At 72.1% G+C, this 44,633-nt stretch carries 30 protein-coding genes and 1 pseudogene (1 of these 31 running past the window's edge); 6 read left to right on the forward strand and 25 right to left on the reverse strand.

What is annotated here, in order from left to right:
• The 21 genes from bcsC to xerD form a co-directional block, all read right to left on the reverse strand.
• On the reverse strand, positions 1-3,394 hold the 5' portion of the coding sequence (gene bcsC, locus MKP15_RS15105) for a cellulose synthase complex outer membrane protein BcsC (RefSeq protein ID WP_240213264.1). It extends 176 nt beyond the left edge of the window; only the first 3,394 of its 3,570 coding nucleotides appear in the window; it begins with the start codon at positions 3,392-3,394; its stop codon lies beyond the left edge, outside the window.
• Entirely contained in the window at positions 3,391-5,748 is a 2,358-nt protein-coding gene (gene bcsB / locus MKP15_RS15110; protein WP_240213265.1) for a cellulose biosynthesis cyclic di-GMP-binding regulatory protein BcsB, read from the reverse strand. Before bcsB (MKP15_RS15110) ends, bcsC begins: the two co-directional genes overlap by 4 nt.
• Positions 5,745-8,378: a UDP-forming cellulose synthase catalytic subunit gene (gene bcsA / locus MKP15_RS15115; protein WP_240213266.1), complete on the reverse strand. Its 2,634-nt coding sequence runs from the start codon at positions 8,376-8,378 to the stop codon at positions 5,745-5,747. The genes bcsB (MKP15_RS15110) and bcsA (MKP15_RS15115) overlap by 4 nt, the downstream gene beginning before the upstream one ends.
• Positions 8,375-9,130 carry a cellulose biosynthesis protein BcsQ gene (gene bcsQ, locus MKP15_RS15120; protein WP_240213267.1) on the reverse strand — a complete coding sequence of 252 codons (756 nt, stop codon included), beginning with the start codon at positions 9,128-9,130 and terminating at the stop codon, positions 8,375-8,377. The genes bcsA (MKP15_RS15115) and bcsQ overlap by 4 nt, the downstream gene beginning before the upstream one ends.
• A complete protein-coding gene (bcsR, locus tag MKP15_RS15125) occupies positions 9,127-9,306 on the reverse strand; it encodes a cellulose biosynthesis protein BcsR (RefSeq protein ID WP_161613778.1) in 180 nt (59 codons plus the stop codon). Before bcsR ends, bcsQ begins: the two co-directional genes overlap by 4 nt.
• Positions 9,303-10,949: a cellulose biosynthesis protein BcsG gene (bcsG, locus tag MKP15_RS15130; RefSeq protein ID WP_240213268.1), complete on the reverse strand. Its 1,647-nt coding sequence runs from the start codon at positions 10,947-10,949 to the stop codon at positions 9,303-9,305. The genes bcsR and bcsG overlap by 4 nt, the downstream gene beginning before the upstream one ends.
• On the reverse strand, positions 10,946-11,128 hold the full coding sequence (bcsF, locus tag MKP15_RS15135; protein WP_240213269.1) for a cellulose biosynthesis protein BcsF: 183 nt from the start codon (positions 11,126-11,128) through the stop codon (positions 10,946-10,948). Before bcsF ends, bcsG begins: the two co-directional genes overlap by 4 nt.
• Positions 11,125-12,642 carry a BcsE family c-di-GMP-binding protein gene (locus tag MKP15_RS15140; RefSeq protein ID WP_240213270.1) on the reverse strand — a complete coding sequence of 506 codons (1,518 nt, stop codon included), beginning with the start codon at positions 12,640-12,642 and terminating at the stop codon, positions 11,125-11,127. The genes bcsF and MKP15_RS15140 overlap by 4 nt, the downstream gene beginning before the upstream one ends.
• A gap of 197 nt (positions 12,643-12,839) precedes the next feature.
• Entirely contained in the window at positions 12,840-14,018 is a 1,179-nt protein-coding gene (gene pncB / locus MKP15_RS15145; protein WP_240213271.1) for a nicotinate phosphoribosyltransferase, read from the reverse strand.
• A gap of 108 nt (positions 14,019-14,126) precedes the next feature.
• Entirely contained in the window at positions 14,127-18,542 is a 4,416-nt protein-coding gene (locus MKP15_RS15150) for a cellulose biosynthesis protein BcsC (RefSeq protein WP_240213272.1), read from the reverse strand.
• Complete coding sequence (bcsZ, locus tag MKP15_RS15155; protein ID WP_240213273.1) at positions 18,524-19,690, reverse strand: cellulose synthase complex periplasmic endoglucanase BcsZ; 1,167 nt, start codon at positions 19,688-19,690, stop codon at positions 18,524-18,526. The genes MKP15_RS15150 and bcsZ overlap by 19 nt, the downstream gene beginning before the upstream one ends.
• Positions 19,691-19,692: 2 nt before the next feature.
• Positions 19,693-22,011, reverse strand: coding sequence for a cellulose biosynthesis cyclic di-GMP-binding regulatory protein BcsB (gene bcsB / locus MKP15_RS15160; protein WP_240213274.1), 2,319 nt, complete (start codon positions 22,009-22,011; stop codon positions 19,693-19,695).
• Positions 22,008-24,158 (reverse strand): UDP-forming cellulose synthase catalytic subunit, encoded by a 2,151-nt coding sequence (bcsA, locus tag MKP15_RS15165; RefSeq protein ID WP_240213275.1) that lies wholly within the window; start codon positions 24,156-24,158, stop codon positions 22,008-22,010. Before bcsA (MKP15_RS15165) ends, bcsB (MKP15_RS15160) begins: the two co-directional genes overlap by 4 nt.
• An 88-nt stretch (positions 24,159-24,246) precedes the next feature.
• Entirely contained in the window at positions 24,247-24,495 is a 249-nt protein-coding gene (locus tag MKP15_RS15170) for a hypothetical protein (RefSeq protein WP_240213276.1), read from the reverse strand.
• A gap of 82 nt (positions 24,496-24,577) precedes the next feature.
• Positions 24,578-24,958: a cellulose biosynthesis protein BcsD gene (gene bcsD, locus MKP15_RS15175; protein ID WP_240213289.1), complete on the reverse strand. Its 381-nt coding sequence runs from the start codon at positions 24,956-24,958 to the stop codon at positions 24,578-24,580.
• A gap of 347 nt (positions 24,959-25,305) precedes the next feature.
• A complete protein-coding gene (locus MKP15_RS15180) occupies positions 25,306-26,142 on the reverse strand; it encodes a glycosyltransferase family 2 protein (protein WP_240213277.1) in 837 nt (278 codons plus the stop codon).
• Complete coding sequence (locus MKP15_RS15185) at positions 26,139-27,020, reverse strand: glycosyltransferase (RefSeq protein WP_240213278.1); 882 nt, start codon at positions 27,018-27,020, stop codon at positions 26,139-26,141. The genes MKP15_RS15180 and MKP15_RS15185 overlap by 4 nt, the downstream gene beginning before the upstream one ends.
• A gap of 260 nt (positions 27,021-27,280) precedes the next feature.
• Entirely contained in the window at positions 27,281-31,234 is a 3,954-nt protein-coding gene (gene purL, locus MKP15_RS15190; protein WP_240213279.1) for a phosphoribosylformylglycinamidine synthase, read from the reverse strand.
• Between the two features lie 105 nt (positions 31,235-31,339).
• Complete coding sequence (locus MKP15_RS15195) at positions 31,340-31,834, reverse strand: hypothetical protein (RefSeq protein ID WP_240213280.1); 495 nt, start codon at positions 31,832-31,834, stop codon at positions 31,340-31,342.
• 32 nt (positions 31,835-31,866) lie between these two features.
• On the reverse strand, positions 31,867-32,646 hold the full coding sequence (locus MKP15_RS15200; RefSeq protein ID WP_240213281.1) for a DsbC family protein: 780 nt from the start codon (positions 32,644-32,646) through the stop codon (positions 31,867-31,869).
• A gap of 870 nt (positions 32,647-33,516) precedes the next feature.
• Complete coding sequence (gene xerD / locus MKP15_RS15205) at positions 33,517-34,521, reverse strand: site-specific tyrosine recombinase XerD (RefSeq protein WP_240213282.1); 1,005 nt, start codon at positions 34,519-34,521, stop codon at positions 33,517-33,519.
• A 71-nt stretch (positions 34,522-34,592) separates the two neighbouring features.
• Between xerD and MKP15_RS15210 the strand changes: the two genes are divergently transcribed.
• The gene (locus MKP15_RS15210; RefSeq protein ID WP_240213283.1) at positions 34,593-35,060 is read left to right on the forward strand and encodes an RDD family protein; all 468 of its coding nucleotides are present in this window, start codon (positions 34,593-34,595) and stop codon (positions 35,058-35,060) included.
• A 545-nt stretch (positions 35,061-35,605) separates the two neighbouring features.
• On the opposite strand, the gene lptG is transcribed toward MKP15_RS15210, so the two are convergent.
• Positions 35,606-36,712: an LPS export ABC transporter permease LptG gene (gene lptG / locus MKP15_RS15215; RefSeq protein WP_240213284.1), complete on the reverse strand. Its 1,107-nt coding sequence runs from the start codon at positions 36,710-36,712 to the stop codon at positions 35,606-35,608.
• A complete protein-coding gene (lptF, locus tag MKP15_RS15220; protein ID WP_104939641.1) occupies positions 36,709-37,791 on the reverse strand; it encodes an LPS export ABC transporter permease LptF in 1,083 nt (360 codons plus the stop codon). Before lptF ends, lptG begins: the two co-directional genes overlap by 4 nt.
• 105 nt (positions 37,792-37,896) lie before the next feature.
• On the opposite strand from lptF, the gene MKP15_RS15225 reads away from it, so the two are divergent.
• The 5 genes from MKP15_RS15225 (at position 37,897) to MKP15_RS15245 (ending at position 43,875) form a co-directional block, all read left to right on the forward strand.
• On the forward strand, positions 37,897-39,369 hold the full coding sequence (locus MKP15_RS15225; RefSeq protein ID WP_104939642.1) for a leucyl aminopeptidase: 1,473 nt from the start codon (positions 37,897-37,899) through the stop codon (positions 39,367-39,369).
• A gap of 98 nt (positions 39,370-39,467) precedes the next feature.
• Entirely contained in the window at positions 39,468-39,893 is a 426-nt protein-coding gene (locus tag MKP15_RS15230) for a DNA polymerase III subunit chi (RefSeq protein ID WP_104939643.1), read from the forward strand.
• Between the two features lie 9 nt (positions 39,894-39,902).
• Positions 39,903-40,103, forward strand: coding sequence for a YqaE/Pmp3 family membrane protein (locus MKP15_RS15235; RefSeq protein ID WP_104939644.1), 201 nt, complete (start codon positions 39,903-39,905; stop codon positions 40,101-40,103).
• A gap of 32 nt (positions 40,104-40,135) precedes the next feature.
• Positions 40,136-42,961 (forward strand): valine--tRNA ligase, encoded by a 2,826-nt coding sequence (locus tag MKP15_RS15240; protein ID WP_240213285.1) that lies wholly within the window; start codon positions 40,136-40,138, stop codon positions 42,959-42,961.
• Between the two features lie 89 nt (positions 42,962-43,050).
• Entirely contained in the window at positions 43,051-43,875 is an 825-nt protein-coding gene (locus MKP15_RS15245) for an EamA family transporter (RefSeq protein ID WP_240213290.1), read from the forward strand.
• A 9-nt stretch (positions 43,876-43,884) separates the two neighbouring features.
• Here the strand turns inward: MKP15_RS15245 and rimI are convergent, their stop codons facing one another.
• Together rimI and MKP15_RS15255 are read right to left on the reverse strand one after the other, a co-directional pair.
• On the reverse strand, positions 43,885-44,382 hold the full coding sequence (rimI, locus tag MKP15_RS15250) for a ribosomal protein S18-alanine N-acetyltransferase (protein WP_104939647.1): 498 nt from the start codon (positions 44,380-44,382) through the stop codon (positions 43,885-43,887).
• Positions 44,379-44,633: pseudogene (locus tag MKP15_RS15255) on the reverse strand (alanine acetyltransferase); the annotation flags it as partial. The pseudogene MKP15_RS15255 and the gene rimI, both read right to left, overlap by 4 nt.

The raw sequence follows: 44,633 nt of genomic DNA on the forward strand, positions 1-44,633 counted from the left end.
CCAGGTACAGGCGGTGGCCGGTCCCGGTGCTGCTGGCATCGGCGCTGTACAGCCCGGCCGGGTCCAGGGTGAGCGGGCCATACAGCGGCTGCAGCTGGGCCAGCACCCGGTCGACCAGCGATGCCTCGGGGAAGCGGCTGATCGCGCGGGTGCGCGCACGCGAGACGCTCAGCGAGGCATCGACCCGCAGCGACCAGTCGTCGTTGCGCCAGGCCAGGCTCGCCGGCACGCTCAGCGACGCGTACTGCTGTGGGCTGTAATAGCCGCCCTGCCCCAGCGAATAGCCGCCCAGGTCGCGCGCATAGCGCCAGTACATGCCGGTCAGGCCGACATCCACCCGCAGGTCGGGGCGCTGCACCAGCTTGTGGTACCAGCCGGCCATTGCGCGCGCGCGGTCGTTGTCCATGACGTTGCGGCCGGTCAGGCGATGCCAGCTCCAGTTGGACCACATGCCGTTGCGACCGCCCTGGTCGTAGCCGAGGCTGAAGGTCACGCCGTTGGCGGTCACCCCGCCCCAGGCGATGCCGCTGCGCGGATCCACCGCGCCGGCCTGCGACAGCAGCGAGTTGGTCATCGGCCGCCGCGACAGCGTCGCGCCCCAGCCGAAGCGGCCAAGGTCGCCATTGACGGTGGCGCCGCCGAGCCAGTTGCCAACCACGTAGCCGGCGGGCGTGTGGCCGATGTCGAAACGCCAGCGGTCGTCGCGCGTACGCCAGCCCAGGGCCAGGCCCGCACCGGAGTTCATGCGCTGGTGCAGGCGGGTGTCGCAGCCCGGTGCCTGCAGCCGGCTGCCGTCCGCGCGCAGCAGGTACAGCTGGCAGCTGCCGAAGTCCTGGTCGTGGAAACCATTGGCGTCGGTTTCGAAACGGCGCGCGTCCAGCCGCACCTGTTCCAGCCGCGCCCAGCCCAGCCCGCCGGCGAACGGCGCGTCGAGGTGGACGATGCGGGTGTCTCGCGCGAGCCTGGAGATGCCCGGGGTGCCGTCGCTGCGGCGGCCCGCGTCCTGCATCAGCGTCAACGTCGGGTTCTGCTCCAGGTACAGGCTTTCCACGTCGCCGCGCAGGCTGCGCCGCAGCCAGTCGTCGCCGGCGGTCTCGCGGCTGGCGCGGGTCAGCGCGCGGTCGTCGCGCGGCTGTGCCTGCCCTGGCGCGATCAGGCCGTTGTCGGCCATCGCACGCGCATACATGTCCAGCGCCTGCTGCGGGTCGCGGCCGCGCAGCAGCCGCGCGGCATCGCGCCAGGACTGCGGGTCGGGGCCGTCGGCGGCCGCCAGCACCCCGCGCAGGACGTCCAGCGCCCGGGCGTCGTCGCCCAGCGCGGACCAGATCGCGGCGAGCTGCCGCTGCTGGCCGATGTCGCCGGGCGCCAGCACCGGCGGCGACGCCATGCGCGCGCGCGCGGCTGCCAGGTCGCCGCGGTCGATCAGTGCCTGCACGCTGCCCAGCTGCGCATCGGCGTTGCCGGGCTGGGCCTGCAGCACCTGCGCGTAAAGCTGCAGTGCCTGGCCGCTGTCGCCGCGCAGCCGCGCCCAGTCGGCCAGCATCAGCACGATGTCCGCGTCCTGCGGCAACTGCCGCAACAGCGCGACGGCCTCGTCCTCGCGGCCGGCCGCGCGCAGTTCCCAGGCGCGTGCGGTGGCCTGCTGCCGGCGCAGGCGCGTGGCCAGCGCATGCATGTCGTCGTCCCACTGCGCGGTGGGAAGCGCGTCCAGCGCGGCCAGCGCCGCGGGGATGCGATCAGAACCGGACAGGTACAGCGCCTGCGCGTAACGTGCCGCCGGCGTGTTGCCGGCCCTGGCGGCCATGTCGGCGATCACCGCGTCGGCCTCGTCGACCGCACCGCCGGCGCGCAGCGCGTTGGCCTGCGAGTAGGCCAGCCACGGGTCGTCGGGCTGTTCGCGGCGCAGCTCGCGGCCCAGCGCGATGGCCTCGGCCATGTCGCCCGCGGCCAGCGCACGCTCGCGCCGCTCGCGCAACCGCGCCAGCTGCAGCGCACGCAGCTCATCGGCATACAGCGCGCGCTGGGGCGCCGGAAGGCTGGCGATGTAGGCCTCCATCCGTTGTGGATCGGTGCGACCGTAGAACTGCACCAGTTTGCGCACCACGTTGGCGTCGTTCGGCGCGATGCGCCGTGCGGCCTGCAGTTCGCGGCTGGCCGCGTCGTCGTCGCCGCGCGCCACCGCCACGTCCACCAGCCCGAGCTGGGCGTTGATCTCGCGCGGCTGCTGGCGGCGCGCCTGCGCGTACAGGGACTGCGCGCGATCGAGCTCGCCGGCTTCCAGCGCGGCATCGGCCTGCTCCATCACCAGCCAGTAGCGGGTGCTGGCGATCAGGTCGCGCCACTTGTCGCTGTTGCTGGTATCGGCCTGCAGCTGCTGCGCCTTCTGGAACTGCGCCAGCGCCGGTTCGCGCTGGCCCTGGCGCATCAGCGCCAGCCCCAGCCCGCCGTGGAAGTCGGCCTCGTCCGGGAAGCCGGCCAGGGCCTGGCGGAACGCGGCCTCGGCCTCCGCGTTGCGGCCGGTGTCGAGCAGCTGCGTGCCGCGCAGCCCGGCCAGCCAGGCCGGGTTGCCCACCCGCCTGCGCTGTTCGTCGTAGAGCGTGCGCGCCTCGTCGATGTTCGCCCAGCCGGGATAGCGGGCGATGAAGGATTGCAGCCGGCGTACGTTGGTGGCGTCGGCCTGGCGCGCGGACAGGTAATCCCATTCGGCGTCGGCGGCATAGGTGAGCGCTTCGGGGTTGTTGCCCATGCGCTGCAGCGCGGCCAGCGCCTCGCCGTCGCGACCGGCGGCGAACAGCAGCTGCGCCAGCGCCTGCAGCAGCGCGGTGTTGCCGGGATAGGCCTCGTCGAGCGCCGCCAGGCGGCGGATCGCCAGCGGCCGGCCGGCCGCTTCGGCGCCGCGCAGGCGCCAGTATTCCAGGCCCAGCTGCATGCCCGGCGGGTCATCGTTGAACAACCGGCGGTAGATCGCCAGCGCCTCGGCGTTGCGCCCGCCGGTGGCGAGCATGCGCGCCTCCTGCAACTGCGCCTGCATGTCGCCGCGATACGCCGACCAAAGGCGTTCGCCGGCCGCCAGCTCGCGGCTGCCGGCGCCCACCTGGCGCAGCCGCGCCAGGGTCGCGGTGGCGTCGTCGATCTTCTGCTGCGACAACTGCACTTCCAGGATCGCCAGCATCGTGGCGCGGTCGTCCGGCGCCAGCAGGCGCAGCCGCGCCAGCGCGTCCTCGATCAGCCGCTGGCGCCCGGTGGCCTCGCCGATGCGCACCTGCTGCAGCAGCCATTGCCGCTGCGAGGCCAGGCTGCCTCCCGGGGTGGGCGGCAGCGCCTGCGCGCCCACCTGGCCGACCGCGGCCAGGCCGACCAGCAGCGCCAGCGGCAGCGGAAGCCGGCGGCTCATCCCTGGTCCGCCGCTTCCAGCCGGCGCCGCGACACCCAGCGCAGCGCGCGCCACAGCAGGAACGCCACCATCAGCACCACCACCGTGGCCAGCACCGCCAGCAGCACCGGATGGTCGGCCAGGTGATACCAGAGCAGCAGCCACCAGGGCAGCGAGCCGACATAGTAGTGCTCGCCGACGAACTGGCTGTGGATGCCGGAACTGCGCAGGATCGATACTGAACCGGCAATGGCCTCGCGCTTGCCGATGTCGCTGAGCGCGTCGTCGAGCAATGCGTAGTCCGCGTCCTTGCTGGCGGCCAGCGAGACGATGCTGCGCTGGGCGTGGTGCGGCGACTGCAGGCCGATGATGGCGGCGAACGGCGCGTCGGCGGTGACGCCGACACGGTTGATCGCCGCATCGCTGCCGCTGCTGCCCAGGCGCGCCTCGATCACCGCTTCCTGCGGCGAGCCCACCCGGCCATTGCGCAGCGTGGTGCGCTGGTTGTCGATCATCAGCGACAGCTGGTCGCTGCCGCGCAGTTCCTGCGGCAGTTCGCCCAGCATCAGCACGTCGGCGTCCAGCCGCGCGGCCTGCTTCCAGTCGTCGCTCACGCGCAGGCCATAGGCCGGATAGCCGCTCTGCACGCCCAGCCCGCCGACCAGGTTCAACAGCAGCCCGACCTGCGCCGGGTTGGCGCGCGGCGGCATCAGCACCACCGTCTCGGACAGGTCGGCCATGCGCGTGAACGGGAAGCCGCTGAGCGCGAACGCGGCCAGGTCCGGCAGGCCCATGTAGTGGTGGAAGCCGGAGAAATCGATGGTCGAATCCTCCTCGATCGCGGCCTGCAGGTTGGGCGGCAGCACCGTCTGGCAATGGTCGCGCTGGGCGCTGCCCATGACGCTGGCGAAGTTGAAATCGAAGCGCAGCTGGTTGCGGTCGCCGATCTTCAGCGCCGGGATCAGCAGCTTGCCGTCGCCGGCGCCGGCATCGCCGCTGAGCACCGGCAGCCGGATCTCCTCCAGGCCCTGCTTGCCGGACCGGCGGATCAGCGGGAAGCTGGAAATGAACTGGTCGTTGATGCCCACGCTCAGGCGCGACTCGTCGCTGCTGAACGGCGGCGTGTAGCGGTAGCGCAGGTTGAGCGGAATGCCCTGGTTGCGCCAGATGAACAGGTCCGGCGGCAGGTTGAGGTTGAGCACGATCGGCTGCGGCGCGATGCCGCTGGCGCGCAGCTGCTGCGGGTAGTCCAGCAGCTCGCCGAAGCGCACGGCGCGGTCGGTGCGCACCCAGTTCGGCGCGTCGTAGGGCTTGCGCGGCGCCAGCGGCTTGACCTCGTCCACCTGCACGCGGGTCCCACGGAACAGCACGTTGCCGGCGGCGATGGCCGACACCGCGGTCTGCAGGTCCGCGTCATTGCGGCCCAGCACCAGCAGCAGCTTGCGCTGCGGGTCATCCGGCAGCGACCGCAGTTCGATCACCGGCCCCTGCACCGGCGCATGGTCGGCGATCACCGAAGGGAACCGGCCGTTCACCGCCATCACCACCGCGTGGCCCTGCGCCGGCAGCCGGTCGAAACTGACCGGGAACCGCGCCTGCCGCCACCAGCCGGCCATGCTGCCGAAGTACGACGCCATCAGCGCGGCCGCACGCTGCTGCGCCACCGACGGCGACCCGGCGAACACCACCGGCAGTTCCAGCCGCGCGCTGTCGCGCGGATCGAAGAACGGCAGCGGGAAGTTGGCCAGGTCGTCCTGCATCGCCAGCGGCTGGCCGCCCAGGCGCAGGGTGCTGTTGCTGGACAGGTTGACCCACAGCGAGCTGTGGGTCGGCTCCTCGCAGATGTCGGTGTAGTGGCCGACGAACTCCAGCCGCACCTGGTTGAAGTCGGCGATCAGCCGTGCGTCCAGCGGCACCTTGGCCTGCACCGGCCGGCCGAGCTGGTCGTTGCCGATCGACACCACGTCCATCAGCGCGTCGTTGAGATAGACCCGCAGGTGCGACAGCGTCGGCAGCAGCGACGGCGACGGGGTGAAGGCCAGGTCGAGTTCGGCCGCGCGCACCAGGCGGTCGCGGCGCACCTGGAACTCGAAGGTGGTGGTGTTGCGGATGCCGGACAGCAGCGTGTCCTGGCGGCGGCCAAGCTGGGCCAGGGTGCTGGCGCGCTGCCACGGCCAGGTGGCGCCGGCCCAGGCCGGCCCCGTTGCGGCCGCCGCCGACGGCGGCGGCGTGATCGCGGCGGCGCCGGGCGCTGGCGTGGCATCGGCGACCGGGGCGGCGGCCGCCGTTGCCGCCTGCGGCGCACTGGAACCGTTGGCGACCGGCAGCGCCAACAGCGGCAGCAGCAACCAGCGCAGCGAAGTGGAAATGCTCATGGACGAAGCCCCGGGTCAGCGGCTGGGTCAGCCGGGTAGGAAGGAAGCGGACGTTGCGGCGCGAAACTGGCCACCCAGCGCATCGCGCGGCGGCTCCAGTGCATCGGCCGGTCGAGATCGATCGGCGCGAAATCGCCGATCCGGCGGTAGCCCTGCCAGCCGAGCTTGATCACGCTCCACAGGCTGCGCGGCAGGCTCATCGGCTGGTAGCCGGCGTGCCAGTCCAGCCAGGCATCGGCGCGGGCGAAGGTGCACTGCACGAACTCCACCCGCTGCGATTCGTCGTCGAACCGCAGCAGCAGGCCCAGGCGCGCGCCGACGCTGCGCTGGACCACCGCGGCGAACGCGAACTCGCGGCGGCCGCGGCCGAGCAGCAGGGTCACCGCGGTGCCGGCGGCGAGTTCCTGCGCGGGCGCGCGCGCCAGCTCCAGGCCGACACCGTCGTTGGAATAGTCGTGCATGACCCCGCGCAGGGTGCGGCCGTCGGGCAGGCGCAGTGCCATCGGCAGGCGCTGGCTGACGCGATGGGTACGGCGCACCTGCTGCACTTCGGCCGCCACCGCCAGCGCGCCGCCGACGATGAGCAGGTTGTACAGCACCCACAGCGAACTGACGATCACCGTGCCGCGCTCGTCGGCCGGGCCGTGCAGGAAGCGCCACACCGCGAACCCGAGCCCGGCGACGTTGAGCAGCGCCAGCACCAGGTAGGGCTGGGCCACCTTCCAGTCGAAGCGGTCGCCGGCCTGGGTGCCACCCTTCTCGGTGACGTTGAACTTGCCCTTGGCCGGGCTGAACAGCGCCACCGTGGTCGGCCGCGCGATGTACCAGGCCAGCACGGTCTCGTAGACCTCGCCCCAGAACGGCCGGCGCCACTGCCCCTGGATCCGCGAGTTGGTGAGGTTGGCGTGCGCCATGTGCGGCAGCACGAACAGCAGGATCGCCACCGCCGGCGCGTAGATGATGTAGACGTGCAGCAGCAGGAACGCCAGCGGTGCGGTCAGGAACACCAGCCGCGGGATGCCGGCCAGGAAGTGCAGCATCGCGTTGGCGTAGCAGAAGCGCTGGAACAGGCTCAGGCCCTTGCCCAGCAGCGGGTTGTCGATGCGGAAGATCTGCACCATGCCGCGCGCCCAGCGGATGCGCTGGTTGACGTGGGCGCCGAGGCTGTCGGTGGCCAGGCCCGCGGCCTGCGGAATGCGCAGGTAGGCCGAGTTCCAGCCGTTGCGGTGCAGGCGCAGCGCGGTGTGCGCGTCCTCGGTGACGGTCTCGGTGGCGAAGCCGCCGATATCGTCGATCGCCGCGCGCCGCAGCACCGCGCACGAACCGCAGAAGAACGCCGCGTTCCACAGGTCGTTGCCGTCCTGCACCAGGCCGTAGAACAGCTCGCCCTCGTTGGGGTCGCGGCGGAACACGCGCAGGTTGCGCTCGAACGGGTCCGGCGAGAAGAAGTGGTGCGGGGTCTGTACCAGCGCCAGCTTCGCATCGCGCAGGAACCAGCCGGTGGTGACCTGCAGGAACGAACGCACCGGCAGGTGGTCGCAGTCGAAGATCGCCACCAGCTCGCCGTCGAGCTGGGTCAGCGCATGGTTGAGGTTGCCGGCCTTGGCGTGGCGGTTGTCGCTGCGGGTGATGTAGTTGACCCCGGCCTCGGCGGCGAACGCGCGGAACTCCGGGCGCCTGCCGTCATCGAGCAGGTGGATGCGCAGCTTGTCCGCCGGCCAGTCCAGGCCCAGCGCCGCATTCACGGTGTGCCGTACCAGCGACAGTTCCTCGTTGTAGGTGGGGATCAGCACGTCCACGGTCGGCCAGTCGCGCGGATCGGCCGGCAGCGCCGAAGGCTTGCGCTGCAGCGGCCACGCCACCTGCACGTAGCCCAGCATCAGCACCAGCCACGAATAGGTCTCGGCCGCGAGCAGGACCACGCCGCAGGCCAGGTCGAAATCGTTGTTCCAGTTGAGCGTGGCGGTGTAACGCCACCACAGGTAGCGGCACGACACGGTGATCGACAGCACCACCAGGATCAGCGTGGCGTAGCGCCCCGGCATGCGCCGCACCAGCAGCGCGATGCCCCACAGCAGCAGCACGAACACGAACTGCGCGAAATAGCTGAACGGCTGGGTGACGCACAGCAGCGCCAGGCCCAGCGTGGCCACGCCGACGCCGTACGTCAGCCACCGCCGCGTGCGCCTGGACAGCGCGCCCAGGGTCATGCGCGCGCGCTGCCACGCGGCGCTGTTCCAGACCCGTCGCGGCAGCCCGCGCATCGTGTCCAGGTACCGCCGCCAGCCGCGGTCGGCGGCGCCGCGCAGGCCGGCGACATGGCGGCGCCGGGCCGCCGCCAGCCGGTGGCGGCGATGCGAGGTCTGCGGGGTGATGCGCACCAGCAGCAGCCAGCCGGCCTGGATCAGCATCCGCAGCGGGTCGCCGAAGCGCCAGCGGCGGTAGACCCGCAGCTGCGGGAAGGCATCGGGCAGGCGCGGCGCCAGTGCCTGCCACGCCGGCCCTTCCAGCCGCAGCAGCGCCCAGCCCATGGCCTGCAGCAGCCACAGCAGCCACAGCGTCGGCAGCGGCGCCCGCGCGGCCTCGCGCAGTTGCGGCCAGCGCAGGTAGCGCATGCGGCGCGGCCTCATGGCGTCCGTCCCGCGCGCGCGCGCAGGCGTCCGCGCTCGGCCAGGCACCACACCGCCAGGCTGGCGACATCGGCCACCGCCTGCGCGCCATCGGGGTCGGCGCCCAGGGGCCGCTTGCGTGCCAGCGCGGCCGCCACGTTGGCGTCCTCGTGCAGCGGTTGCGGCACCAGCGGCGGACCGCCGTCGATCCACAGCTGCATCAGGTCGCGCTGCACCGCCAGCGCCGGGTCGTAGCGGTTGCACAGCAGCCGGCGCGCATCGTGTGCGCGCCGCTGCAGCAGCACGTGGCAGCCCGGGTCCACCGTCGCCAGCCGCAGCGGCAGTGCGCAGGCGGCGTGCTGATTGACCGTGTCGACGTGCGCTTGCAGCCGCTGCGGCAGGTCGAACAGGATCCAGTCGAACTGCGCGGCCAGCAGCGGCAGGCGCTCGGCCCAGAACCGCGGCGTGCGCCGCAGCCGCTCCTCGATGGTGGCCACCTCGGCGTCGCTGGCGTGCCCGTACGGCAGCAGCGCCAGCCCGGGCAGCGCTTCGAACGCCGCCTCGCGCCAGTCGCCATCGTCCAGCCAGGCCCGCGCCCAGCCGCGCGCCTCGGCGGCGGGCAGGCCCAGGTGCAGGCCGAGCAGATGGTCGGGGCTGCACTCGACCAGCAGCACGCGTTCGCCCTGCGCATGCAGCGCATGGCCGAGCGCGGCGATCATCGTCGTCACCCCGACGCCACCGCGCACGCCCTGCAGGGACAGCGTGGTACTCATCGCCGCGGCTCCGCCGCCAGCTCGGCGAACAACGGCCAGCGCGCAAGCGCCTGCGACCGCGCGCGCTGCGCGGAGAAGTCCAGGTACGGCAGCTCCGGCATCTGCAGGTGCGCGCGCAGCACGTCGATGTCGTCCTGTTCCGAGGTCAGGCCGGCGGGCAGCCGGTTGCCGGTCATGGCGTGTCCTCCGGATAAGGGGTCCACGTCGGGCTGCCCTTGAGCTGCAGCCACGGCTTGCCGTCGTACTCCATCACCTTGGCGCCTTCGTTCTCCGACACCGACGGGGTCGTCGGCAGCCCCTGCAGCAAGCCGTCCCAGTTGCGCTCGTCGGCGCTGGCCTGGGCGTTGAGCGCATAGATCCGCGCCACCAGTTCGGACAGCGCCAGGTAGCTGCTCGGGGCGGTCACGTGGCGCGGACCGGCCGCGGCCGGGATGCCCATGCCGACCAGCTTCACCCCCACCGGGACGTGGGTGATGGACGGGCTGGGGATTTCGCGCATGCCCGGGATCTGCATGCGGTCGCCGTGCAGCGCCGCACCGTGCTCGGGCACCACCACCACCACCGCGCGGCGTCCGTTCTTCTCCAGCGCGTCGATGAACCCCTGCAGGTCGCCCAGCACCATCTGCGCGCGCGCCTTGTAGTCGCTGGCCATCGCGCGCCCGTCGGCACCGACGATGCGGTTGCCGTCATGCAGCGAGATCGTGTTGTAGAACAGCGCCACCTGCGCGCTGGAGGCGGCCTGGCGCTGCTTGAGCCAGCCGCCCAGCACGTCGCCGTCACGGCGCAGCGGCGACTTGTCGAAGGCGATCAGCGCGCGCGGATACCCCTCGATCGGCAGCGGCGTGGCCGCCAGCCCGCCGTAACGGGTGAGGTCGCCGATGAAATCGTCGAAGTGGCCGTCGTGGTTCATCGCCAGCTCGTTCTGGAACCCCAGCGCCTGCAGGTTGGCGAACAGCTGGCACTGCGCCGGCACCGGGTCGAACAGCGCGGTGTGCGAGGTCTGGCCGCAGCTGGCGCGCAGCAGGCGGATCGCCGCCGGGCCGCTGTAGGAGGTGGCCGAGTTGAACGCGTCGAACACCACGTCCATGCCGTCGAACAGCGGGTTCTGGCGCAGGCCCACTTCCTCCAGGTCGCTCCAGGCCAACGAACAGATGTTGAGCACGATCACGTCGAAGGGGGTGCCGCCGTGGGCCGGCGGGAAGGCGGTCTTCAGCCCGGCCTGTTGCTGGTAGAAGCCGGCCAGGTAGGCGTCCAGGGTCTGGTTGTTGGCCGGGCCGCCGCGCGCGGCCGCACCGGCCCCGCCGGCGCCCTGCGCTGCGCCGGCATCGCCACCACCGGCGGACTGCAGCGCGGCCGGCAGCGGCAGCGCCATCGCCGCCATGCCCAGCATCCCCAGCACGCTGAGCGTGGTGACCCGCAGCCACGGCTTGAGCAGCAGGTAGCCGCAGACCAGCAGCGCCAGCAGCGCGACCATCTGCCAGTTGATGAAGCGCCCCAGCAGCTCCAGCCAGTACGAGGCGGAGAAATCCAGCACGCCGGGCTGCGCCAGCAGGCGCTCGAACGGCGGCCACCAGGTGTCCTGGTAGTACAGCGCCACCGCCACCGGAACCGCGACCACGGTGCGCGCGATGCGCGCGCCGCGCCACGGCAGCGGCACCAGCAGCGCCGCCAGCAGCAGCAGGTTGGGCAGGATGTGCAGGTCCAGCGCGCCCATCCAGGCGAGGATCACCTTGGACAGGAAGTACAGGTTCCAGCCGCGCAGGTCCGGCCACGCGTGCGGCGTGGCGGTCGCGGCGGCGGCGGTGCGGGCCTCGCTCATGCCGGCCCCCGCGGCGCATCCCGGCGGCGGCGCTCGCCGACCCGCTTGAGGTAGCGCGGTGGCAGGCCGCGGCGCAGGCGCGCGCGCAGCGCGCGCAGGATCGTCCCGAGCATCACGCCCAGCGGAATCATCACCAGCGCACACGCGGCCACCAGGCTCCATACCTGTTGGTCGTTCATCCTTCCCCTCCCAGGCGGATCGGCCGCGGCGCCGTCCATGACGGCGCGGGTGCCGGCGGCACCGGCGGCGCCTGCAGCGGCGGCGGCGCGGCAAGCCCGCCGCCGGCCGCGCTCATGGCGGCGACGTCGTGCCCGGCCTGGCGCTCGTAGCCATCGAACAGTTCCCGCCAGGGCAGCCGGAACAGGTTGCCCAGCGCGCGCTCGATACCGTCGCCGCGGCAGGCGAACAGGAACAGCCACACCTGGCCGGCGTACATGCAGGCGAAATCGCCGCGGCGGCGCATCTGCAGCTGCTGCAGCGCATGCACCGGGCTCAGCCCGGCGACCGGCTGCAGCACCAGCACCGCGCTTTCCACCGCGCCACCGCCCTGCTCGAGCAGTTCGCCGGCCAGCTGCCGGAATTGCGCCGGGGTGACGATGCCACCAACGTCCGGCGGCCGGTGCAGGCGAATCAGCCGTTCCGGATCCTGCGGCAGGCGCCCCTGCCAGAGCTGGCCCTGGATCGTTTCCAGCAGGGTCAGGAAACGCGCCAGCGGCAGGTTGGCCGGCGCCACCAGGCTGGCGCCGGACTCCAGCAGCAGGCGTTCGTCGGCATAGCGCAGGCACGGCTGCATCTCGCGCATCACAAGCTTCAGGCCGTTGCCGCGCTCGCTGCGCAGCTGGAACACGATGCGCGCCAGGGCATCGACATCGGCGTTCTCGGCGATCGCCAGCACCACCGTGGCCGCCTGCGCCTGCAGCGCCGCGGCGACCAGCGCCGACCAGTTCTCGAACAGGCGCCAGGCGGCGGAGAACGGCGGTGCGCCCTCCAGCGCGTCGGCCTGCGCCAGGTAGAGGAAGCGGTCGCCGCCTTCCTGCGCCAGCGCCGCCGCCATCGCGCCGTCGCCGGCGCCGAGCACGCCGAGCCGGAAGCCCTGCCAGCGGGCCTCGAAATCGCGATGCGCGAACACGCCCTCGGCGTTGCTCCAGTAGTGGACCAGGTATTGCAGCGCGCCGCGGTGCGGGTACAGCTGGGCGACGCCGCTGCACAGCGGGTTGAGTGGCAGCAGGCGCGGCGCCAGCGTGGCCACCTCGCCATGGCACAGCAGCAATACGCAGTGGCTGCCGGCGGCGGCCCAGTCGTGCAGCTGCCTGCACCAGCGCGCGAGGTGCGGGCCGTGCAGGCCCTCGAGCGCGATCGCCGGCACCTGCACCACGCACAGGGTACGGCGTGCGGCGGCGCAGCGCGCCAGCTCGGCCGGCAGTGCGCGGACCGCCGGCGCCAGGTCGGCCACCGCCGCTTCATGCAGGCGGACCCGCGCCGGCCCCTGGTGGACCGCCAGCGGCGCCACCATCGATGCGGGGGAGCGCCCGAGCGCGGCCACCACCGCCAGCGGCACGGCATCCGCGCCGGCCAGGACGCCGGCGGCGAACAGGTCGGCGTGGCCTGCATCGGCGCAGGCGATCCAGTACACCCCACCCGCGCGCAGATGGGTGAGTTCGTGCTGCAGACCGTCGATGGCGAGTGAAATCATCTTCAAATCGTTTCCCAGTCAGCGGCCAGTTTGCAGGTCGCCGCGCCGCGTCCCCCATCCCTCGCGGGAATCCTTGACCGTTGTCACATTAACCCCGTGCGGGCCGCCGGCTCAATGTCACTCGCTCACGGCCGGCCTCACGCGCACCGGCCGCGCATGCCCCCGCAGGGCCGCCGGGCCCCGCGCCGCTGCGGTTCTCAGGGCGCCGGGGGCAGGCCGAACACCTGCCGCAGATAGGCCAGGTACCCCGGGTCATCGCACATGCTCTTGCCCGGCGAATCGCTGAGCTTGGCCACCGGTTGACCGTTGCAGCGGACCATCTTGATGACGATGTTCAGCGGGGTCGGCCCCAGGTCGTTGGTCAGGTGGGTACCCACGCCGAAGGCCACCTGGCAGCGGTCGCGGAAGTAGTCGTACAGCCGCATCACCTTCTCGATGTTCAGGCCATCGCTGAACACCAGGATCTTGCTGGAGGGATCGGCGCGGTTGGCCTTGAAGTGCGCCAGCATGCGGTCGCCCCATGCGAACGGGTCGCCCGAGTCGTGGCGCACGCCGTCGAACAGCTTGCAGAAATACATGTCGAAATCGCGCAGGAAGGCGTCCAGCCCGACCACGTCGGACAGCGCGATGCCGAGATCGCCGCGGTATTCGCGGGCCCACGATTCCAGCGCGGCCACCTGCGAGTCGCGCAGCCGCGGGCCCAGCGCCTGGAACGCCTGCAGGTACTCGTGCGCCATCGTGCCGTGCGGGGTCATGCCGTAGCGGCGGGCGAAATACACGTTGCTGGTGCCCACGTACTGGGCACCCAGCGCATCGCGCAGCAGCGGCAGCATGTGCGCGTGCCAGTCGCGCGAGTAACGGCGGCGGGTACCGTAGTCGGCGATGCGGCAGTTGCCGAAGCCCGGGGTATCGCGCAGCAGCGCGGTCTTGGCGCGCAGGCGGCACTCGCCCTCGGCGAAATCCGGGGTGCTGGTATTACGGAACCAGACCTCGTTGATGATCGCCAGCAGCGGCACCTCGAACAGGATGGTGTGCAGCCACGGGCCGGTGATGTCCAGCTCGATCTCGCCGGGCACGCTGGCCGAGGCGCGCAGGTCGATGTACTTGCGGTCCAGGTGGAACAGGCCGAGGAAATCGGCGAAATCCGGCTTCACGAAGCGCAGCTGGCGCATGTAGTCCACCTCGTCGGCGGCGAAGCGCAGGCTGCACAGGTGGTCGATCTCGGCGTTGATCTGGTCCAGGTGGCGGGCCAGGTCGATGCCGGGGGTGCGGCACTTGAAACGGTACTGGACGATGGCCCCGGGGTGCTGGTGCAGCACCGCCTGCATCATCGTGAACTTGTAGAGGTCGGTATCGAGCAGGGACTGGATGATCATGCGCGCATTATGCGCCGCCTCCGGTCCCGGCCCGGGGGCCGCCGCCGCCGCGGCCTCCCCTGCCCCGCGGGCCGCGGGCCCGGCCGGGGCCGGGCACGCGGGCAGCGGTCATTCGTCCGCGGCGTAGGGCGAGCGCAGCGGCTGCGGCTGCCGGCCCAGGCCCGCGCCCAGGCGGTCGAGCAGGAAGCGCAGGTACACGTTGGTGCCGAACTGGCGGTAGTCGCGGGCGTTGTTGAACTCCATGCGCCCGCCCAGGAACAGCTGGGTGGACAACTGCCATTCGGCTGCCGCGCTCAGGTTGTAGGACACCCCGGTCTTGGTCTGGCCGCTGTAGACCGGTTCGACATAGCGCGGGGTCAGGCCCAGCAGCGCGGCCAGCGACGCGGCGTCGTAGGCCGCCTGCTGCATCGCCGGGTCCAGCGGGAAATAGTCCGCCGGATCTTCCTTGAAGCTCTGCACGCCGACGCTGGCGTCGACCTGCCAGGCCAGCCGCTGCGCGGCGCTGCGCCCGTTCCAGTGCAGCGGCACACCCACGTCCACGTAGCGCTGCGGGCTGAAGTAGCCGCCATGGCCGTAGGTGAAGCCGCTGAGGTTGCGGTCGTACTGCATCGCGGTCAGGTTCAGGCCCGCGGTCAGCGACTGGTTCGCCGTTTCCAGTGCGTGCACGTAGACGCCGGCGCCCAGTTCCTGGCGGTCGTTGCCGGCCACGTGGGTGCCCTGCAGGCGGTGCCATGCCAGGCTGGCGTAGCCGCCGAGCAGGCCGTTGTCCACGGTCGCGGCCATGCGCGCGCCGGTCGCGGTCACGCCGCCCCATTGCAGGCCGTTGCGGGCGTCGCTGACGCCGGCGAAGGACAGCAGGCTGTCGGTCACCGCGCGCCGCGAGGCCTCGCCCGACCAGGTCAGGGTATCGCCGACGCGGCCGCGGTAGCCGACCCCGCCGACGATGCCGGTTTCGCCGAAGCCCAGCGGGGTGGTGCCGACATCGACGTGGAAGCCGCCCTGTTCGAAGCCCACCGACAGCCCGGCGCCACTGGCGTCCTGCGAACCCAGCCGGCGCGCGCCGGCGGCGTTGGCCACCATCGCATACAGCGTGTCCTGGAACGCCAGCGGCGTCTGCGCGGCGCTGCTGCCACCGGCCAGTGCCTTGAGCTGCGCCTGCTCGGCGGCACTGAGCCCGCGCAGCAGCGCGGTGCTGCCCAGCACCTGCCGGGCGATATCGGCGATCGGGGTGTTGCCGAGGTCGCGGCCCAGCATGTAGTCCGGCAGCGGATCGGCGTACAGCAGCTCCAGCGTGGCCTTGCGGCGTTCGGCCGCGGTGAGGGTGGCGTCGGTCTGGTTGAACAGCTCCTGGTAGCGGCCGCTGTCCAGCGCACGTTCGTAGATCAGGTTGCGGGTCGCGGTGGTGGCGCCGTTGGTCAGCAGCGCCTGGTACAGCGACGAACCGACCAGGTCGTCGACCGGGGCGCGGTCGGCGGCCAGGGCCCCGGACAACGCCAGCTGCGGGCCGGCGCCGAAGCGGCTGGCCGAGGCATAGCCGTCGTCGACCCGGCCGGCGTCCAGCACCGTCGGCGTCACCGCCACCTGCAGCTTGCCGTCGCCGACGCCGAAACGGGCCTGCAGCGGCACCTGCAGGTCGGCCAGCTGGCCCAGCCCGGCTTCGCCGTCGCGGTTGCGGTAGGCGGCGCCGGCGGCCAGCGCACTGCTGCTGTCGGCGCGCAGTTCGCGCAGTTCGTCGATCACCCCGCGGACCGGGGCCGGCGACATGCCGGCCGGCGCGGCCGGGCCCGCGCCACGACGCGGCGCCGGGATGGCCGCGGCGGGCACCGCGGGCATGGCGGACGTTGCCAGCACCGGGGCCGGCAGGCCGTCGGCGTCGACCTGCGCGGGCGGCAGCATGGCGGTGGCCGGCGGCGTGGCGGCAAGCGCGGCGACGCTGGCCGGCAGCGGCGCCGGATCGGCGCGCAGCGCGGCCGGCCGGGTGTTGCCGCGGGTGATCCCGGCGAAGGGATTGAAGGCGCCGCCGGCGCCGGCCAGCGCGGTGCTGGCGTGCGGATAACCGTTGTCCGGCTGCCCCGCGCCGCGCGCGGCGGCGGCGATGGCGGCCTTGAAGTAGCTCTCGGCGCGGCGGTTCTTGCCGGCCGCACGGTAGACCCGGCCGGCCGCGGCCAGCACCTCCGGCGATTGCGGCGCGCGTGCCAGCGCCTGTTCCAGGTAGTGCTCGGCGGTGCCGAGGTCGCGCATTGCCGCGGCACTGCCGGCCGCGGCCAGCATCGCATCGACGTCGCCCGGCGCCAGCTGCAGCAACTGCTGGTACAGCGCCAGCGCCTGGCCGTGGTCGTCGGCGGCGGCGTACAGGCGCGCCAGCGCGGCGATGGTCTGCGGATCCTGCGGCTGCTGCGCCAACACCGGCGCCAGCACGTCGTAGGCGCCCTCCAGGTTGCCGAGCTCGCGCAGCGCATCGACCTGGCGCAGCACGTAGCCGCTGCGCAGGGCCTGCAGGCGCCTGCGTTGCGCCGGGTCCAGGCTGGCATCGCCCAGCTGCCGCAGCAGGGCCGCCAGCTCGGCGTCCTGGCGCGCGCGCAGCAGCACCTCGCCGTACTGCAGGCGGTTGTCCACGTCCGGGTTGCCCTGCATCAGCCGCTGCGCCAGCGCCAGCGCGCGCTGCTGGCTGCCGATGTCGGCGTAGGCGCCGGCCAGGGCGGCGGCGATGCCGGGCTGGTCGATGCGTTCGCCCAGCGCCGACTCGGCGCGGGCCAGCAGCAGCTGCGCCTCGCCGACGCGGTTGCCCTGCATCAGGGTGCGCGCCTGCGCGGCCTGCAGCTGCACCCAGACGGTGTCGTGCAACGCGCGCATCTCGGCATCGCGCGCTGCCGCGGGGATGCGCTCGAGCAGCGCCCAGGCACCATTCCAGTCGTTGCGTTCGCGGGCGAACAACGCCTGCGCGAACAGCGACTGCGGCGCATCCGCGTCCTGCGCGCGCAGGCCGGCCATGATGCCGTCGGCCTGGTCCGGGCGGCCCAGGCGCTGGTAAAGACGCGCCAGTTCCAGCCGCAGCCAGGGATCGCGTGGCTGCTGCAGCACCGCGTCCTCCAGTTCGATCTGCGCCATTTCCAGGCTGCCCGAGGCGATCGCCTGCTGCGCGCGTGCGCGCGCCAGGGTGGCACGCAGCACCGCGGCACCGCCGGCACGTTCCTGCTGCTCGGGGGTGAGCCGCTCGAACACGGCGGCGGCTTCGTCGGCACGGCCCAGCCGGCCGAGCAGCGTGCCCAGCCCCTGCAGCGCGCCGGCGTTGCCGGCATCCAGTTCCAGTGCCTTGCGGTAGCTCGTCTCGGCCGCGGCGGCATCACCGGCGCCCAGCAGGTCGCCCAGCAGGACGTACCCGGTGGGTTCGGAAGGCTGCAGCGCGATGGCTTCGCGGACCTTCGCCGCCGCGTCGGTTCCCGGCTGCCGCCGCACTTCCTGCAGGGTCTGCCAGTAGCGCGCCGCGTTGGCCGCACCGCGCCATTTGCCATTGGCCGCGGCCGCCGGGCGCAACAGTTCGGCGGCTTCGCCGAACCGCTCCTGGCGCAGCCGCACCGAGCCCAGCCCGCCCATCGCCTCGGTGTTCTTCGGCTGCGCCCGCAGCACCTGCGCGAAGCGCGCCTCGGCGACGTCCAGGGTGCCGCCCTGCAGGGCGCGGAAGCCCTCGCCCAGCAGCCGCTGGTTCGGGTCCGGCGCGGGCTCGGCACGCACCGCCTGGTCGCGCAGCTGGGCCTGGCGCGCGGCGATCTCGCGGTCGTCCGGCTGCAGCTCCAGGAACGCCTGGAACAGCGGCGCGTCGGCCCGGGTGGCGTTGAGCCACAGCAGCGCCTGGCGCCAGGCGCTGCGTGCCGGCCCGGCGGTATCCGGGCGCTGGCTGAGCGTCCTGAGCTGGGCGATGCCCTCGCGCCGGCCCGGCTCGCGGTAGGTCAGCACCTGCGCCAGGGCCAGCGCGGCGGCAGCGTTGTCGGGCTCGGCGGCGACCCGCCGGCGCAGGCCGTCGCGCGCCCGCGTCCAGCCGTCCTGGGTGCCGGCCAGCACCTGGTAGTACTCCAGCGCGAGCGTGTCCGGCGGCCCACCGGCGCCGAAGGCCTCGTCATAGGCCTTGACCGCTTCGGCATAACGACCGGCCGCCGCCGCGCTGCGCGCGGCCTGCAGCGAACCGCCGGCGGCGCTGCCGCCGCCCGCCAGCGCCGCACGCAGCCGCGCGGTCTGCGCCGCCGACGGATGCCGCGACTGCAGTTGCTGCAGGCGCCGCTGTGCTTCCGCGCGACGCCCCTGGTTGAGGTCGATCAGGCCCAGCCCGAGCAGCGCGTCGGGCTGCGCCGGGTCGGCCGCCAGCAGCTTGCGCCAGGCATCGGCGGCCAGGTCCTCGCGGCCCTGGTCGAGCCAGTAGTTGCCCTGGTTGACCAGCTGCCGGGTGGAGGCGGCATTCTGGCTCCAGGCCGGCGCGGTCAGTACGCACAGGCCGAGCAGGTACAGCGGTTTCAGGTTTTTGCGGAACATGTCGTACTCCACGCGGGCAGCAGGCGCCCGTCGGCAGCGAAACGGAAACGGCGGTCCATCCAGCCGCGCCCGAACAACACCAGGGCGCGGTCGTAGTAGCCAAGGGCGTCGGCGGCGGGGCCTGGCGCGGGAATGCGGCTGGCCTGCGCATTCGCCATGGCGCTCTGGCCCAGCGCCGACAGGTACGGCAGCAGCGCGGCGCAGAAGCCGGCCGGCGCGGCGCCGTCGGCGGAACCGCTGCGGGTCTGGATCTTTTCGGCGAAGCCGCCGCGCGCGCGCAGCAGCCGGGCCGGGCCCGGCAGGGCGTCGAGCAGGCGCCGCCGCAGCGGTTCGCCGGGGTCGGTCATGCCGGCCCACAGGTAACAGCGGATGGCGTCGTAGCTGCCGACCGCGCCTTTGCCCGGATCGGTCACGAAGGCCTCGCCGTTCCAGGCGATCCAGTCCGGCGCGAAGCCGACCGGCGCTGCCGCGCGCAGCAGCGCCACGCTGCGCTCGGCCAGCCGCGCCCACGGGCCGCGCGGGTCGACCATCGCGAACCGGCGCAGCACGAACAGCGGCAGGTAGCTGGGATTGAGCAGCCAGCGGTCGCGCTGCACGAAGCCGCGGTTGCCGGGCAGCAGCATCGGCCCGAAGCCCGGCAGCTCGACCACCTCGGCCGTGCGCATCAGCGCCAGCACCTGGCGGCCGGCCTGGGCCAGCCCGGGGCGGTTCCACAGGCGCCCGGCCTCGAGCAGCGCATAGGCGATCCACAGCTCGCCATCGGACGCGGTATTGGCGTCGAGCACGCGCCACTGCCCGTCAGCGGCGCGCCCCCACAGCCACGCCGGCAGGTTGAGGTCCGGGCGTCCGCCGCACAGGTGGCGGCGGGTCCAGGCCAGGATGCGGTCGAACAGCACCGGGTTGTTGTCCACCAGCGCGAAGAACAGCGCATAGGACTGCGACTCGGAGGTGCTGCGCTGGTCCGGGTGGGAGAAATCGATGACCCGCCCGTCGTCCTGCAGGTGCCGCTGCACGAAGCCCTGCCAGTCGCGCCACGCCACGCCGCAGGCGGTCGCCGCCCGCAGCGGGCAGGCCGCGACCGCCGCGACCGCGGCGATCAGCCCGAGCAGGTCGCGCCGGGACAGCATGCGCGCGGCAGCCGGCGCCATGCTCAGCCCGCCACCTTCAGGCGCGCACGCGCATGGCGCCGCAGCAGCCAGGCGGCCAGCATCGCCAGCAGCAGGCACACCAGGCCCACGCCCAGCGCCATCCACAGCGGGTGATGGGCGAAGAACCAGCGCAGCGCCAGCAGCGGCGGCAGCTCGCCGACGTAGTAGGTCTGGTTGCCGGCCAGGCTGCGCACCTTGTCGCCCTGCAGCAGCACCACGCTGCCCTGGAACTGGCGCAGGCGCTCGGGATCGAACCAGGCCTCGAACAGGCGGTTGACGTGGGCCGGTTCGTCGGCCATCAGCGCCACCACGCTGCGGCCCTTGCGCAGCGGCGATTCGAAGCCCTGCAGCAGCACGTCGCCCGGTACCGGGCGCACGCCGACCTCGGCCACGGTCGGCAGGTCGGTACGCCGCGCATCGGGCGACAGGAACGCCGGCAGCTTGTCGAACAGCCAGTCGGACAGGCCGAAGCGGCGGACCTGCGCGGCGTCGCCGACCGGCATCGCCGCGGCCCAGCGCGCGAACAGCGGCTGGTTGCGGCGCGAACCGAGCACCAGCAGATCCTGGTCGGCGTGTTCGTCGACCTGGCGCGCCTGGATGACGCGCGTGCGCAGCGCCGGATAGCCGGTCGAGGCGCCCATGCGGCCGAGCAGCGCCAGCGCGTTGGCCACGTCGTCGCCGCTGGCGTTGTCCGGCATCACCAGCGCGCTGTCGGCCAGGTCGGCCATGCGCGTGAACGGGAAGCCGGCGTTGCCGAAGGCGGCCAGGTTGGGCATCGCCATGTAGTGCGCGAACCCGCTGAGGTCGATGGTGGACGCGTCGTCGATCGCGGCCGACACGTCCGGGAAGGTGTTCTTGCATTCCTCCGCGCGCGGGCGGTCGAAGAAGAAATGGAAGCGCAGCTGGCTGCTGGCCGACAACGGCCCGGTCGGCAGCAGCAGCGGCTGCCGGATCGGCATCGCGCCGCGCGCGCCCAGCTTCTGCCACATCTGCCGCGGTACCGAGGTCGCCAGCGGACGGCCGTTGAGCGGCAGGGTGGTGACGAAGGCGTCGTTGATGCTGATGTTGAGCACCGACTTGTCCGCGCCTTCGGGCAGGGTGTAGCGGTAGCGCAGGTCCACCGGGATACCGTCCTTGCGCCACACGAACAGGTCCGGCGGCAACTGCAGGCCGATGCGGATCAGGTCCGGGTTGTAACCGACCACGTTGAGCTCGCTGGTGCTACGGACCAGCTCGGAGAACCGCACCGGGCGGTCGCTGGGCACCCAGTTGGGCGCGTCGTAGGGCTTGCGCGGCGCGGCGTCCTTGACCTCGCGCAGGGTCGCGCTGGCGCCGGACAGCGGTGCGCCCAGCGCCAGCGCGGTGGCCGCCGCGCGCAGTTCGGCATCGTCGCGGCCCAGCACCAGCAGCAGCTTGCCGGCGGCATCGTTGGGGTTGCTGGCCACCGCCAGCGTCGGACCGGACACCTCGACCGGCGCCACCCCGGCCGGCAGGTTGCGCGGCGTCGCCACGACCACCGCATTGCCGCGCGCCGGCAGCACCCCGGTGGACACCGGGAACAGCGCGCCGCGGTAGCCGGCCAGCGCCCCGAACCACGACGACACGATGCCGGCGGCCTGCAGCTGGCCGTTGCCCGGCTGCCCGGCGAACACGAACGGCAGCTCCAGCCGGCGGGTGTCGCGCGCATCGAAGAACGGCACCGGCAGCAGCGCCAGGTCGTTGCTCAACGGCAGCGGCAGCCAGCCCAGTTCCAGGTAGCTGGCGCTGTCGATGTTGGCCCACAGGCTGCTGTGGTCCGGATCCTCGCACTCGCGCGTGTAGTGGCCGATCAGCTGCAGGTTGATGCGGTTGTAGCCGGTCACCAGGCGCGGATCGATGGCGACGTCGCGCTCGACCGGGCGCCCGGCCTCCTCGGCCGACACCGGCAGCGTCGCCACGGTGACGTCGTTGACGGTGACGCGCAGGTGCGACAGGTCCGGCAGCAGCGCCGGCGAATAGGTGTACTTCAGGCGCAGCGCGGCGTGGTCGACGACCTGGTCGGCGCGGATCGAGAACGGGATGCCGGCCGTGCCCTGCACGCCACGCAGCGTCACTTCATAGTCCAGCCCCAGCTGCTTGAGCGTGGCGCGGCTGCGCTGCAGCGGCAGCGCGCCCGGCACGGGCGCGGCGGCGGCGATCTCCGGCTGCAGGCCCGGCGGCGCGGGCGCGGCGGCGGGAGTCTGCGCATGGGTGGCGCCGGCCAGCAGGGCCAGGGTGAAGGCCAGCCAGGCGCCGCGCGTACGCACGGGGGAGGTCGGCGGAATGTGCAGGCAGTGCTTCATGCGGTTTCTCCGGGGGCGGGCCGGGCAGCGTCGTCGTGCCGCCCCCTCGTGATGACGAATCGGCCCAGGCGATGGAAGCCGCGCAGGCTGGCGCGGAGCACGTCGGACAGCGAGCGCAGGAAGGTGTCGCGCTCGTGCCGGCCCCACAGCGAGACCCAGATGTCGGCGCGGGCGAAGGTGGAAGCGACCAGCCAGCGTTCCTGCTCGATGCTCAGCGCGCCGAACTGCAGGCTCAGCCCCTGCGCGTCGCGGTCGTGGCGTACCAGGGCCGGCAGGCGCTGGCTGCGCTGGCGGTGGCGCAGTTCGATCTCCACCGGCGTATCGGGCTGCACCGGCTGCGGCTCGTCCAGGCGGATGGCCATGCCGCCGGTGGAGAAATCGACCGTGCTGCAGGCCAGCGCGCGCCCGTCGGGCAGGTGCAGCAGCGCCTTCATTTCCAGCGGCACGCGGTGTGCGCGGCGGATCTGGCGCTGCTCGCTGCAGGTGGCGATGACCGCGCCGAGCATGACCATGTTGTAGAAGGTCCAGCCCAGGTTGAGCCAGATGGTGTTGACCTCGCCGCTGCTGTCGGCCATCACCAGGCGGACGATGCCGGCGACCACCCCGGCCAGGTTGAGCAGCAGCAGGAACAGGTACGGGCGGGCGATCTGCGCGTCGAAATAGCTGGCGTGGACCAGGCCGCCCTTGGCGGTGACGTTGAACTTGCCCAGCCGCGGGTTGATCACCGCCATCAGCGTCGGCCGCAGGATGTACCAGGCCAGCGCGGTCTCGTAGACCTCGTTCCACAGCAGGTGGCGGTGCCCGCCCTGGATGCGCAGGTTGGTCAGGCTGGCCTGCGCCAGGTGCGGCAGCGCATAAGCGAAGATCATCAGCGCCGAGGCATGGATCACGTGCGCGCCGAAGAACAGGAACGCCAGCGGCGCGGTCAGGAAGATGATGCGCGGCAGCCCATAGAAGAAGTGCAGCATCGCGTTGGTGTAGCAGATGCGCTGCACCAGGCTCAGGCCGCGGCCGAGCATCGGGTTGTCGACGCGGAAGATCTGCGCCATGCCGCGCGCCCAGCGGGTGCGCTGGCCGACGTGCGCCGACAGGCTCTCGGTCGCCAGTCCGGCAGCCTGCGGCACCGGGATGTAGGCGCTGCGGTAGCCGGCGCGGTGCAGGCGGATGGCGGTGTGCGCGTCCTCGGTCACCGTCTCCACCGCCACCCCGCCCACCTCTTCCAGCGGCGCGCGCTTGATCACCGCGCACGAGCCGCAGAAGAAGGTCGCGTTCCAGGCGTCGTTGCCGTCCTGCAGCAGGCCGTAGAACAGCTCGCCCTCGTTGGGCACCTTGCCGAAGGTGCCCAGGTTGCGCTCGAATGGGTCGGCGGAGAAGAAGTAGTGCGGCGTCTGCACCACCGCCAGCCGCGCGTCGTGCAGGAACCAGCCCATCGACATCTGCAGGAACGAGCGCGTCGGCACGTGGTCGCAGTCGAAGATGGCGACGTACTCGCCGTCGGACTTCTTCAAGGCCGCATTGATGTTGCCGGCCTTGGCGTGGTTGTTGTTGGTGCGGGTGACGTAGTTCACCCCCACCTCTTCGCAGAACGCGCGGAATTCCTCGCGGCGGCCGTCGTCGAGCAGGTGGATCTTCAACTTGCCGGCCGGCCAGTCCATCACCGTCGCCGCCAGCACGGTGGTGCGCACCACCGACAGCGGTTCGTTGTAGGTGGGAATGAACACATCCACCGTCGGCCACAGCGACTGGTCCCCGGGCAGCGGCAGCGAACGCCGGTGCAGTGGCCAGGCCACCTGGAAGTAGCCCAGCACCAGCACCACGAACGCGTAGACCTCGGCCATCACCAGGCCGAAGCCCAGGGTCAGGTCGACCACGCTGCCCATGCCCATGGTCTCGGTCAGCCGCCACCACATGTAGCGGCTGGACATGACCAGCGACAGCCCCATCAGCAGCAGCGGCACGGTGCGGTTGCGGGCGCGCCGCAGGCACAGGCCGATGGCGAACACCGCCAGCGAGAACAGCAGCTGCTGGGTCACGTCCAGCGGCACGGTGACGACGAAGGCGATGAGCAGCACGCCCACCAGCACCAGCGCGGCCAAGCCAAGGCGAGTCAGGGCCTGCGAGCCCTCGGGCCTGATTGAAAGTCTCATTGATTTCCCCTGTGTGCCGCCCCTGCGGGCGGCCTTGCCGGTCGGAGCGCCTGTCACGGCGGTCCTGCGTGGCGTCGGTGCCCCACTCCTATTGCCCGCGCAAGCGGACCAGGGGGCTGTCGTCCGGAATCGTCCCGCCGGCGTCGGCCAGCCTGCGGAACAACTGCGACAGTGGCGTGTCCGCCGGCGTGGCGGGCGGCTCGGCCGCAGGCGCGGGTTGCGCGCCGGCCACGGTTTCCATGGCCGCCGGCGCAGCCGGCCGCGTCGTCGCGGCGGGCAGCGCGGCCTCGGGGAATTCCCGGTACTCCGGCCGTCCCTTGCCGTCACCCAGCTTCATGAACAGGCCCGCCACATCGTCATCGCACGGCGGCGCCGCCGCCGGTTGCCTGCTGCTCATGCCAAACGCATCCCATGCATCGTCAAAACACCCGCCCTACGCCAAAGATCGAAACGTCGCGGTTGCCGGTGGCCAGGTGGCGCACGTCGAGAACCGCCAGCATGCCGGCGCCACGCAGCCAGTGCCGGTAGGCGCCTTCCAGGAAGCCGTGGTGCCAGCGACCGCCCCCCAGCGCCGCCGCCAGCGGCGAGGCCGCATGTACGATGCGCAGCTGGTCGGGGCGCTCCTCGAACGCCGCCCACCCCCATTCGCAGTCCGCCCACACCGCGTTGACCGCGGCCTGCAGGGCCTCGACCGTCGCCACCGATGGCAGCGCATGGGCGTCGGCAAAGCGCTGCCCGATACGCGCCATCAGCCGCGCCGATTCCTCCTCCGGCAGCGCCTGGTCGAATTCGGCGGCCATCGCCCGCAGGAAGCCCCGCCATTGCCGGGCACAGGCACGTTCGCGATACCCATCGAGCAACTCCGTCGGGTTCACCCGGCCATTCCCCTGCGCATCCGCACCGCACCTACGCACCGCATCCCGCCTCCTGCGCCATCGGACATCACCCAATATTGTGAATTAGATCACAATTCAAGCCAACACCCAGCAAGCTTCCGCCGCCGCGGTCATACCGCCGCACCGGTTGCACTGCCGGAGATGCGCACAGCAAAGCACACGACCGTAAGAGAACCACGCCGGAATGACGGCGGCTTTGCAGGCGGCACGGGACAACAGGGGGAATGCCGGGCGCTGGCGCCGGCGGGCCGTCAGCGGCGCAGCAGCAGCCGCGGCACCTGCGCGGCCGCATGCGCCCAGATCGCGCACCACACCGCGGCGCGCACCGGCAGGCCGCGGCGCGGCGCCTCGAACTTGCGGAAATAGCGCCACAGCCCGCGGTGCTTGTGCCACTCGACGAAGAACGGCCGCGCGCGGCTGGAGACGCCGCGCACGTGCAGCACCGCCAGTTCGTTGGCGATGGCCACCGTCGCACCGGCCTGGCGCGCGCGCCGGCACAGGTCCAGGTCTTCGGCATGCAGCCGGTAGCCGGCGTCCCAGCCGCCGATGCGCTCGAACAGCGCGCGCGGCATCAACAGCAGCGCGCCGGACAGCGCCGGCACCACCTGCAGCGGTTGCGCCGGGTCGGCGGCCAGCGCCAGCCGCGCGCCGGCCGCGGGGTTGCGCAGCATCGCGGCGAAGTCGGGATCGCGGCGCCGCACCGCCGCGTCCGCACGGCCCTGCTCGTCCACCTGTTCCACCCCGAGCAGGCAGTCGCCCAGCGGCAGGCCCAGCGCGTGCAGCCGCGCCAGCGTGTCGGCCTCGACCATCAGGTCGGGATTGACGAACGCCAGCCACGGCGCGTCGCTGTCGCGCGCGCCCTGGTTGCAGGCGGTGGCGAAGCCGGGGTTGTCGGGGTTGGCGATGAAGCGCACGCGCGGATCGGCCAGCGCATGGCGCTGGACGATGCCGAGCGAACCGTCGTCCGAGGCGTTGTCCACCACCCGGATCTGCGCCACGCCATGCGCGGCGCGCAGCCGCGCCAGGCATTCGTCCAGCGTCGCCGCGCTCTGGTAACTGACGACCACCACCGCGATCGCTGCGCTCACGACGCCGCCTCCGACCCCGGGCCGTCGCCGTCGCCGTCGCCGTCACCGTCGCCGAACAGGTCCGGCTGCCGCGCTGGGAGCGCCGCCTGCTCGCACAACTGCAGCAGGTGCTGGCGATGGCCATGCAGCGGATCGTCCATCAGGAAGCCGGCCAGGCGCGCGGTCCAGGCCGGCCAGCGGTTGCCCAGCACTTCCATGTCGCCGTCGGCGGGGCGGCCCTCGTCGCGGCGGCCGACGAAGGCGTTGTCACACAGCACGTTGCGCCAGCCCAGCCCGCTCATGCGCAGGCTCAGGTCCACCAGCGCCGCGTACCAGGAGGCGCAGCTCTGCGTATCCAGGCCACCGGCGCGGCGCCGCGCGCTGCCGCGTATGAGCACCGCATGGGTAACCGCCGAGGGCAGTTCCGGGTGCAGCAGCGGCATCGACGCGCAGGCGCGCGCCAGCCGCGCCGGATCGGCCGGCAGCGCATTGCGTTCGCCGGCGCGCGGCCAGGCCACGGTCTCGCCGGCATTGCTCCAGGGCGTGGCGGTGGCGATGGAGGCATCGCGCGCCAGACAGTCGGACAACTGCTGCAGCCAGCCCGGCAGCGGTACGGCGTCGGGCGCCAGCACCGCCACGTCGGCATCGCCGCAGGCCTGCAGCATCTGTTCCAGGTGCGCCGATTCACCGATCGAACGCGGGCGCCGGGTGTACTCCGCCTGCAACCGGGTACGCGCCAGCCACGGTTCGATCACCGCCTGCACCCGCGGCCCCCCCTGCGCGTCGTCGGCCAACCAGACCGGGGTACCGGCCGGTGTCGCCGCTTCCAGCGCCGCCAGGCAGGCGTCGAGCGCCACGTCGTCCACGCCCACCGGCAACAGGATCACCGGCAAGGGCACGCGGCGTCCCCGGTGCGGCGTGGCGTGGATGGTGCGGTAGTGGTCACGACCGGCGGTCCCCTGAGGCTGACGCCGCGAACTCTAGCAGTCGCCCGTGGCGACGCGTACCCGCTGCCCGTACGCCGTGGCGCGGCAGCGCGGCGCGCATCCGCCGTGCCAGGCACGGCAGCGGCGCCGGGCCCGGTCCGCGGCCGCAGGCGTGCCGGCGCGGCGTCGCCGCGGGCCCGTGTCGCCACGGACCCGGCGATGGCGTGGCGCGCTCAGCCGCACCACACCCGCGCGTTGCGGAACATGCGCAGCCACGGCGCGTCCTCGCCCCAGCCCTTCGGCGCCCAGCTCAGGTTGACCGTGCGCGGGGTGCGTTCCGGGTGCGGCATCAGGATGGTGACGCGGCCGTCGCGGGTGGTCAGGCCGGTGATGCCATCGGGCGAACCGTTCGGGTTCAGCGGATACTGTTCGGTCGCGCGGCCGTCGCCATCGACGTAGCGCAGCGCCACGTCCACCGCGGCCTGGTCCACCGCGCTGTCGAACGCGGCGCGGCCCTCGCCGTGCGCCACCGCCACCGGCAGCCGCGAACCGGCCATGCCGCGCAGCAGGATCGACGGCGATTCCACCACCTCCAGCAGCGCGGTGCGGGCCTCGAACTGCTCGCTGCGGTTGCGCAGGAAGGTCGGCCAGTGCTCCGCGCCGGGAATGATGGCCTTGAGCTGGCTGATCATCTGGCAGCCGTTGCAAACGCCCAGGGCAAAGGTGTCCGGGCGCGCGAAGAACGCGGCAAAGGCTTCGCGCAACGCCGGGCGTTCCAGGATCGAGGTGGCCCAGCCGCGGCCCGCGCCCAGCACGTCGCCATAGCTGAAGCCGCCGCAGGCGGCCAGGCCGCGGAAGTCCGCCAGCCGCACGCGGCCTTCGATCAGGTCGCTCATGTGCACGTCGAACGCGTCGAAGCCGGCGCGCTCGAAGATGTTGGCCATTTCGATCTGGCCGTTGACGCCCTGCTCGCGCAGGATCGCCACCTTCGGCCGCGCCCCGGTGGCGACGAACGGCGCGGCGACGTCCTCGGCCGGGTCGAACGCCAGCTTCGGCTTCAGCCCGGGGGCGTTGAAGCTGCGCGCGACCGCGCGCTCCTGGTCGGCCGCCTCGGGGTTGTCGCGCAGCTTCTGCATGGCGTGGGTCACCGACCACCAGGCGTCGAACAGTTCCTCCCAGCGCCATTCGGCCAGGCTCTGCCCGCCGAGCTGCACGCGCACCACCGGTGCGGTGGTCGGGCGCGCGATGCGCTGCGCGCACTCGGTCAGGGCATGCCGTTCGACCAGGTCGGCGAACGCGGCGCGGTCTTCCCGGGCGATCTGCACCACCGCGCCGAGCTCCTCGTTGAACAGGCTGCGGAACGGGTCATCGCCCCAGGCATCGAGCACGATGTCCAGGCCCAGCCGCGAGGCGAACGACATCTCGCACAGTGCGGCGAAGGCGCCGCCATCGCTGCGGTCGTGGTAGGCCAGCAGCAGCCCGGCTTCACGTGCATCGCGGATCAGTTCGAAGAAGCCGCGCAGGCGCTGCGGGTCGTCCAGGTCCGGCACTTCACCGGCGAACGCCGGCAGGGCGCTGTGGTCGGCCTGGGTCTGCGCCAGGATCGAGCCGCCCAGGCGCTGCTTGCCCGCGCCCAGCCCGATCAGCCACAGCTCGCTTTCGCCCTCGCGCTCGAGCAGCGGGGTCAGCTGCTGGCGCGCGTCGACCACCGGCGCGAACGCCGAGATCACCAGCGACACCGGCGACACCGACTTCTCGGTGCGGCCATCGGCCTGCCACTGCGCCTGCATCGACAACGAGTCCTTGCCCACCGGGATGCTGATGTCCAGCTGCGGGCACAGTTCCATGCCCACCGCGCGGACCGCGTCGTACAGCAGCGCGTCCTCGCCGTCGTGGCCACAGGCGGCCATCCAGTTGGCCGACAGCTTGACCGTGTCCAGCGAGGTCAGCGGCGCGGCACACAGGTTGGTGATCGCCTCGCCCACCGCCATGCGCGCCGACGCGGCGGCGTTGAGCAGCGCCAGCGGGGTGCGCTCGCCCACCGCCATCGCCTCGCCGGCGTAGGTGTCGAACCCGGCCAGGGTGATGGCGACATCGGCCATCGGCAGCTGCCACGGGCCGATCATCTGCTCGCGCGCGGTCAGGCCGCCGACGCTGCGGTCGCCGATGGTGACCAGGAAGTTCTTGGCCGCCACGGTCGGGTGCGACAGCACCCGCAGGCCGGCGTCGTGCAGGTCGATGCCGGCGGTCTTCAGCTGCGGCCAGCGCGGCGCGGGCGGGTGCGCGGTGTCGCGGTGCATCTTCGGCGCCTTGCCGAACAGCACGTCCATCGGCAGGTCGATCGGGTGAGCGGCACTGCCGCGCGGCTCGTCCGAACGCCCGGCGCGCTGCGCCGGGCCGGGGGTATCCGTCGCGGCAGCGCTGCCATAGACACTTTCAACCGTTGCGCCATACCCCACCACCAGCCGCTCCTCGGCGGTGGCCACGCCGACCGCGGCGAACGGGCAGCGCTCGCGCGCGCAGATCGCGGCGAACTCGGCCAGGCGGTCGGCCGGGATGCCCAGCACGTAGCGCTCCTGCGACTCGTTGCACCACAGTTCCAGCGGCGACAGCGAGGGATCGTCGGTCGGCACCTTGCCCAGGTCGATCACGCCGCCGACCCCGGAATCGTGCAGCAGTTCGGGAATGGCGTTGGACAGGCCACCGGCGCCGACGTCATGGAAGAACTTGATCGGGTTGCCCGCGCCCATGGCCACGCAGCGGTCGATCACTTCCTGGCAGCGGCGCTCCATTTCCGGGTTGTCGCGCTGCACGCTGGCGAAGTCCAGGTCCTCGGCGCTCTCGCCCGAGGCCACCGACGAAGCGGCGCCGCCGCCCAGGCCGATCAGCATCGCCGGGCCGCCCAGCACGATGACGATGTCGCCATCCTGCAGCTTCAGCTTGTCCACCTGCACGCGGTCGATCGCGCCCAGGCCGCCGGCCAGCATGATCGGCTTGTCGTAGGCGCGGGTGATGCCGTCCTCGGGCAGCTCGAAGCTGCGGAAGTAGCCCAGCAGGTTCGGGCGCCCGAACTCGTTGTTGAACGCGGCGCCGCCGAGCGGGCCGTCGAGCATGATGTCCAGCGCCGGCGCCATCCGCGGGTTCAGCGCGCGCGGCGCCTCCCACGGCTGCGGCAGGGTCGGGATGCGCAGGTGCGAGACCGAGAAGCCGGTCAGGCCGGCCTTGGGCTTGCCGCCGCGGCCGGTCGCGCCCTCGTCGCGGATCTCGCCGCCGGCGCCGGTGGAGGCCCCCGGGAACGGCGCGATCGCGGTGGGGTGGTTGTGCGTCTCCACCTTGATCTGGAACGCACTGGGCACCACCGCTTCGCTGCGGTAGCGGCCGGTGGCCGGGTCCGGGCGGTAGCGCGCGGCCGGCTCGCCCTCGATCACCGCGGCGTTGTCGCTGTAGGCGCTGAGCGTGTGCTGCGGGGTCTGCTGGTGGGTGTGCTTGATCATCCGGAACAGCGAGCGCTCCTGCGCCTGTCCGTCGATGGTCCAGCTGGCATTGAAGATCTTGTGCCGGCAATGCTCGGAATTGGCCTGCGCGAACATCATCAATTCGACGTCGGACGGGTCGCGGCCGAGTTCGCCGTAGCGCTGGCGCAGGTACTCGATCTCGTCGTCGGCCAGGGCCAGGCCCAGGCGCTTGTTGGCGCCTTCCAGGTCGGCCAGCGCGATGCGCTGCAGCGGCTTGCGCGCCGGGCTGTCGAACAGCGCCCGCGCCTGCGCGATGTCGGCCAGCAGCGACTGCGTCATCGGGTCGTGCAGCAGCCGGGCCACGGCCGCCTGCTGCGCCGGATCGGACGGCCAGCCGGCCAGGTCGATGCGGGTACCACGCTCGACGCGCTGGATCGCCAGGCCGGCGCCGCGCACCAGTTCGGTGGCCTTGCTCGACCACGGCGACAGCGTGCCCAGGCGCGGCACCACGTAACGCGAGACCGTGCCCGCGGCCGCCTCGGCCGGGTGCGGCTGGGCCTGCAGGATGCGGCCCAGGGTGGCCTGGTCGACGGCCGCGGCATCGGCGGCCTGGGTGAAATAGACGTGCCAGGCACCGGTGATGCGCAGATCGGCGGCGATGGACTGCAGGCGGGATTCAAGACGTTCGCGGCGGAACGGCGAAAGGGCGGCTGCGCCCTCGAGGACGATCATGTCCGGGAGACCATGGTGGGAGTCGGGCCGGCCATTGTACCGGAGCCGGCTTTGGGCCGGGCCCGGCGACGGCGGCCGCGGCCGGGCCGCGGAGTCGGCCAGGGCCTAGTCTGCGGGCGCCGGCCCGACCTCGCGCCCAACCCGGCGCCACCGCGCCCCGTCCCAGACCAGGTAATCGACGATGTCCGGAGAGCGGGCCCCCTCGGCATGGGTGACCACCAGCAGCCGGCTGTCGCGCCGGTAGTCGAAGCGGACGTTGTTCAACGCCTGGCCGGGGTGGACCTTGCCGCTGCGGCGGTCGATCAGCGCGTACTGGCGGCACCCGCTGCCGCAGCCGACCACGAACAGGGTGAAGCGGTCGGCGAAGTTGGGCGGTTCCGGCGCCTCGCCGTCGGCCTGCAGGTACCGCATCATCTTCCAGCCGATGTCCGTGCGCGGCAGCTTCGCCGGCGCCGGATGGTCGATGCGGCTCAGCGCGACGCGGTGGGCCTGGAACGTGGGCGGTGCCGACGCACAGCCGGCGTGGAGCAGCGGCGCAAGCAGCGCCGCGCGCCTGGCAAGCGCCGTCCACCCTGCGCCGGGGGCACGGCGGCGCGACACCCGTGGCATCGCGCTGCCCCGGGGCCGACCGATCAGGGGCTGCCGGCGGCGCCGGGCAGCCGCTCCAGCGCGGCCTTGAGCTGCGCCGGCGGCAGGTAGCCGCCCAGCTGGGTGCCGTCGGCGGCGAAGATCGCCGGGGTGCCGCTGATGCCCAGCTGCTGGCCGACGGTGTACTGCATGGTCACCGGGTTGGTGCAGTTCTTCGGCTCCACCGGACGGTCGGACTTGGCCGCGGTCAGCGCCGCCTTGCGGTCGCTGGCGCACCACACCGAGACCATGTCGGTGTGGTCCTTGCTGCCCAGCCCCATGCGCGGGAACGCCAGGTACTCGACGGCGATGCCCTGACGGTTCAGCTCGGCGATGTCCTGGTGCAGCTTGCGGCAGTACCCGCACTCGATGTCGGTAAACACGCTGATGGTGTACTTGGCATTCGGCGGCGCGAACACGATCCGGTCCGAATGCGGCAGCGACGCCAGCAGCTTGCGGCGGTGGGCCAGCAGGCCCTCGCTGGTGGCCAGCGCGCGCTTTTCGATGTCGTAGGGCTGGGCCTGCAGCAGGTAGCGGCCGTCGTCGGTGACGTACAGCACCTGGCCGGACACCACCACTTCGCGGAAGCCGGCGAACGGCGCGGCGCCGATGTAATCCGGGTTGAAATTCGGGTCCAGCTGCCGGAGCGCATCGCGCACCCGCTTCTCGACCGCGCCGTCCGCGCGGGCCGGCGCGACGGCGGCCGTCGTTTCGGGCGTTTTCGGCTGCGCGCAGGCGGTCAGGCTGATCGCGCCCAGCAGCGCGGCGATGGCGATTCGGAGCATGGGGATTCCAGGTAAACGGGAAGGACGGAAATCCCGGCGATTCTCGCATACCGCGCCGATGGCGACGTTCAGGGGGTGGCGGGGGTGGCGCCGTCCGCAGGGGACCTGCGAGGGATGGCGGCGCGCGCAGCCTGGACCTGCACGGAGGTCATCCTGGCGCGAGGTCGCACGGCTAGAGGCCGGGCTCGCCGCACATTGGCGCGACGTCACGCGGGCAGATGCGGGGCTTGCCGCACATTGGCGCAACGTCGCTCGGGTAGATGCGGGGCTCGCCCCGCATGCACAAGCCCGTGCCGGGCAAGCCCGGCACCTACGCGCCGCCCCCGCACTCCGCTGCGGCCTGCCCCGCTGGTACATGCGGGGCAGGCCTGCGCTATGGATGACGGACGCTGTCAGAGACATGCCGGGTGGTGCGGTTGGTTCCGGGCGCGCGGCGGCGCGGCAGGCCGTACCGGCGCCCTTGTTTCGGCTTGGCGCGACCGGGCGTTCGGCAGGCCGCGCGGCAGTGCCGCGGGTTTGCTGCTGCCTTCCATGGCGGGACTTCAATGGCCTGCGGATACTCCGGCGTTGGAACTCCGATGCGGCCTGCCCCGCCAGTGCTAGCAGCACAGGCCAGCGCTACGGGTGGGGCGCTGTCAGAGACATGCCGGGTGGTGCGGTTGGTTCCGGGCGCGCGGCGGCGCGGCAGGCCGTACCGGCGCCCTTGTTTCGGCTTGGCGCGGCCGGGCGTTCGGCAGGCCGCGCGGCAGTGCCGCAGATTCGCTGCTGCCTTCCTTGGCGGGACTTCAATGGCTGGCGGATACTCCGGCCCGGCCCTCCGTGGCCGGGCGTTCGCGTCCGCGCGCGCCAGTGGCGCGCAAGCGCGGTCGCTCACCCCCTCGGGTGGTGGGTGCGGTGCAGCTTCTGCAGGTGTTCGCGGGCGACCAGGGTGTAGATCTGGGTGGTGGACAGGGAGCTGTGGCCCAGCAGCATCTGCAGGGCGCGCAGGTCGGCACCGTGGTTGAGCAGATGGGTGGCGAAGCTGTGGCGCAGGCCGTGCGGACTGATCCGCGCCGGGTCGATGCCGGCCGCCGCCGCGCTGGCTTTCACCAGCGCCCAGAACTGCTGCCGGGTAAGCGGCTTCTGCGCACGGGTCAGGAACAGCGGCACCTGGCCGTCGGCCGTGGCCTGCACCGGCCGGCCCGCCGCCAGCGCCGGGCGCGCGTCTGCGAGGTAGCGCTCCAGCCAGTGGCGGGATTCCTCGCCCAGCGGCACCAGCCGCTCCTTGCTGCCCTTGCCGGTCACCCGCAGCACGCCCTGGCGCAGGTTGACGGCATTGGCCGGCAGGTCGACCAGCTCGCTCACGCGCAGGCCGGCGGCATACATGAGTTCCAGCATGGCGCGGTCGCGCAGGCCCTCCGGCGTGGTGATGTCCGGCGCCGCCAACAGCGCCTCGATCTGGCTCTCGGCCAGCGCCTTGGGCAGCGGCCGCGGCAACCGGGGCGGCTCCAGCAACGCGGACGGATCGTCGTCGCGCTCGCCGCGGCGCAGGCAGTCGGCGAAGAACGCGCGCAGCGCCGACAGCAGGCGCGCGTTGCTGCGCGGCGACCAGCCGTGACGGGTGCGCCATGCCAGGTAATCGAACAGGCCGGCGCGGTCGAGGCCGGCCAGCAGTCCCGGCGGCGACGTGCCCGCGGCGTCGCCGGCGCGCGCGTTCGCCCAGCGCGCCAGCCCTTCCAGGTCCCTGCGGTAGCTGTCCAGCGTGGCCCGCGCCAGCCCCTGCTCGGCCCAGATCGCATCGAGGAAGCGCTGGATGTGGCGGCCATCGGCCTCGCGCGGCGGCGGCAGCTGCATCACCCGCTGGCGGCGTTCGGCGGCGGTGGAAGGCGACGTCATGGCGCGCAGGATAGGCAATGCCGGCACCGCTGCCCATCCACATCGCGCACGCCAGCCCGTATGCTCGCGCGATGAACGCCGATTCCGCCGCCCCGCCCCGCCCCTCGCCACTGCTGCTGCGCCGGCTGGCGGCGCTGTTCTACGACCTGTGGCCGGTGCTGGCGTTGTGGATGCTCACCGCCGTGCCGTTCACCCTGCTGGACGTGGTCGCCAGCGGTGGCAACACCCGCCACAACATCGCCCCCTACAGCCCGCTGCAGTGGCTGCTGTGGCTGTGCTGCTGGGTGGTCGCCGGTGGATACGCGACGCTCAGCTGGAGGCGCGGCGGGCAGACCCTGGGCATGCGTCCGTGGCGGCTGTACGTGCGGGGCACCGACGGCCCGCCATCGATGGCCCTGCTGTGGAAGCGCTATGCGCTGGGCACGCTGTCGCTGCTGTGCGGCGGGCTGGGGTTCTGGTGGGCGCTGGTGGATCGGGACGGGCTGACCTGGCATGACCGGCTGAGCAACACGCGGCTGGTGCACGTCCCCGACCGGTAACCACCGCAAACAGCCCACCCTTCATTACCCCGGCGCGCGGCGGCGCGGCTGGGCAACCGGTGCTTGCGGTTCCCTGCGGCGCGGCATGACCGGCTGAGCAATACGCGGCTGGCGCACGTCCCCGACCGGTAATCACCGCAAACAACCCACCCTTCATTACCCCGGCGCGCGGCGTCGCGGCTGGGCAACCGGTGCTTGCGGTTCCCTGCGGCGCGGCATGACCGGCTGAGCAACACGCGGCTGGTGCACGTCCCCGACCGGTAAACGCCGCACGCGGTCCGGCCGTCATTGACCCAGCGCGTGGCGGCGCAACCGGTACTCATGGTTCCCCGCGGCGCGGCACGACCACCCGGGCAACACCCGGCTGCTGCACGCCCCCCAACCGGTAATCGCCGCACGCAGTCCGGCCGTCATTGACCCGGCGCGCAGCGGCGGCAGCGCAACCGGCGCATCCGGCCTTGTGCGGCCGGCAGCATCCGCGCGGCACCCGCCGCATCAGCCCGCGCGCGGCGCGGGCAGCGCCCGTGCCTGCCCGCGGCGCGGACTCAGCTGGAGCGCCGCCTGAACAGCCAGCCGGACACCGCCAGCATGATCACCGGCGGCAGCGCGTAGGCGATGCGGTAGTCGAACTTGAGCGCGCCGGCCATGCGCCCGAAGAACATCTGCAGCAGCAGGAAGCCCAGCGCGAACAGCATGCCCAGGAACAGGCGCTTGCCCATGCCGCCACTGCGCAGCGAGCCGAACGCGAACGGCACCGCGGCCAGGCACAGCGCCAGTACGTTCACCGGGTAGAACCAGCGGCTCCAGTAGGTGTCCTCGTAGTCGCGCGCATCCAGCCCGTTGCGCTTGCGGTACTCGATGCTGGTGCGCAGCTCGGCGGCGGTCAGGCTGCGCGGCTTGGCCAGGCCCGAGGCCAGGGCCGCCGCATCCAGGGCCGAGTCCCAGGGCTCGCTGGCCACCGTCTGGCGGCTGGCCGAGCGCTCGCCGAAGGTGTCGCGCCGCACCTGCTCCAGGGTCCAGCCGCTGGCGTCGTGGCGGGCGGTGACCGCATGGGTCAGGCTGGCCAGGCGACCGTCGGCATCCAGCCGGTAGAGGCGTACGTCATGCAGCAGCAGGCGCGTGCCGCCATCGTCGCTGAGCTGTTCCTCGCCGCTCTGCGCATTGAGGAAGGTGTCGCCCTCGCGCGCCCACAACCCGGAATAGCGGGCCACGGCCATGTCGGTATTGAACTTGGCGCTGGCCTTGAGCGCATCGGCCTTTTCCTGCGCCCACGGCGCCAGGGTTTCGCCGTTGACCACCATCATCGCGGTCAGCAGTGACAGCGCGATGGCCACCGACAGCGCGATCCGGCGCCGCGACAGGCCCAGCGCGCGCAGCGCGGTCAGCTCCGAGGTCGCGGCCAGCTGCCCCAGCCCCATCAGCGCGCCGATCACCGCGGCCATCGGGAACAGCGTGTAGGCGCGGCGCGGCAGGGTGTAGGCGCTCCAGGCCACGGCATGGCCGAAGGTATAGCTGCCGGTGCCGATGTTCTTGGCCTCGCCGGACAGCGACAGCATCGCGTCCAACCCGGTCAGCACCGCCCACGCCAGCAGCACGGTGAGCAGCACCGTGCGGCCGACGTAGAAATCGTGGATGCGCGGGCGCAGCATCATGCGCGGACTCCCCTGCGGCGCGACAGCCGGCCATCGCGGAAGTACATCCACAGCGCCAGCGCCAGCAGCGGCACCGTCAGCCACCACATGCCCAGCGCCGGCGGCAGGGTACCGTTGGCCAACCATTGCCGGCCACTGATCATCAGGCTGACGCCCACCACATAGCCGAGGAAGGCCAGCATCACGCTTCCGTAGCGCTGCTGCCGCGGGGTGCTGCGCGACAGCGGCAGCGCCAGCAGGGCGAAGGCCAGCGCCAGCAGCGGCGGGGTGATGCGCCAGTGCAGCTGCGCCTGGGCCTCGGGCCGCTCGTCACCGAGCAGGCGCAGGGTCGGCAGCACCTCGGGGTCGTCCTGCCCGCGCGGTTCGTCACGGTCCGGCAGGGCCACCTCGTTGCTGGCGTAGCGCATCAGGCGGTAGTCCAGCGCGCCGTTCTCCGGGCCCTCGACCCGGTGGCCATCCTCCAGCCGCAGGAAGCGCTGGCGCTCGCCCTCGAAGAACATGCTGCCGCTGTTGGCCGAGACCACGTCGATGCGCCCGTCCTTCTGCCGCTGGATGAACACCTTGCCCATCTTCGTGCCGTCTTCGTTGAGCGAGGACAGGTAGACGATGCCGCCGCCGGAGAGCTGGGTGAACTTGCCCGGCTCCAGCCCGGCCACCACCACGCTGCGGCTGGCCGCCTCGACCATCGCGTCGGCGGTGCGGTTGGCCCACGGCCCCAGCCACAGCGAGCAGGCCCCGACCACCGCCACCACCGGCGCCACCAGCATCAGCACCGGCCGCAGCAACCGCCGCGGGCCGACCCCGACCGCGGTCAGCACCGCCATTTCCGAGTCCCGGTAGAGCCGGGCGATGGCCAGCGACAGGCCCAGCAGCAGCGCCAGCGGCAGGATGATGGGCAGGTAGACGATGAACTGCAGGCCCAGCTGCGACAGCAGCAGCCCGGCCGGCATGCGGCCGTCGGCAATCCGCCCCAGGATGTCCACCAGCACCCCGCCCACGCTCACCACCAGCAGCACGGTCAGGGTCGCCAGGAAGCTCTGGATGAAGTCGCTCAGCAGGTAGCGGTCAAGCTTCGCCATGGGGTGGGTGGTTTAAACTCCCGGTTTCGTTCGCGGCGCGCCCGGCCGGTCTGGAGGGGTGGAAACAGTCCGCGATTGTACGGATTTGGCAATGGAATCTGATCAATGTCTCTGCAATTCACCCTGAACCACGCCGCCCCGGCCTCGGCCGCGGTCGACTGCGTCATCGTTGGCGCCTTCTCGGACAAGTCGCTGTCGCCGGCGGCACAGGCGCTCGACGCCGCCTCGGGCGGCCGCCTCGCGGCGCTGGTGGAGCGCGGCGACGTCGGCGGCAAGACCGGCAACACCACCGTGCTGCACGACCTGGCCGGTGTGGCCGCGCCGCGGGTGCTGGTGGTCGGCCTGGGCGACCCCGCCAAGTTCGGCGTGGCGCAGTACATCAAGGCGGTGGGCGACGCCGCCCGCGCGCTGCGCAGCGGCATCACCCGCAGCGCGCTGTTCACCCTGGCCGAGCTCGAAGTGAAGGGCCGCGACGCGGCCTGGAACATCCGCCAGGCGGTGATCGCCGCCAACCATGCCAGCTACCGCTACACCGCCACCCTGGGCAAGAAGAAGCCCGACGCCCCGGGGCTGGAAACCCTGGCGATCAGCGGCAGCGACGAGACCGCGCTGGCGCAGGGCCAGGCCATCGCCGCCGGCGTCGAGTACGCCCGCGAGCTGGGCAACCTGCCGCCGAACCTGTGCACCCCGGCCTACCTGGCCGAATCCTCGGTCAAGTTCGCCGCTGAGCACGAAGGCGCGCAGGCCGAGATCCTGGACGAGCAGCAGATGGAAGCGCTCGGCATGGGCTCGCTGCTGGCGGTGGCCCGCGGCTCGGCCAACCGGCCCAAGCTGGTGGTGCTGAAGTGGAACAACGGCGGCGACGCCAAGCCCTACGTGCTGGTCGGCAAGGGCATCACCTTCGATACCGGCGGCGTCAACCTGAAGACCCAGGGCGGCATCGAGGAAATGAAGTACGACATGTGCGGTGGCGCCAACGTCATCGGCACCTTCGTCGCCGCGGTCAAGGCCCGGCTGCCGCTGAACCTGGTGGTGGTGGTGCCGGCGGTGGAGAACGCGATCGACGGCAACGCCTACCGCCCGTCGGACGTGATCACCTCCATGTCCGGCAAGACCATCGAAGTCGGCAACACCGACGCCGAGGGCCGCCTGATCCTGTGCGACGCGCTGACCTATGCGCAGCGCTTCGAGCCGGCCGCGCTGGTCGACGTGGCCACCCTGACCGGCGCCTGCATGGTCGCCCTGGGCCACCAGACCGCCGGCCTGATGAGCAAGCACGACGACCTGGCCAACGAACTGCTCGCCGCCGGCGAACACGTGTTCGACCGCGCCTGGCGCCTGCCGCTGTGGGACGAGTACCAGCCGATGCTGGATTCGACCTTCGCCGACGTCTACAACATCGGCGGCCGCTGGGCCGGCGCCATCACCGCCGGCTGCTTCCTGTCGCGCTTCACCGAGGGCCAGCGCTGGGCGCACCTGGACATCGCCGGCGTGGCCAGCGATGAAGGCAAGCGCGGCATGGCCACCGGCCGCCCGGTCGGGCTGCTGGCGCAGTGGCTGCTGGACCGGGTGGGCTGAAGCCGGACCCGGGAACCGGGCACGGGGAATGGAAATTCCCCGTGCCGGCTCCCCGCCCCGCACCCGTTCACTTCCCTTTCCCCTTCCGGTTACCCGCCTTGACCCGTGCCGACTTCTACCTGATCGCCAAGCCCCGCTTCCTCACCGAGCCACTGAAGCTGGTGTGCGAACTGGCGCGCAAGGCCAATGACACCAGCCAGTACACGCTGGTGCTGGCGCGCGACGCGGCGCAGGCCGAGGAACTGGACGAGCTGCTGTGGTCGTTCGACCCGGACGCCTACATCCCGCACCAGATCGTCGGCGAGGACGTGGACGAGGAAGAAGCCATCGTGCTGATCGCCGCGCCGGGCGCCGACGCGCCGGAGCGGCCGCTGGTGATCAACCTGCGCGACGAGCCGTACCTGGGCAGCTGCGAGCGGGTGCTGGAAGTGGTGCCGGCCGACCCGGCCGCGCGCGAACCGCTGCGCGAGCGCTGGCGCCAGTACAAGGCCGCCGGCTACGCGCTCAACAAGCACGACATGTAAGGGACCCGCATGCGCCTGCTCATCGCCCTGCTGCTGCCATGGCTGGCCTTCTTCACCATCGGCCGGCCGCTGTCCGGCATCGTCTGCCTGGTCCTGCAGGTCACCCTGATCGGCTGGGTTCCGGCCGCGATCTGGGCCGCCTACGCGGTCAGCCAGTACCACACCGACCAGAAGATCAGGCGCGCGCTGAAAACCGGCGCGTTCCGCTGATCCCCTCCCCGCCTTCCACCCGGTTTCCCCGCATGACCCAACTCGCCTCCAGCTACGACCCGAAGTCCTTCGAAACCGCGCTCTACGATGCGTGGGAGAAAGCCGGCCATTTCAAGCCGTCCGGCAAGGGCGAGCCGTACACCATCCTGCTGCCGCCGCCGAACGTGACCGGCACCCTGCACATGGGCCACGCGTTCCAGCAGACGCTGATGGACGCGCTGATCCGCTACCACCGCATGCGCGGCTACGACACGCTGTGGCAGGTCGGCACCGACCACGCCGGCATCGCCACCGAAATGGTGGTCAGCCGCAACCTGGCGCTGGAAGGCAAGGGCGAGACCCGCGATTCGCTGGGCCGCGACGGCTTCATCGACAAGGTGTGGGAGTGGAAGGCGCACTCGGGCAACGTGATCGAAGGGCAGATGCGCCGCCTCGGCACCTCGGCCGACTGGTCGCGCAGCACCTTCACCATGGACCCGGGCCCGAGCGAAGCGGTGATCGAAGCCTTCGTGCGCTGGCACGAGCAGGGCCTGATCTACCGCGGCCAGCGCCTGGTCAACTGGGACCCGGTGCTGAAGACCGCCATCTCCGACCTGGAAGTGGAGAGCGTCGAGGAAGACGGCTTCCTGTGGTCGATCGCCTACGCGCTGGAAGACGGCGCCAGCTACGAGCACGTCGAGCTCGACGCCGACGGCAACGAGACCCTGCGCGAAACCCGCCATTACCTGGTGGTGGCCACCACCCGCCCGGAAACCCTGCTGGGCGACACCGCGGTCATGGTCCATCCGGAAGACACGCGCTACGCCCACCTGGTCGGCAAGCGCGTGACCCTGCCGCTGACCGGCCGCAGCGTGCCGGTGATCGCCGACGACTACGTCGACAAGGCGTTCGGCACCGGCGTGGTCAAGGTCACCCCGGCGCACGACTTCAACGACTACCAGGTCGGCGTGCGCCACGGCCTGCCGATGATCAACCTGTTCACCCCGACCGCCGCGCTCAATGAGAACGCGCCGGAGCAGTACCGCGGGCTGGACCGCTACGAAGCGCGCAAGGTGATCCTGGCCGAACTGGAAAACCTGGGCATCCTGGTCGAGACCAGGGCGCACAAGCTGCAGGTGCCGCGCGGCGACCGCACCGGCCAGGTGATCGAGCCGTACCTGACCGACCAGTGGTTCGTGAAGATGGACGGCCTGGCCAGGCGCGGCCTGGAGCTGGTCGAGAACGGCAGCATCAAGTTCGTGCCGGGCAACTGGATCAACACCTACCGCCACTGGATGGAGAACATCCAGGACTGGTGCATCAGCCGCCAGCTGTGGTGGGGCCACCGCATCCCGGCCTGGTTCGACGACGCCGGCAACTGCTACGTCGGCCGCAACGAGGCCGACGCCCGCGCCCGGGCCGGGCTCGGCGACGACGTGGCGCTCACCCAGGACAGCGACGTGCTGGAGACCTGGTTCTCCTCGCAGCTGTGGCCGTTCTCCACACTGGGCTGGCCGGAGGAAGCAGCCATGGCGCAGCGCGGCTTCGCGCGCTACCTGCCGTCGAACGTGCTGGTCACCGGCTTCGACATCATTTTCTTCTGGGTGGCGCGCATGATCATGGCCACCGACAGCTTCACCGGGCAGATCCCGTTCAAGGACGTCTACATCACCGGCCTGATCCGCGACGCGCAGGGCCAGAAGATGTCCAAGTCCAAGGGCAACGTGCTCGACCCGCTGGACATCATCGACGGCATCAGCATCGACGACCTGGTCGCCAAGCGCACCCATGGCCTGATGCAGCCGAAGATGGCCGAGAAGATCGAGAAGGCCACCCGCCGGGAGTTCCCGGACGGCATCATCGCCCACGGTGCCGATGCGCTGCGCTTCACCATCGCGGCGCTGGCCACCCACGGCCGCGACATCAAGTTCGACATGAGCCGCGCCGAGGGCTACAAGAACTTCTGCAACAAGCTGTGGAACGCCAGCCGCTTCACCCTGATGAACACCGAAGGGGCCAGCTTCAGCGGCGCGCCGCAGCCGCGTACCGACGCCGAGCGCTGGATTCTTTCGCGCCTGGCGAAGGTTTCGGCCGAGGCGCAGCAGCATTTCGCCGATTACCGCTTCGACCTGCTGGCGCAGGCGCTGTACGAGTTCGTCTGGAACGAGTTCTGCGACTGGTTCCTGGAGCTGACCAAGCCGGCGCTCAACGGTGACAACGCCGCCGATGCGGCCAGCACCCGCCACACCCTGCTGTACGTGCTCGAAGCGGTGCTGCGCCTGCTGCACCCGCTGATTCCGTTCGTCACCGAACAGCTGTGGCAGCAGGTGGCGCCGCGCCTGGGCATCGCCGTCGACACGCTGTCGCTGCGCCCCTATCCGACCGCGGCGGAGTTCAGCGGCGACTATGCCCAGGCCGAGGCCGACGTGGAGTGGTTCAAGACCATGGTCAACGCCCTGCGCCGGGTGCGCAGCGAGCTGAACGTGCCGCCGTCCCGGCTGGTCCGGCTGCTGCTGCAGGGGGGCCAGGCCGTGGACCAGGCGCGGGTGGAGCGCTTCACTTCGCAGCTGCGTTTCCTGCTGAAGCTGGAGAACATCGAGTGGCTGGCCGCCGACGCGCAGACCCCGCCGGCCGCGGCCGCCATCGTCGGCGAGCTCAAGCTGCTGGTGCCGCTGGAAGGCCTGGTCGACCTGGATGCCGAGCGCGCGCGCCTGGACAAGGAGATCGCGCGGGTGTCGGCGGAGAAGGAGAAGAGCGAGACCAAGCTGTCCAGGTTCACCGACAAGGTGCCGGCGGCGGTGGTCGAACAGGAGCGCGTGCGCCTGGCCGACTGGAACGGCCAGCTGGCCGGCCTGCAGGCACAGCGCGCCAAGCTGTAGGCCGCCCCCCGCGGTGACGCAAGCGCCGCCTGCGGGCGGCGTTTGTGTTTGCGGCTATGCTGCGCGCTCCACCGCACCCCGGGCATGCGATGTCGCTGGCGATCTTCTGCGCGGTGCTGTTCGCCGCCCTGCTGCACGCCGGCTGGAATGCCCTCGTCAAGCGCGGTGGCGACCCCCTGCTGAACACGATCCTGGTCACCGGCTGGGCCGCGCTGCTGTCCGCGCTGGCGCTGCCGTGGCTGCCGCTTCCGGCGCCGGCAAGCTGGCCGTGGCTGGCCGCATCCACGCTGCTGCAGGCCGGCTACTACGTGCTGGTCGCGCGCGCCTACCAGGCCGCCGACATGAGCCTGTCCTACCCGCTGATGCGCGGCTGCGCACCGCCGCTGGTGGCGCTGGCCGCCGGCCTGGCATTCGGCGAACGACTGACCGCCAGCGCCTGGCTCGGCATCGCCGTGGTCAGCGCCGGCGTCGTCGGCATGGCCGGCGGCGCGGTCCGCCGGCAGCTGCGGCTGCCGTTGTCCGTCGCCGTGCTGATCGCCACCTACACCCTGGTCGACGCGCGCGGCGCGCGCCTGTCCGGCAATGCCGCCAGCTATGCGCTGTGGTTGTTCCTGCTGTCCGGGCTGCCGCTGCCGCTGTGGGCGCTGGCCACCCGCCGCGCGCAGCTGTGCCGGCACCTGCGCGACCACTGGCGGCAAGGACTGCTGGGCGGCGCCGGCACCACCGCGTCCTACGGCATCGCGCTGTGGGCGATGACCCAGGCGCCGGTGGCGGTCGTCGCCGCGCTGCGCGAAACCTCGATCCTGTTCGCGCTGCTAATCTCGGCCCGGGTGCTGAAGGAGCATATCGACCGCAGGCGACTGTCCGCCGCGGCGCTCATCGTGGCCGGCGTGGTCCTGCTGCGGCTGGGGTGAACGGGCCGCCTACAGCGGCGGCATGCGGGCGATGTCCGCGTCCACCAGTTCCATCGCCATCACCAGCGCGTCCTCGCGGCCGATCACCGCCGGGTAATAGCGCGGCCGCCGGCCGATCTCGTTGAAGCCCTCGCTGTGGTACAGCGCGATGGCCGCGGCATTGGACGGCCGCACCTCCAGGAACACCCGCGCCGCGCGGTGCTCGCGTGCCACCTGCACCAGCTCGCGCAGCAGCCGCCGCCCGAACCCGCGCGACTGCCGCAGCGGATCGACGCAGACGTTGAGCACGTGCGCCTCGTCGGCGGCGATGCTGAGCAGCCCATAGCCGAGCAGGCCGGTGTCGCCGACCAGCACCCGCCCCGGGTAACCGGCGCGCAGGCAGTCCTGGAAGATGCCCCGGGTCCACGGGAACGGATAGGCGCGCAGCTCGATCTCCATCACCGCGTCCAGGTCGCCCTCGTGCATCGGGCGCAGGACCGGCGCGGGCGTCGCCGCCACCGCGTTCATTGCCGCTGCTTCCGCCGCAGTTCGCGCAGGTGCGGCCACAGCGCGCGCTTGGCCGCGGGGTTGGCGCGCAGCTCGTCCAGCGGCCAGCTGTCCATCAGCGCGCGGGTCTGCGGGTCGTTCGGATTGCAGCCGGACGCGCGCAGCAGCGCGATCTGCAGGCGGTCGGGCAGGCGCACCCCGGCGCGGCGCGGCGCGGGCCGCGCCAGGGGCGGGGCGGCGGGGGCATCGGGTGCCATGCGCGGCGGGGCCTC

Origin of the sequence: Stenotrophomonas sp. Y6 (genome assembly GCF_022436665.1) — a bacterium.
In the GTDB taxonomy this organism is placed as follows: Bacteria; Pseudomonadota; Gammaproteobacteria; order Xanthomonadales; family Xanthomonadaceae; genus Stenotrophomonas; species Stenotrophomonas acidaminiphila_A.

Coding starts and splice junctions, on each gene's coding strand:
- bcsB (WP_240213265.1), bottom strand. CDS start 5,748: ATGAGCATTTCCACTTCGCTGCGCTGGTTGCTGCTGCCGCTGTTGGCG.
- bcsA (WP_240213266.1), bottom strand. CDS start 8,378: ATGAGGCCGCGCCGCATGCGCTACCTGCGCTGGCCGCAACTGCGCGAG.
- bcsQ (WP_240213267.1), bottom strand. CDS start 9,130: ATGAGTACCACGCTGTCCCTGCAGGGCGTGCGCGGTGGCGTCGGGGTG.
- bcsR (WP_161613778.1), bottom strand. CDS start 9,306: ATGACCGGCAACCGGCTGCCCGCCGGCCTGACCTCGGAACAGGACGAC.
- bcsG (WP_240213268.1), bottom strand. CDS start 10,949: ATGAGCGAGGCCCGCACCGCCGCCGCCGCGACCGCCACGCCGCACGCG.
- bcsF (WP_240213269.1), bottom strand. CDS start 11,128: ATGAACGACCAACAGGTATGGAGCCTGGTGGCCGCGTGTGCGCTGGTG.
- MKP15_RS15140 (WP_240213270.1), bottom strand. CDS start 12,642: ATGATTTCACTCGCCATCGACGGTCTGCAGCACGAACTCACCCATCTG.
- pncB (WP_240213271.1), bottom strand. CDS start 14,018: ATGATCATCCAGTCCCTGCTCGATACCGACCTCTACAAGTTCACGATG.
- MKP15_RS15150 (WP_240213272.1), bottom strand. CDS start 18,542: ATGTTCCGCAAAAACCTGAAACCGCTGTACCTGCTCGGCCTGTGCGTA.
- bcsZ (WP_240213273.1), bottom strand. CDS start 19,690: ATGGCGCCGGCTGCCGCGCGCATGCTGTCCCGGCGCGACCTGCTCGGG.
- bcsB (WP_240213274.1), bottom strand. CDS start 22,011: ATGAAGCACTGCCTGCACATTCCGCCGACCTCCCCCGTGCGTACGCGC.
- bcsA (WP_240213275.1), bottom strand. CDS start 24,158: ATGAGACTTTCAATCAGGCCCGAGGGCTCGCAGGCCCTGACTCGCCTT.
- MKP15_RS15170 (WP_240213276.1), bottom strand. CDS start 24,495: ATGAAGCTGGGTGACGGCAAGGGACGGCCGGAGTACCGGGAATTCCCC.
- bcsD (WP_240213289.1), bottom strand. CDS start 24,958: ATGGCCGCCGAATTCGACCAGGCGCTGCCGGAGGAGGAATCGGCGCGG.
- purL (WP_240213279.1), bottom strand. CDS start 31,234: ATGATCGTCCTCGAGGGCGCAGCCGCCCTTTCGCCGTTCCGCCGCGAA.
- MKP15_RS15200 (WP_240213281.1), bottom strand. CDS start 32,646: ATGCTCCGAATCGCCATCGCCGCGCTGCTGGGCGCGATCAGCCTGACC.
- xerD (WP_240213282.1), bottom strand. CDS start 34,521: ATGACGTCGCCTTCCACCGCCGCCGAACGCCGCCAGCGGGTGATGCAG.
- MKP15_RS15210 (WP_240213283.1), top strand. CDS start 34,593: ATGAACGCCGATTCCGCCGCCCCGCCCCGCCCCTCGCCACTGCTGCTG.
- lptG (WP_240213284.1), bottom strand. CDS start 36,712: ATGATGCTGCGCCCGCGCATCCACGATTTCTACGTCGGCCGCACGGTG.
- lptF (WP_104939641.1), bottom strand. CDS start 37,791: ATGGCGAAGCTTGACCGCTACCTGCTGAGCGACTTCATCCAGAGCTTC.
- MKP15_RS15225 (WP_104939642.1), top strand. CDS start 37,897: ATGTCTCTGCAATTCACCCTGAACCACGCCGCCCCGGCCTCGGCCGCG.
- MKP15_RS15235 (WP_104939644.1), top strand. CDS start 39,903: ATGCGCCTGCTCATCGCCCTGCTGCTGCCATGGCTGGCCTTCTTCACC.
- MKP15_RS15240 (WP_240213285.1), top strand. CDS start 40,136: ATGACCCAACTCGCCTCCAGCTACGACCCGAAGTCCTTCGAAACCGCG.
- MKP15_RS15245 (WP_240213290.1), top strand. CDS start 43,051: ATGTCGCTGGCGATCTTCTGCGCGGTGCTGTTCGCCGCCCTGCTGCAC.
- rimI (WP_104939647.1), bottom strand. CDS start 44,382: ATGAACGCGGTGGCGGCGACGCCCGCGCCGGTCCTGCGCCCGATGCAC.